General features: G+C 68.0%; 50 protein-coding genes, 3 tRNA genes and 1 riboswitch (2 of these 54 running past the window's edge). Of the genes, 27 read left to right on the forward strand and 26 right to left on the reverse strand.

The features are described from left to right. Window positions 1-272 carry the 3' portion of a DUF2019 domain-containing protein gene (locus DFO45_RS03095; RefSeq protein ID WP_133863692.1) on the forward strand. 100 nt of this gene lie to the left of the window's left edge, so the window shows 272 of its 372 coding nt (coding positions 101-372); its start codon lies beyond the left edge, outside the window; the stop codon is at window positions 270-272. Between the two features lie 37 nt (window positions 273-309). Here DFO45_RS03095 and DFO45_RS03100 read toward each other — a convergent pair whose 3' ends face one another. From DFO45_RS03100 to DFO45_RS03115, 4 genes are all read right to left on the reverse strand, one after another. Further along, a complete protein-coding gene (locus tag DFO45_RS03100; protein WP_133863693.1) occupies window positions 310-1,515 on the reverse strand; it encodes an NAD(P)/FAD-dependent oxidoreductase in 1,206 nt (401 codons plus the stop codon). A 205-nt stretch (window positions 1,516-1,720) separates the two neighbouring features. After that, the gene (locus DFO45_RS03105; RefSeq protein WP_012172081.1) at window positions 1,721-2,938 is read right to left on the reverse strand and encodes an acyl-CoA dehydrogenase; all 1,218 of its coding nucleotides are present in this window, start codon (window positions 2,936-2,938) and stop codon (window positions 1,721-1,723) included. A 133-nt stretch (window positions 2,939-3,071) separates the two neighbouring features. Next, complete coding sequence (locus tag DFO45_RS03110; RefSeq protein ID WP_133863694.1) at window positions 3,072-3,530, reverse strand: NUDIX domain-containing protein; 459 nt, start codon at window positions 3,528-3,530, stop codon at window positions 3,072-3,074. A 43-nt stretch (window positions 3,531-3,573) separates the two neighbouring features. After that, window positions 3,574-4,176 carry a glutathione S-transferase family protein gene (locus DFO45_RS03115; protein ID WP_012172079.1) on the reverse strand — a complete coding sequence of 201 codons (603 nt, stop codon included), beginning with the start codon at window positions 4,174-4,176 and terminating at the stop codon, window positions 3,574-3,576. Between the two features lie 394 nt (window positions 4,177-4,570). Here DFO45_RS03115 and DFO45_RS03120 point away from each other — a divergent pair, with 394 nt between their 5' ends. The 4 genes from DFO45_RS03120 (at window position 4,571) to DFO45_RS03135 (ending at window position 7,562) form a co-directional block, all read left to right on the forward strand. Then, window positions 4,571-5,005 (forward strand): MarR family transcriptional regulator, encoded by a 435-nt coding sequence (locus DFO45_RS03120; RefSeq protein WP_133863695.1) that lies wholly within the window; start codon window positions 4,571-4,573, stop codon window positions 5,003-5,005. Between the two features lie 125 nt (window positions 5,006-5,130). Beyond that, window positions 5,131-5,230, forward strand: a riboswitch (TPP riboswitch). Then, complete coding sequence (thiO, locus tag DFO45_RS03125) at window positions 5,219-6,418, forward strand: glycine oxidase ThiO (RefSeq protein ID WP_133863696.1); 1,200 nt, start codon at window positions 5,219-5,221, stop codon at window positions 6,416-6,418. (Overlaps the previous riboswitch by 12 nt.) Window positions 6,419-6,496: 78 nt before the next feature. After that, window positions 6,497-6,703 carry a sulfur carrier protein ThiS gene (gene thiS / locus DFO45_RS03130; protein WP_245517932.1) on the forward strand — a complete coding sequence of 69 codons (207 nt, stop codon included), beginning with the start codon at window positions 6,497-6,499 and terminating at the stop codon, window positions 6,701-6,703. A 58-nt stretch (window positions 6,704-6,761) separates the two neighbouring features. Beyond that, complete coding sequence (locus DFO45_RS03135) at window positions 6,762-7,562, forward strand: thiazole synthase (protein ID WP_133863697.1); 801 nt, start codon at window positions 6,762-6,764, stop codon at window positions 7,560-7,562. 42 nt (window positions 7,563-7,604) lie between these two features. Here the strand turns inward: DFO45_RS03135 and DFO45_RS03140 are convergent, their stop codons facing one another. The 6 genes from DFO45_RS03140 to DFO45_RS03165 all read right to left on the reverse strand — a co-directional run bounded on the left by DFO45_RS03140 (window position 7,605) and on the right by DFO45_RS03165 (window position 12,115). Beyond that, window positions 7,605-8,375 (reverse strand): siderophore-interacting protein, encoded by a 771-nt coding sequence (locus DFO45_RS03140; protein ID WP_133863698.1) that lies wholly within the window; start codon window positions 8,373-8,375, stop codon window positions 7,605-7,607. A gap of 255 nt (window positions 8,376-8,630) precedes the next feature. After that, a tRNA-Lys gene (locus DFO45_RS03145) sits at window positions 8,631-8,706 on the reverse strand. An 80-nt stretch (window positions 8,707-8,786) separates the two neighbouring features. After that, window positions 8,787-8,862: transfer RNA gene (locus DFO45_RS03150), tRNA-Lys, on the reverse strand. Between the two features lie 156 nt (window positions 8,863-9,018). Next, entirely contained in the window at window positions 9,019-10,518 is a 1,500-nt protein-coding gene (locus DFO45_RS03155) for a tripartite tricarboxylate transporter permease (protein WP_133863699.1), read from the reverse strand. Window positions 10,519-10,529: 11 nt separating this feature from the next. Continuing rightward, window positions 10,530-10,991 (reverse strand): tripartite tricarboxylate transporter TctB family protein, encoded by a 462-nt coding sequence (locus DFO45_RS03160; protein ID WP_012172072.1) that lies wholly within the window; start codon window positions 10,989-10,991, stop codon window positions 10,530-10,532. A 128-nt stretch (window positions 10,992-11,119) separates the two neighbouring features. Continuing rightward, window positions 11,120-12,115: a tripartite tricarboxylate transporter substrate-binding protein gene (locus DFO45_RS03165; protein ID WP_208299733.1), complete on the reverse strand. Its 996-nt coding sequence runs from the start codon at window positions 12,113-12,115 to the stop codon at window positions 11,120-11,122. Window positions 12,116-12,418: 303 nt separating this feature from the next. Between DFO45_RS03165 and DFO45_RS03170 the strand changes: the two genes are divergently transcribed. Continuing rightward, window positions 12,419-14,404 (forward strand): DUF6600 domain-containing protein, encoded by a 1,986-nt coding sequence (locus DFO45_RS03170; RefSeq protein ID WP_133863700.1) that lies wholly within the window; start codon window positions 12,419-12,421, stop codon window positions 14,402-14,404. A 67-nt stretch (window positions 14,405-14,471) separates the two neighbouring features. Here the strand turns inward: DFO45_RS03170 and DFO45_RS03175 are convergent, their stop codons facing one another. Further along, complete coding sequence (locus DFO45_RS03175) at window positions 14,472-15,563, reverse strand: DMT family transporter (RefSeq protein ID WP_133863701.1); 1,092 nt, start codon at window positions 15,561-15,563, stop codon at window positions 14,472-14,474. Between the two features lie 69 nt (window positions 15,564-15,632). Continuing rightward, entirely contained in the window at window positions 15,633-17,213 is a 1,581-nt protein-coding gene (locus DFO45_RS03180; RefSeq protein ID WP_133863702.1) for a 2-isopropylmalate synthase, read from the reverse strand. Window positions 17,214-17,676: 463 nt separating this feature from the next. Here DFO45_RS03180 and DFO45_RS03185 point away from each other — a divergent pair, with 463 nt between their 5' ends. Further along, window positions 17,677-17,925, forward strand: a complete 249-nt coding sequence (locus DFO45_RS03185; RefSeq protein WP_012172067.1) for a zinc-finger domain-containing protein — start codon at window positions 17,677-17,679, stop codon at window positions 17,923-17,925. Between the two features lie 2 nt (window positions 17,926-17,927). Then, window positions 17,928-19,088, forward strand: a complete 1,161-nt coding sequence (locus DFO45_RS03190; RefSeq protein WP_133863703.1) for an FAD-dependent monooxygenase — start codon at window positions 17,928-17,930, stop codon at window positions 19,086-19,088. Between the two features lie 60 nt (window positions 19,089-19,148). On the opposite strand, the gene DFO45_RS03195 is transcribed toward DFO45_RS03190, so the two are convergent. The 6 genes from DFO45_RS03195 to DFO45_RS03220 form a co-directional block, all read right to left on the reverse strand. Next, a complete protein-coding gene (locus DFO45_RS03195; protein ID WP_133863704.1) occupies window positions 19,149-19,760 on the reverse strand; it encodes a thiamine phosphate synthase in 612 nt (203 codons plus the stop codon). Window positions 19,761-19,872: 112 nt separating this feature from the next. Further along, window positions 19,873-21,492 carry an EAL domain-containing protein gene (locus tag DFO45_RS03200; RefSeq protein ID WP_052285989.1) on the reverse strand — a complete coding sequence of 540 codons (1,620 nt, stop codon included), beginning with the start codon at window positions 21,490-21,492 and terminating at the stop codon, window positions 19,873-19,875. A gap of 47 nt (window positions 21,493-21,539) precedes the next feature. Beyond that, entirely contained in the window at window positions 21,540-23,075 is a 1,536-nt protein-coding gene (locus DFO45_RS03205) for a sensor domain-containing diguanylate cyclase (RefSeq protein WP_133863705.1), read from the reverse strand. Between the two features lie 192 nt (window positions 23,076-23,267). Then, window positions 23,268-24,197 carry a glutaminase gene (locus tag DFO45_RS03210; protein WP_133863706.1) on the reverse strand — a complete coding sequence of 310 codons (930 nt, stop codon included), beginning with the start codon at window positions 24,195-24,197 and terminating at the stop codon, window positions 23,268-23,270. Between the two features lie 95 nt (window positions 24,198-24,292). Further along, complete coding sequence (locus tag DFO45_RS03215) at window positions 24,293-25,837, reverse strand: TerC family protein (protein ID WP_012172060.1); 1,545 nt, start codon at window positions 25,835-25,837, stop codon at window positions 24,293-24,295. A 294-nt stretch (window positions 25,838-26,131) separates the two neighbouring features. Continuing rightward, window positions 26,132-26,383, reverse strand: coding sequence for a hypothetical protein (locus tag DFO45_RS03220; protein ID WP_012172059.1), 252 nt, complete (start codon window positions 26,381-26,383; stop codon window positions 26,132-26,134). Between the two features lie 275 nt (window positions 26,384-26,658). Between DFO45_RS03220 and DFO45_RS03225 the strand changes: the two genes are divergently transcribed. Beyond that, a complete protein-coding gene (locus DFO45_RS03225) occupies window positions 26,659-27,915 on the forward strand; it encodes a porin (protein ID WP_043879563.1) in 1,257 nt (418 codons plus the stop codon). A gap of 334 nt (window positions 27,916-28,249) precedes the next feature. Further along, complete coding sequence (locus DFO45_RS03230) at window positions 28,250-28,972, forward strand: SDR family oxidoreductase (protein WP_133863707.1); 723 nt, start codon at window positions 28,250-28,252, stop codon at window positions 28,970-28,972. Between the two features lie 9 nt (window positions 28,973-28,981). Here the strand turns inward: DFO45_RS03230 and DFO45_RS03235 are convergent, their stop codons facing one another. The 3 genes from DFO45_RS03235 to DFO45_RS03245 form a co-directional block, all read right to left on the reverse strand. Next, window positions 28,982-29,497, reverse strand: a complete 516-nt coding sequence (locus DFO45_RS03235) for a GNAT family N-acetyltransferase (RefSeq protein ID WP_133863708.1) — start codon at window positions 29,495-29,497, stop codon at window positions 28,982-28,984. Continuing rightward, window positions 29,494-30,072: an XRE family transcriptional regulator gene (locus DFO45_RS03240; protein WP_133863709.1), complete on the reverse strand. Its 579-nt coding sequence runs from the start codon at window positions 30,070-30,072 to the stop codon at window positions 29,494-29,496. Before DFO45_RS03240 ends, DFO45_RS03235 begins: the two co-directional genes overlap by 4 nt. 320 nt (window positions 30,073-30,392) lie before the next feature. Continuing rightward, complete coding sequence (locus tag DFO45_RS03245; protein ID WP_012172054.1) at window positions 30,393-30,587, reverse strand: CsbD family protein; 195 nt, start codon at window positions 30,585-30,587, stop codon at window positions 30,393-30,395. 208 nt (window positions 30,588-30,795) lie between these two features. On the opposite strand from DFO45_RS03245, the gene ilvD reads away from it, so the two are divergent. Beyond that, window positions 30,796-32,649 (forward strand): dihydroxy-acid dehydratase, encoded by a 1,854-nt coding sequence (gene ilvD / locus DFO45_RS03250; RefSeq protein WP_133863710.1) that lies wholly within the window; start codon window positions 30,796-30,798, stop codon window positions 32,647-32,649. An 84-nt stretch (window positions 32,650-32,733) separates the two neighbouring features. On the opposite strand, the gene DFO45_RS03255 is transcribed toward ilvD, so the two are convergent. Continuing rightward, window positions 32,734-33,261: a CVNH domain-containing protein gene (locus DFO45_RS03255; RefSeq protein ID WP_081434039.1), complete on the reverse strand. Its 528-nt coding sequence runs from the start codon at window positions 33,259-33,261 to the stop codon at window positions 32,734-32,736. A gap of 283 nt (window positions 33,262-33,544) precedes the next feature. On the opposite strand from DFO45_RS03255, the gene DFO45_RS03260 reads away from it, so the two are divergent. Both DFO45_RS03260 and DFO45_RS03265 read left to right on the forward strand, forming a co-directional pair. Then, window positions 33,545-35,086, forward strand: a complete 1,542-nt coding sequence (locus tag DFO45_RS03260) for a cache domain-containing protein (RefSeq protein WP_133863711.1) — start codon at window positions 33,545-33,547, stop codon at window positions 35,084-35,086. 156 nt (window positions 35,087-35,242) lie between these two features. Next, entirely contained in the window at window positions 35,243-35,782 is a 540-nt protein-coding gene (locus DFO45_RS03265; RefSeq protein WP_133863712.1) for a hypothetical protein, read from the forward strand. Between the two features lie 40 nt (window positions 35,783-35,822). Here the strand turns inward: DFO45_RS03265 and DFO45_RS03270 are convergent, their stop codons facing one another. Both DFO45_RS03270 and DFO45_RS03275 read right to left on the reverse strand, forming a co-directional pair. Then, window positions 35,823-36,350, reverse strand: coding sequence for a hypothetical protein (locus DFO45_RS03270; protein ID WP_133863713.1), 528 nt, complete (start codon window positions 36,348-36,350; stop codon window positions 35,823-35,825). A gap of 134 nt (window positions 36,351-36,484) precedes the next feature. Then, complete coding sequence (locus DFO45_RS03275) at window positions 36,485-36,742, reverse strand: hypothetical protein (RefSeq protein WP_133863714.1); 258 nt, start codon at window positions 36,740-36,742, stop codon at window positions 36,485-36,487. A 341-nt stretch (window positions 36,743-37,083) separates the two neighbouring features. Here DFO45_RS03275 and DFO45_RS03280 point away from each other — a divergent pair, with 341 nt between their 5' ends. The 5 genes from DFO45_RS03280 (at window position 37,084) to DFO45_RS03300 (ending at window position 45,706) form a co-directional block, all read left to right on the forward strand. Continuing rightward, a complete protein-coding gene (locus DFO45_RS03280; RefSeq protein WP_133863715.1) occupies window positions 37,084-38,283 on the forward strand; it encodes an MFS transporter in 1,200 nt (399 codons plus the stop codon). 258 nt (window positions 38,284-38,541) lie between these two features. Then, entirely contained in the window at window positions 38,542-39,156 is a 615-nt protein-coding gene (locus DFO45_RS03285; RefSeq protein ID WP_133863716.1) for a hypothetical protein, read from the forward strand. Between the two features lie 179 nt (window positions 39,157-39,335). Further along, complete coding sequence (locus DFO45_RS03290) at window positions 39,336-40,901, forward strand: MFS transporter (RefSeq protein WP_133863717.1); 1,566 nt, start codon at window positions 39,336-39,338, stop codon at window positions 40,899-40,901. Continuing rightward, window positions 40,901-42,163 carry a glycosyltransferase gene (locus DFO45_RS03295; RefSeq protein WP_133863718.1) on the forward strand — a complete coding sequence of 421 codons (1,263 nt, stop codon included), beginning with the start codon at window positions 40,901-40,903 and terminating at the stop codon, window positions 42,161-42,163. The genes DFO45_RS03290 and DFO45_RS03295 overlap by 1 nt, the downstream gene beginning before the upstream one ends. A gap of 66 nt (window positions 42,164-42,229) precedes the next feature. Next, on the forward strand, window positions 42,230-45,706 hold the full coding sequence (locus DFO45_RS03300; RefSeq protein WP_133863719.1) for a cytochrome P450: 3,477 nt from the start codon (window positions 42,230-42,232) through the stop codon (window positions 45,704-45,706). Window positions 45,707-45,813: 107 nt separating this feature from the next. On the opposite strand, the gene DFO45_RS03305 is transcribed toward DFO45_RS03300, so the two are convergent. After that, window positions 45,814-45,888 (reverse strand) — tRNA-Thr (locus DFO45_RS03305). 389 nt (window positions 45,889-46,277) lie between these two features. Here DFO45_RS03305 and DFO45_RS03310 point away from each other — a divergent pair. The 9 genes from DFO45_RS03310 (at window position 46,278) to DFO45_RS03350 (ending at window position 56,213) form a co-directional block, all read left to right on the forward strand. Next, window positions 46,278-47,444: an ABC transporter ATP-binding protein gene (locus DFO45_RS03310; protein WP_133863720.1), complete on the forward strand. Its 1,167-nt coding sequence runs from the start codon at window positions 46,278-46,280 to the stop codon at window positions 47,442-47,444. A gap of 16 nt (window positions 47,445-47,460) precedes the next feature. Beyond that, entirely contained in the window at window positions 47,461-48,372 is a 912-nt protein-coding gene (locus DFO45_RS03315; RefSeq protein ID WP_043880483.1) for an ABC transporter permease subunit, read from the forward strand. Next, window positions 48,369-49,184, forward strand: a complete 816-nt coding sequence (locus DFO45_RS03320) for an ABC transporter permease (protein WP_012172040.1) — start codon at window positions 48,369-48,371, stop codon at window positions 49,182-49,184. Before DFO45_RS03315 ends, DFO45_RS03320 begins: the two co-directional genes overlap by 4 nt. 172 nt (window positions 49,185-49,356) lie before the next feature. Further along, window positions 49,357-51,303 (forward strand): acyltransferase family protein, encoded by a 1,947-nt coding sequence (locus DFO45_RS03325; protein WP_133863721.1) that lies wholly within the window; start codon window positions 49,357-49,359, stop codon window positions 51,301-51,303. Between the two features lie 186 nt (window positions 51,304-51,489). Next, entirely contained in the window at window positions 51,490-52,509 is a 1,020-nt protein-coding gene (locus DFO45_RS03330; protein ID WP_133863722.1) for a TRAP transporter substrate-binding protein, read from the forward strand. A gap of 180 nt (window positions 52,510-52,689) precedes the next feature. Further along, window positions 52,690-54,624 (forward strand): acyltransferase family protein, encoded by a 1,935-nt coding sequence (locus DFO45_RS03335; RefSeq protein WP_133863723.1) that lies wholly within the window; start codon window positions 52,690-52,692, stop codon window positions 54,622-54,624. A gap of 73 nt (window positions 54,625-54,697) precedes the next feature. After that, entirely contained in the window at window positions 54,698-55,477 is a 780-nt protein-coding gene (locus DFO45_RS03340; protein ID WP_166657036.1) for a response regulator, read from the forward strand. 35 nt (window positions 55,478-55,512) lie between these two features. Further along, entirely contained in the window at window positions 55,513-55,842 is a 330-nt protein-coding gene (locus DFO45_RS03345) for a hypothetical protein (RefSeq protein WP_133863724.1), read from the forward strand. A gap of 41 nt (window positions 55,843-55,883) precedes the next feature. Next, window positions 55,884-56,213, forward strand: coding sequence for a hypothetical protein (locus tag DFO45_RS03350; protein WP_133863725.1), 330 nt, complete (start codon window positions 55,884-55,886; stop codon window positions 56,211-56,213). Window positions 56,214-56,230: 17 nt separating this feature from the next. Here DFO45_RS03350 and DFO45_RS03355 read toward each other — a convergent pair whose 3' ends face one another. Beyond that, window positions 56,231-56,814, reverse strand: the 3' portion of a protein-coding gene (locus DFO45_RS03355) for a hypothetical protein (protein WP_133863726.1). Its footprint extends 1,483 nt past the window's final position; 584 of the gene's 2,067 nt are visible here — the last part of the coding sequence; its start codon lies beyond the right edge, outside the window; its stop codon occupies window positions 56,231-56,233.

A 56,814-nucleotide genomic window follows, 5' to 3' on the forward strand; every position in this document is an offset into this window, starting at 1 on the left:
AGAATGGTGCTTATAATCGCGCGCACAAGAAGTTGCGCGATGTAAGGGCGGAATTGCAGCGGCGTCCGGGCGACGAACGCCGTGCGTTGCTGCCTTTGCTCGCGCACCCGAACATCCAGGTTCGACTGGACGCTGCGACTGCCACCCTGACGCTTTCGGCCGCGGCGACGGAAGCGATGCAGGGAATTGCGTCGCTTGGCTATTGTTCGCAAGCCTTCAGTGCAAAGCGCATGTTGCGCGCCATCGAGGAGGGCACATGGACGCCGACGTGAGCCTTTTAGCCCAGAGCTGCGCCACCTTCCGAGCGCCCTATCCCTTCAGCCCCAACCGCCCCAGTGGATCGCCCACGAGACCGCTGACGATAGTCGCGAGCAGCGGCGGCAAGGGCCAGATTTTCGCGAGCGGGCCGGCGATCCAGTCGCGGGCCAGAGGCAGCAGGGTTCCGTCGGACTGGTAGACCGGCGTGAAGAGCGTGCTCATGGCCTGATAGAGCCGCACATGCGCGCGCCGCAGCGCCACCGCGCGGGTGCAGGCGGCGACCACGGTGTCGGTCTGGCGCAAGGCGAGCGCGAGCGCATAGGCGTCCAGCAGGGCCATGTTGGCGCCCTGGCCCAGTTGGGGGCTCGTGGAGTGCCACGCGTCGCCGAGGTGGATCAGACCGGGTTCGGCCGGCACCGGCAAAGTGCGGTGGGCATAACGGGCGAAGGTGAGCTTGGCCGGGTCGTCGATCTGCGCCAGCAGTGGCGCGATGCGGGGCCAGAGCGTCAGCGCCTCGGCCTTCCAGGGGGCGAGCCCGGCCGATCGCCACGCCTCCAGATGGTCGGCGCGAAGAGACCAGAAGAAGGCCAGCTTGCGCGGCCCGACAGGTGCCGTACGGCCGATGGGCAGCACGCCCACCATGCGGCTCGCGCGCACATAGCGCTGCTCCAGCGCTGCCGGGTCGAAGCCAGCGTCATCCACCCAGTCCAGGGTCGCCCACAGGGCGCCATAGGGCAAGGGCCGGCCGGTGGGCGGCGCCAGCGGGCTGGAGGTGCCGAGCGCATCCACCACGAGATCGACGGGTGCGCTGTGCGTGCCATCCGCGAAGACCAGATGCCGCCGCCCGTCCGCCGTGTGGGTGGAGGACGAGATGGGGCGCCCGGTGAAGACCGGAATGCCTTCTGCGCGCACGGCCTCGTGCAGCGTGTGGAACAGGGCGGCCCGGTGGATGCCGATGCCGCGCGGCGCGTCCGCTCCCAGCGCGTCATAGCGCACGTCGAGCACGGCGCGGCCGGACGGCTCGCTCAAGCCGAACAGGCGCTCAATGGGGGCGCCGGCTGCCGCGATGGTGGCCTCCAGCCCCAGCGCCCGCAGCACGGCGCGGCCGGTCGGCTGGATCATCAGGCCGGAGCCGACCGGTCGCGCCGTCTTGAAGCGCTCGTAGAGCACGACGCGGTGGCCATCCCGGTGGAGCAGGAGGGCGGCGGCAAGACCGGCCGGTCCGCAGCCGGCGATGGCGATGTCTCTGGGCGGCATGAAGACCTTCGGGCGGGACGAGGATCCGGACGCTAGGGCGTCCGCGCGGGAGAGACAACGGTGGCTGCCCCTCGCGCCGGGGGCCCGTCCCTCGGCGCACAAAAAAGCCCCGGCTTCGGGGAAGCCGGGGCGGTGTCTGTCAGGTGACGCAGGCGCCTCTGAGAGTCCTTCCCGGAAGAAGGGGCTTCTCAGGAGAACAGCCTTCTCAGAAGAAAGCCTGGAGCCCGGTGATGGCGCGGCCGATGATGAGCGCGTGGATGTCGTGCGTGCCCTCGTAGGTGTTCACCGTCTCGAGGTTGGCCGCGTGACGGATCACGTGGAACTCCGCCGAGATGCCGTTGCCGCCGTGCATGTCGCGGGCGACGCGGGCGATGTCGAGCGCCTTACCGCAGTTGTTGCGCTTGATGTAGGAGATGGTCTCCGGCGCAAGCTGGCCCTCGTCGAACAGGCGGCCGGCGCGCAGGCAGGCCTGCAGGCCGAAGGCGATGTCGGTGGACATGTCGGCCAGCTTCTTCTGCACCAGCTGGGTCTGCGCCAGCGGGCGGCCGAACTGCTTGCGGTCCAGCGTGTACTGGCGGGCGGCCTCGAGGCAGGCTTCCGCCGCGCCGAGCACGCCCCAGCCGATACCGTAGCGGGCGCGGTTGAGGCAGCCGAACGGGCCCTTCAGGCCGGAGACGTTGGGCAGCAGGTTCTCTTCCGGGATCTCGACGCCTTCCAGCACGATCTCGCCGGTGATGGAGGCGCGCAGCGAGAGCTTCTTCTCGATCTTCGGGGTGGAGAAGCCCTTCATGCCGCGCTCGACGATGAAGCCGCGGATGGCATCGCCATGGGCCGCCGACTTCGCCCACACCACCGCGATGTCGGCGATGGGGGAGTTGGTGATCCACATCTTGGCGCCGGTCAGGCGGTAGCCGCCGTCGATCTTCTCGGCGCGGGTGCGCATGCCGGCCGGATCGGAGCCGGCGTCCGGCTCGGTGAGGCCGAAGCAGCCCACCCATTCGCCGGTGGCGAGCTTGGGCAGATACTTCTTGCGCTGGCTCTCGTCGCCATAGGCATAGATGGGGTGCATGACGAGCGAGGACTGCACGCTCATGGCCGAGCGATAGCCCGAATCGACCCGCTCCACCTCGCGGGCGGCCAAGCCGTAGGACACATAGCCAAGGCCCGCGCCGCCGTAATTCTCCGGAATGGTCACGCCGAGCAGGCCGAGTTCGCCCATCTCGCTCATGATCTCGCGGTCGAAGCGCTCGTCGAGATAGGCGCTGGTCACGCGCGGCAGGAGCTTCTCCTGCGCATAGTCACGGGCGGTGTCGCGGACAAGGCGCTCTTCTTCCGTGAGCTGGTCCTCGAAACGGAAGGGATCGGCCCAGTCGAAAGCCGCCTTCGTGCTGGTGGCCGTCTCGGCCTTCTGAGGTTCTCCCATCTCTCGCTCCTTCTTGCCGCTCTATACCGCGATGCCGTGTGTGATGCGCTGCCGCGCGCGACGCTGCAAGCCCGAATTTCACGCGAAGGATCATACGGACACGGCGGATGCCGGATCATGCCATTTTGTTTGTCTACCAACAATCGTCCGGCGCGCGTCCGCTGGCAAGCTCCTCCAGCCGCCGCCGGGTCGAGGCGGTGGTATCGGGCGGAAGGGCGCCGAGGGGAAAGGTGCCGACCTCGGCGATTTCGAAGGTGGGGCCGGGGAGCGGCCCCTGCTCGAAATCGCTCACGCGGAAGCACACCACATGGTCGCGCCCGCCCACCCGGGGATTGAAGAAGACCCCGTGGAGCAGAAGCGGGCCGGTGGCGCGGGCATTTGCCTCTTCCATCAACTCGCGCCGGGCGGCCGCCTCCGCCGTCTCGCCCACGTCCACCCCGCCGCCGGGCAGATGCCAGCCGGGCGTATAGGTGTGGCGCACAAGAAGCACGCGGTCGTCGCGGATGGCGATGGCCCGCACGCCCAGCGTCATGCCATGACGCAGGCGGCGGACGAACGGGGCGATGGGAAGCAGGGAGCGGAGCAGCCACATGCCGGACATTTGCCCGCGTGGCGGCACGCGGCGCAAGGCGTCCTCAGGCGTATTCCGCCTCGATGGCGCGGGCGCGGACGAAGGCCGGGCGTTCGGCGCAGCGCGCGAGATAGGCGGTGAAGGAGGGGCGCGGCTCCAGCATCTTGAAGACCTGGATGAAATAGCCGAGGTCCGTGGCGAGCAGCGTGTCGGCGGCCGTGAACCGCTCGCCCACCAGGAAGGGATGGGTGCTGAGGCGGGCGTCCAGCACCGACATAACCTTCTCGAAGCTGCCCCAGCCGGCGGCGCTGGTGGGCAGTTCCACACCCTTCATCTTCTGCACCAGTGCCGGCTCCACGCAGGAGGCGACGAAGATCATCCAGTGCAGGAAGGGGCCGCGCTCGGGATCGCCCAGCGGCGGGGAAAGGCCGGCCTCGGGAAAACGGTCGGCCACGTAGAGCGCGATGGCGCCGCTCTCGGCGATGGGGATGCCACGATCCACCAGCGCGGGCACCTTGCCCATGGGATTGGCGGCGAGCAACTCGGCATCATCGATGCCGTCGCCGCCATTCAGGTCCACGCGGACCAGTTCATAGGGAGCGCCCGTCTCCTCCAGCAGCCAGAGTGTGCGGAAGGCGCGGGTTCTGGGCGACCAGAAGAGTTTCACGGCGGCGCTCCCTCAAGGTCATGTCTCAGGAGAAGAACATGACCGGCACGTCGTCGCACGTCGAGTGGGGCGCGCGGCAATCCACACCGGCATCCCGGCCGCGGCACAGGCAGCCGGCCGGCACCGCGTCCGTCGGGGGCACGGCGCTTTCGACTTCAGGTTCGGGGGAGGGAGGCCGCTGGCCATCCCGGATCTGCGGGTGAGGCGTCATGGGCAATCTCCACGGCACGCGGCCGCGTCTGTCTGGGTGGGGCGTCTGCCCCTGCATGCCAAATTAATTGCACACCAGCTAATTTGGAGCAATGCAGAATCGCGGCCCCTGCCATGAAATGATTGTGTGCAACACAATTGCGTCGCGTGATATAAACAGCCGTTCACAGAGACGGCCCTTGCCATGTCCACCTTCTGCCTCGACGACCTGCTGTGCTTCGCCGTCTATTCCGCCGAACACGCCTTCACGCGCGCCTACCGCCCGCTGCTGAAGGCGCTGGATGTGACCTATCCGCAGTATCTGCTGCTGGTGCTGCTCTGGAACAAGGACGGCCAGAGCGTGAAGGAACTGGGCGAGCAGCTGCATCTGGATTCCGGCACGCTGACGCCGCTGCTCAAGCGCCTGGAGGGCGCGGGCTTCGTGCGCCGCGCCCGGAATGCGGCTGACGAGCGGGTGGTGAACATCACGCTCACGCCCGAGGGGCGGGCTTTGCAAGCCAAGGCGCAGGAGGTCGTCCAGTCCATGGGCGAGGCCATCGGCCTGTGCGCCGAGGACCGGGAAAGCCTGCGCGTCCAGCTCACGGAATTGCGCGATCGCCTGAACGCCGCCGTCGAATAGGCGGCGACGCCGCCTGCGGTCGGCCCGCCGCATTGCGACGGCGGGCGAAACGTGGCACTGCCTCCCCCGCGCCGAGATGGCGCAATGGTTTTCCTTGCCGCCGAAGCATCGTGCGGCGATAATGACTTGACGGCCTGGGGTGCCGCGCGTCACGCGCGGCTGAGATCACACCCATCGAACCTGTCTGGGTCATGCCAGCGTAGGGAGGAGCCGATGAGCGAGAGCTTGTCGCATCACGATTCCGCATCTTCGTCCGCCCATTCCGCGCGCGCATCCGGTGCGCGGCCGCGCGTCGCCATCGTCGGCGGCGGCGTCATGGGCCTGTCCATCGCCTGGCGGCTCGCGGAAGCCGGCTGCACGGTGGAGATCTTCGAGCAGGGCCGCACGGGCCTTGGCGCCAGCCATGCGGCGGCCGGCATGCTTGCCGCCTGCGCCGAGGCGGAACCCGGCGAGGAGGGGCTTCTGGCCCTCAATCGCGAGAGCCAGCGCCTGTGGCCCTCCTTTGCCGCCGATCTGGAGGCCGCCTCCGGCATGGCGGTGGACCTGCGCACGGACGGCACCATCGTTCTCGCCCTCAATGCGGACGATGCGGCCAAGCTCCGCCACCTCATCACCTTCCAGCAGGGCCTCGGCCTGCCGGTGGAGTGGCTGAACGGAGCGGAGGTGCGCCGGCGCGAGCCCCATCTCGCCACCAAGCTCGCAGGCGCCGTGTGGTGCCCCGAGGACCATCAGGTGGACAATCGCAAGGTGGCGGCCGCCTTGCGCGTCGCGGCGCTGAAGGCCGGCGCGACGCTGCATGAGGACATGCCCGTCGAGCGCGTGGAGGTCGTGGACGGTCGCGCCCGTGCCGTCATCGCGAAGGGCGAGCGCTTCGCGGCGGATATCGTGGTTCTGGCCGCAGGCGCATGGTCGCGCGGCGTTGCCATCACCCCCGCGACACCGCTGCCGGTGCGGCCGGTGAAGGGGCAGATGCTGGCGCTCGCCATGGACCCGGCCGCGCCCATCCTGAGCCATGTGGTGTGGGCGCCGGGCACGTATCTCGTGCCGCGCAAGGACGGGCGGCTCATCGTCGGGGCGACGGTGGAGGAGCGCGGCTTCAATGCCGATCTCACCGCCGGCGGGCAGCTGGCGCTGCTCACCCATGCCTGGCGGGCGCTGCCCACCATCGAGGAACTGCCGATCCTCGAGCAATGGGTCGGCTTCCGCCCCGGCAGCCGGGACGACGCGCCCATTCTCGGCCGCAGCGCCGAGGTGGAGGGGTTGGTGTTCGCCACCGGCCATCACCGCAACGGCATCCTGCTGCTGCCGGTGACGGCGGAGGCGATCTCGCGCCTCATCCTCGAGGGTGAGACCGACCCGGTGATCGCGCCCTTCGTGGCCGAGCGCTTCCTGCCGCGCGCGGCAGCGGAATGAACCCGGCCGCGTGACGAACGAAAACGTCCGTGGCAGCGTTGGACCTGAAAGCACAGACATAAGGCGAGAGGCGAGGACGTGAAGCAACTGCGCGTGAACGGCAAGGATGAGCAGATGGCGGTGGAGACGGTGGCCGATCTCCTCGGCGCCGTGGGGCTCGATGCCACCCGCAAGGGCATTGCGGTGGCCGTGAACGGCGCCGTCGTCTCCCGCCGCGCCTGGGAGGCCACCGTGCTCGCCTCGGGCGATGCTGTGGAGATCATCCACGCCAAGCAGGGTGGCTGATTAAAACGCTGCCGCCAGAAATTTGAGCGCCGGATCAGCCGGCCGGAAAGAGACCGACATGAACGTGAACGTTCCCGTCCCGAGCACGCTGGCCGATCCGCTGGTGATCGCCGGCCGTACCTTTTCCTCGCGCCTGTTCCTCGGCACGGCGGGCTATCCCAACCAGAAGATGTTTCTCGATGCGCTGGAGGCCTCCGGTTCGGAAATGGCCACCGCCTCCATCCGCCGCATGAGCCTTGAGGGCTATGAGGAGAGCCTTGCGGACCTTCTTACCGGCCGCGTGCATATCCTGCCCAACACCGCCGGCTGCCAGACCGCCAAGGACGCCATCCTCACCGCCGAACTGGCGCGCGAGGCGCTGGAGACGGACTGGGTGAAGCTGGAGGTGATCGGCGACCGCGAGCTGCTCTATCCCAACGTGGAAGAGCTGCTGAAGGCCACCGAGGAACTGGTGAACCGGGGCTTCGTGGTGCTGCCCTATTGCAATGACGATCCTGTCACCTGCCAGAAGCTGGCGGATCTCGGCGCCGCCACCGTGATGCCGCTCGGTTCCATGATCGGCACCGGCCTTGGCATTGCCAATCCGCACATGATCGAGCTGATCTGCGCCCGCTCGCCGGTGCCCGTCGTGCTGGATGCCGGCATCGGTACGGCCTCCGATGCCGCGCAGGCGATGGAGCTCGGCTGTGCTGCGGTACTGCTCAATACGGCGGTGTCCAAGGCCCACGATCCGGTGCGCATGGCCCGCGCCTTCCGCTACGCGGTGGAAGGCGGGCGTCTGGCGCGCCTCGCCGGCCGCATCCCGAAGAAGCTGCACGCGGAAGCCTCCAGCCCCGAATTCGGCCTGGTCGGCAGCTGATCTCAGCCATCTGCCGGGTCCCGAGGGACCCGGCATCGCGTTTCAGTCCTCGAACTTCTCTGTGGCGTCGGCGGTGCCGTGCACCCAATAGCCCGATGCCCGCAACCAGCCGGGCGGCACCTGCCGCTCGCCGAGCAGATGCGCGCGGATGGCCCGTGTGACCGAGGCTTCGGCGGCGAGCCAGACGAACGTGCCGGCCGGGATGTCGATGCCCTTGAGATGGTCGAGCAGAGGCCGGACCTCCCGCGGATCGCGCCGGTGGACCCAGAGGGCGGTGAGGCGGGCCTCGGTTTCAAACCGCTGCTCGTCCTCGGGTCCGGGCACCGCCACGAGGCTCGTGACGGGCGTGCCGGGGGCGAATTCCTCGATCCGGCGGCCGATGGAGGGCAAGGCGGTCTCGTCGCCGATCAGCAGCCAGTTGCGGATCGCCCCGCCGATGACCATCGAGCCGCGCGGGCCGCCGATCTCCACTTCGTCGCCCACGCGGGCATCGAGCGCCCAGCGGGTGGCGGGACCTGCCTCATGCACCGCGAAATCGATGAGCAGCGTACCCGTGGCGGCATCGTAGCGCCGGGGCGTGTAGTCGCGCATCTGCGTGCCGCCTTGGCCGTCCGGCACGAAGATCTTGATGTGATCCGCCGGGGACAGGGAGGTGAAGCCCTCCAGCTCCGCGCCGCTGAGGGTGATGCGGATCATGTGCGGGGTCAGCCGTTCCGTAGCGGCGACGGTGAGGCGCCGGCGGCGCAGGTCGTGGCGCACGCGCTCGATGCGCGGAAGGTCGAGATCGGAGGGGAGGGGAGAGGTGTCAGTCATGTGCGTCACTCAGGTGAGGTCCGGACGCGGCTGACTGGGGCGCAGGCGCACGTCCGGAGGCTTTGAACATCCGTCGGTGCGTTGAATGACGTTAACGCTTACGCGAGCCTCTCAAGGCTCCTGCAAACCGGGTGATAAAGCGCCGCCGGTCGGAGCACAAGCGGATGTGCGGAAGGTTGGAGAAGATCGAAACGGTGCTGTCCCAGAGGAAGGGGCGTCGCCACGCTTCGCTTTGGTCATGGCCGGGTGACGGGATGGTGGGCGCACTAGGGCTCGAACCTAGGACCCGCTGATTAAGAGTCAGCTGCTCTACCAACTGAGCTATGCGCCCCCGTCACGGGGTCATGGTACCGAACGCCGTTCCGCCTTGCGGCGAACCGGGAGAGAACCACTTGAACCTTGGGAGGAAAGTGGTGGGCGCACTAGGGCTCGAACCTAGGACCCGCTGATTAAGAGTCAGCTGCTCTACCAACTGAGCTATGCGCCCTCGGGGGTGTCCCCGTTCGGGAAGGCTCATGTAGCAAAGGCCCCCCCGACTGTCCAGCACAGCGTGACAGAAAATTCACGCCGCGCCGGACGTTGTGGACAAGCTTCGCGCGGGTCCGGCTGGCCCCGCGCGAAACCGAGCGTTGGCAACGGCCGCTTACTCCTTGAAGGCCTCCTCGCGGGTCTTCTGCACCGAAGGCAGCAGCACCACCACCAGCGCGATGGCGGCGAGGATGAGCAGCGCGGCGGAGATGGGCCGGGTGACGAAGACCATGGGGTCGCCGCGCGAGATCAGCATGGCCCGGCGCAGATATTCCTCCAGCATCGGGCCGATGACGAAGCCCAGCAGCAGGGGCGCCGGCTCGCAGTCCAGCTTCACCAGCGCATAGCCGAGGATGCCGAACAGGGCCATGGTGTAGACGTCGAACGTGTTGTTGTTGACGCTGTAAACGCCGATGCAGCAGAAGGCGATGATCGCCGGGTACATCACGTGATAGGGCACCGTGAGCAGGCGCACCCACATGCCGATCAGCGGCAGGTTGAGCAGCACCAGCATGAGGTTGCCGACCCACATGGAGGCGATCACGCCCCAGAACAGGTCCGGCTTATCCGTCACCACATTGGGGCCGGGCGTGATGCCCTGGATGATGAGGGCGCCGATCATCAGCGCCATCACCGGGTTGGAGGGAATGCCCAGCGTCAGCATGGGGATGAAGGAGGTCTGCGCGCCGGCATTGTTGGCGCTCTCCGGTCCCGCCACGCCCTCGATGGCGCCACGGCCGAAGCGGCCCGGCGTGCGGGAGATCTTCTTCTCGATGGAATAGGAGGCGAAGGAGGAGAGCATGGCGCCGCCGCCCGGCAGGATGCCGAGGAAGGAGCCGAGCACCGTGCCGCGCAGCACCGGCGCGATGATGGCCTTGAACTCGTCCTTGGTCAGCAGCAGGCTCTTCACCTTGGCCGCCACCAGCGAGCGCTGGCTCTCGTCCTCCAGGTTCCGGATGATCTCGCCGATGCCGAACATGCCCATGGCGAGGGCGACGAAATCGAAGCCGTCCGAGAGTTCGTCGAGATCGAAGGTGAGGCGCGGCACGCCGGTGTAGATGTCCTGTCCGGCGAGGCCCAGCAGCAGGCCGAGCACGATCATGGCCAGCGCCTTGACGACGGAGCCGGATGCCAGCGTCACCGAGGCGACGAGGCCGAGCACCATCAGCGCGAAATATTCCGGCGGGCCGAATTTCAGCGCCAGTTCCGCGAGCGGTGGCGCGAAGACGGCGAGCAGGAAGGTCGCCACCGTGCCGGCGAAGAAGGAGCCGAGCGCGGCTGTCGCCAGCGCCGCCCCCGCGCGTCCCTGCCGGGCCATCTGGTGGCCGTCGATGGCGGTGACCACGGATGAGGATTCGCCGGGCAGGTTGATGAGGATGGCGGTGGTCGAGCCGCCATACTGGGCGCCGTAATAGATGCCCGCGAGCATGATGAGGGAGGAGACCGGCGGCAGCCCGAAGGTGATGGGCAGCAGCATGGCGATGGTGGCGATGGGGCCGAGCCCCGGCAACACGCCGATCAGCGTGCCGAGCAGCACGCCGACGAAGCAGTAGAAGACGTTCTGGAGCGACAGCGCGACCGAGAAGCCGAGGGAGAGGTTGTCGAGGAGTTCCATGTCCGCCCGCCTCAGTGCCCGCCGAGCCACGGGCCGAGGAGCGGCAGCGGAAGGCCGAGCCCCAGGATGAAGACCGCCCAGCAGAAGACGCACATCACGGCGGTGATCGCGAGGGCGGTCTGAAGGCGGAACAGCCGGCTGCCGAGCGTGGAGAGGAAGACGCTGACGCCCACCGCCGGCAGGAAGCCGAGGGGTTTCATGGCGAAGCCGAAGAAGACGGTGGCGCCGACGAGGATGATGAGCGCGCGCCACGCCGTGCCGGTGGGCGCTTCGCCCGGCGTGCGCAGGCCGTTCACCAGCACGATGAGGCCAAGCAGGGCGAGGACGGCGGAGAGCAGCAGGGGGAAATAGCCCGGCCCCATGCGCATGGCCGTGCCGATCTGCAACTCCCGCGACTGCCACGCGAACAGCGCCGCAAGGGCGATGAACAGAAGCCCTGAAATCACATCCTTCGGATTGCGCACGAAGCCCATGGCCCGTCGGTCCCCCCGGTATCACATGTGAGATGGATGGGAGGGATGGCTCAGCCGATTCCCTCCTCAAGAAGAAGCCGCCCGCCGGACCTGAGGCCGGCGGGCGGGAGATTCAGCCGTGGCGGCAATCAGTCGGCATAGACGCCGGCCGCCTCGATGATCGGCTTCCACTTGGCGACTTCCGCGGTGAGGAAGGTCTTGTGGAATTCGGCGCTGCGGCGGTCCTTCGGCTCCGGCTCGGTGCCGAGATCGGCGAAGCGGGCCACCACCTTGGGGTCTTCCAGCGCGGTGTTGAGGGCGGCGTTGAGCTTGGCCACCACGTCGGCAGGCGTGCCCTTGGGCGCATAGAGGCCGTGCCACACCGCCACCTCGAAGCCCTTGAGGCCGCCGGCTTCCATGGTGGGCAGGTCGGGCAGGGACTTCACCGGCTCCTTGGTCGTCACCGCATAGGCCTTCACCTTCCCGCCCTTGATCTGGCCGGTGGTGTTGGTGGTCTGGTCGCACATGAGGTCGATCTGGCCGCCCACGAGGTCGTTCATGGCCGGGCCCGTGCCCTGATAGGGCACGGTCGTCACCTGCGTGCCCACGGCCGACATGAAGAGCATGCCGCACAGGTGCGAGGCCGAGCCGACGCCCGCATTGCCATAGGTGACCTTGTCCTTGTTCGCCTTCACATAGGCGACCACGTCAGCGATGGATTTGGGCTCGAAGCCGGGCTTGGCGATGAGCGTCATCGGCACGGCGGTGATCAGGCCGGCGGTCTCGAAGTCCGTCACCTTGTACGGCAGCTTGCGATAGAGGCTCGGGGCGGTGGCCTGGCCGATGTGGTGGAGCAGCAGCGTGTAGCCATCAGGCGCGGCCTTCGCCACCTGACCCGCGCCGCGGGTGCCGCCGGCGCCGCCCACATTCTCCACGATCACCTGCTGGCCGAGCGTCTTGGTCATGGATTCGGCGACGAGCCGGGCCACCGTGTCGGTCGGGCCGCCGGCCGCGAAGGGCACCACCACGGTGATCGGCCGGGCGGGATAGGCCTGTGCCTGGGCCGCCCGCGGGGTCGCCGCAAGGCTGAAGGCGGCGGCACCCATGAGCACGGCCAAGGCCGCGCGCGCGGTCTTCCTGAACATAACGTCCTCCTCTGTATCCCCTCCCGGGGAAGAACCGGCGCCTTGTTCGCGCACTTTGTTCTGTTGAAGGGCCACGCGCCCCTTCCGTCAAGTCATCCTTTCGCTAGGGAATGTCACGCTTCGCCGCCCGCCAGTTGTGGCAGCCCTGCCGGATGGTGGTACCCCCTGCCTCGCCAGCGCCACCCCGGCGCCGCGAACTGGGGTCCAAGGCCTTGAATTACCTTCTTCTTTCCCCAACGGCGCCACGGAACAGAGGCTCCATCTCTGCCGTTGTCCGTCCCGAAACAGCAGGCGAGGCTCACGATGGTTCTTCGGCTGAAACGGCACACCCGCCTTCTGGCGGCAGGCGCGGCCGCAGGTGTCCTTCTGGGGGCCGTCGCCCCCGCGCTGGCGCAGGCGCCGGGTCCCCGCCCGGCCTCGGTGCAGCAGGTGGACGTGAACGTCTTCTATGCACCGCTGGCCGAACACGGCACGTGGGTCTCCCATCCGGTCTATAAGTACGTCTGGGTGCCCACGGGCCTCGACGCCTCGTGGCGGCCTTATCAGGAAGGCCGGTGGGTCTGGACCGACGACGGCTGGTACTGGGATTCGGCCGAGCCCTTCGCCTGGGCCGTCTATCATTACGGCCGCTGGGGCTATGATCCCGATTACGGCTGGTTCTGGGTGCCCGGCGACACCTGGGCGCCGGCCTGGGTGAAATGGCGGCGCGGCGGCGGGCATACGGGCTGGGCGCCCATCGCCCCCGATGCGCCCGGCTATGCCTATGGCCCGCCCCGCCGCTACGAGGCGCCGGTGGCCGAGAGCTGGGTCTTCGTGGAGGACCGCTATGTGGCGGCGCCGGACCTCACCGTGCGCGTCCTGCCCATCGCGGCGCTCGCGAGCTGGCTCGCCACCGACGCGCGGCCCTACGATCCCTATTACGGCAACGGCCGCGTGGTGACGCGCTTCGTGCCGCCGCAGGAGTTCGGCACCGTCGTGGAGCGTGAGGTGATCACGCGCCGCGTGGTCTATGTGAACCGCTACGATCAGGTGTTCGACGACACCGGGGGCGCCCGCCTCGGCATCTATCGGCCCTATGTTGCCGCCGTGCAGGACATTCCACCGCCGCCGCGGGTGATCCGCGACGTGCCGGCGGAGCGGCGGCTGCTCATCCGCCAGTATGTGGGGCCGGAAGCGCCGGCCGCCATCGCGCCTTCCGCCGCCCTTCTCGGCGTGATCGCGCCCGACCAGAGGCAGGCGCTGCGGGAAGCGCGCTTCTCCGGCAACGAGACGGCCTACCGGCAGGATGTGGAGCGCTTCCGCGAGATGCGGGAGAGCCAGCTCCAGCGTGAATGGGCGGACGCAGAACGCAACCGCGCGGACTATGAGCGCACCCGTCTCGAAACCTTGCGCCAGCGCGAGCAGCTGCAGCAGCAGATCCTCCAGCAGCGCCAGCAGCGCGCGACGCAGGTGATCGAGCAACTGGAGCGCGAGAGGCCGAATGCCGTGCCACCCGCGTTGCCGCAGGCGCCCAATGCGCCGGGCGGGCGCGCCCTCCCGCCGCCGCCTCCACCGCCGGCGCAGGGACAGCCCCAGCCCGCACCGGCCGCTCCGCCCGCGCCCGCAGGAGCCCCGGCCCCGCAAGCCCCACCGCCACCTCCCGGTGCTGCGCCGCGGCCGGAGCCGGCCCGTCCGGCGCCGCTACCGCCCGGTGCCGCCCCGCGACCCGAGCCTGCGCGTCCGGCGCCCCCGCCGCCTCCCGGCGAACCGGCGCGCCCTGTGCCGCCCCCGCCCGGTGAGCGGGAGCGTCCCGTTCCGCCGCCGCCCGGCGCGGCCCCGCGTCCGGAGCCCGCACGTCCCGCGCCTCCGGCCGAGCGGGAGCGGACTGCACCGCCTCCGCCGGCCGAACGCGAGCGTCCCGCGCCGCCGCCTGCCGCCCCACGCACCGAGCCCGAACGGCCCGCTGCGCCGCCGCCTGCCGAACGGGAGAGAGCCGCACCGCCCCCGGCGGCCCCACGTCCGGAAGCGCCCCGTGCGGAGCCTCCGCGCCCGGCCGGCCCGCCACCGGCCGAACGCGAGCGTCCGGCCCCGCCCCGGCCGGAGCCGGCGCGTCCCGCGCCGCCTCCCGAGCAGGTCCGGCCCCCCCAGGCCGAGCGCCCGCCGGCGGCCCGGCCCGAGGCCCCGCGCCCCGAAGCACCACGTCCGGAGGCGCCGCGTCCGCCGGGTGGTCCGGAGCGTCCCCGCCCCGAGCATCCCCCGCAGGGCGGCGGGCGTCCCGAGGCGCCCCCGGATGCCAAGCCGCCGCAATAAGCGGCGATACTCCCGAGAAAGGCCGGTGCTCGCCGGCCTTTCTTATGTCTGGGGGGCGGGGCCGGTCTCAGCCGTGCGGATGCGCGGGCGGTTCGTCGGCTTCAGCGGGCGCGCCGTCGTGCCGGTGGCGATGGTGCAGGTCCGGATAATGGGGATGGCGGTGCCGCAGCGGTGTATGCACATGCCAGTGGCTGTGCGGTTCGCCGGGCGCGTCATCGGGGCCGTGGGCGTGCTGGTGGTGCGCGTCGTGCCGGTGGCGATGGGCATGGGCGAGGGGCAGGTGGTCGTGCTCGTGCTCATGCTGTTCCGTCAGGTGCAGCCAGAGCCCGATGGCCATGAGCCCGCCAGCCAGCAGCAGCCGCACGGTGAGCGGCTCGCCGAGCAGCCCCACCGCCAACAGCGCCCCCACGAACGGCGCCAGCGCGAAATAGGCGCCCGTCCGCGCGGCCCCGAGGTGGCGCAGGCCGAGCACGAAGAGAACCAGACTGACGCCATAGCCGAGGAAGCCCACCGCCAGCACCGCTGCAAGGAGGGCGGGCGGGGGCAAGGGCGCCCCCGAAGCCAGCGCCAGCCCGAGGTTCACGCTTCCCGCCCCCACCCCCTTCAGCAAGGCGATCTGCACCGGATCGGCGGCGGACAGCTTGCGGGTGAGGTTGTTGTCGATACCCCAGCACAGGCACGCGCCCGCGATGAGCGGCGCACCCCATCCCCATTGCCCGCCGCCCTGCCAGGACAGAACCAGCGCGCCCGCGAGGATGGCGCCGGCACCTACCAGAAGCCGGCGGTCCACATTCTCATGGAAGGCCACCCAGGCGATGGCGAGGGTGGCGAGGCTCTCCAGATTGAGCAGCAGCGAGGCGCTGGCGGCATCGGTGCGGCTTAGGCCCAGCATGAGCAGCAGCGGCCCGAGCACGCCGCCGGCGAGAATAACCAGCGCCAGCCACGGCAGGTCTGCCCGTTGCAGCGGCGCTTCGCTGGCGGGCTGTCCGGCCAGCTTGCGGCCCGCTTCCATGAGGCCGAGCCCCACGCCCGCGCCGAGATAGAGCAGGCCCGCCATCATCCACGGGTCCACCGCGCCCAGAAGTAGCTTGGCGAGCGGTGTGCTGGCGCCGAACAGAACAGCCGAGAGAAGCGCGAGCAGAATGCCGGTGCGGTGCATGGGCCGTCCTCAGACAAAAAAGCCCCCGCCGGAGGGCGAGGGCTTCGGGTTTGTCGTGTCGGGCACCGCTCAGCTGGCGGCGGCCTGCGCGTTCACGCTCTGGCGCTTCACGGAGAGCTTGTTGAGTGCCGTGATGTAGGCTTGCGCGGACGCGACCAGCGTGTCCGGGTCGGCCGCGCGGGCGGTCACCACCTTGCCGTCCTCGGCGAGACGTACCGAGACCTCGGCCTGCGCGTCCGTGCCCTCGGTCACGGCATGCACCTGATAGAGCTCCAGCTTGGCGGTGTGCGGGATCAGCGCCTTGATGGCGTTGAAGGTGGCATCCACCGGGCCGTTGCCCTCGGCCTCTTCGATGCGGGGCTGGCCGTCCACCTCGATGCGCATGGTGGCCCGCTGCGGGCCGCGGGTGCCGGCGACCACCGAGAGCGACAGCAGCTTCACGCGATCGTAGGCAGCGGCGATGCCCTGATCCACCAGCGCCTCAATGTCCTCGTCGTAAATGACCTTCTTGCGATCGGCGAGGTCCTTGAAGCGGGTGAAGGCGTCGTTCAGCGCATTCTCACCCAGCTCGTAGCCCAACGCCTTCAGCTTGTCGCGGAAGGCGGCGCGGCCGGAGTGCTTGCCCATCACCAGCGAGGTCTTGGTCACGCCCACGCTCTCGGGGGTCATGATCTCGTAGGTCTGGGTGTGCTTGAGCATGCCGTCCTGATGGATGCCGCTCTCATGGGCGAAGGCATTCCGGCCGACGATGGCCTTGTTGTACTGCACCGGGAAGGAGGTCACGCCCGAAACCATCTTGGAGACGCGGGTGAGCAGGGTGGCATCGATGCCGGTGCGATAGGGCAGCACGTCGCGGCGGGTGTTGATGGCCATCACCACCTCTTCCAGCGCCGCATTGCCCGCGCGCTCGCCGATGCCGTTGATGGTGCATTCGATCTGCCGCGCGCCGCCGGCGAGGCCGGCCAGCGAGTTGGCGACCGCCATGCCGAGGTCATTGTGGCAGTGGACCGAGAAGATGGCCTTGTCCGAATTCGGTACGCGCTCTCGGACGGTGCGGAAGAGCGCCTCATATTCCTGCGGCGTGGTGTAGCCCACGGTGTCGGGGATGTTGATGGTGGTGGCGCCGGCCTTGATGGCGGCCTCCACGCAGCGGCAGAGGAAGTCCATCTCCGTGCGCGTGCCGTCCTCCGCCGACCACTCCACATCCTCCACATGGTTGCGGGCGCGCGTCACCGAGGCGACGATCATCTCCAGCACCTGATGGGGCTCCTTCTGGAGCTTGTACTTCATGTGCACCGGGGAGGTGGACAGGAAGGTGTGGATGCGGCCGCGCTTGGCCTGCTTCACCGCTTCCGCGCAGCGGTCGATGTCGTTGAGGGCGGCGCGGGAGAGGCCGGCGATGATCGCGCTCTTGGAGCGGCGGGCAATCTCGGCCACCGACTCGAAATCGCCGATGGAGGCGATGGGGAAACCGGCCTCGATCACATCGACGCCCATGGTCTCCAGCAATTCCGCGACTTCGAGTTTCTCCTCGAAGGTCATGGAGGCGCCGGGGCACTGTTCGCCGTCGCGCAGGGTGGTGTCGAAGATGATGACGCGGTCGGTCGCCTCGGTGGAGACGGCGGGCGTAGCAGCAGTGGTCTCGGTCATGTCACGGGTCCTTCGGGACGGGCCGTCTCGATCCAACTGTCAGGAGAGAGGGCCTCGGGTGCGTCGGTCTGGCTTTTCCGCATCCCCTGAGTGCCCAGGCGCATGCGCCCGGCCGGCCCTCAGGGGCGGCTAAGGAGAAGGAGCGCGCGCAGAACAAGAGCGTTGCCCGGATTGGTCTCAATCCGGGGGGAGGTACCAGCGATGTTCGTCGGACGGGACGACACGGGCTGCTGCTCGCTCACCAAAAAATTGCGCTCTAGTCCGCTCATACCCGCAAAAGTGCGATGGAGGCAAGGTCTGCTTTGCGGCTCGGAAGAGAAAGCCGCGCGTGCAGCGCCGATCCGGCCGCTTCGTGCGGGATGTCCCCGCGCGACATGGCGGCGCGGTGCGGCAGGGAGGTGTTCAAGCGCGCCGGAACATGCTCTAAGCTCGCGCGCAACCCGATGGGACAGAGACAAGGCCAATGGCGGACACAGGCATTCCTCACTTCTGCAACGATCTCGGCGTGAGCGTCATCGAAGTGGGCGCGCGGGAATTCATGTGCATCGGCGCCAAGCCGCCGTTCGACCATCCGCACATCTTCATCGATCTGGGTTCCGATACGGAAGCGGTCTGCTCCTACTGCTCCACCCTCTATCGCTACAATCCGGCCCTGAAGGCCGGCACGGCGAAGCCTGAAGGCTGCGTCTGGGCGGACAAGCCGGCGGCCTGACATTGGGCCAGACCTCGCCCGCCAGTGCGCTCATCGTCGGTGCCGGCATCGGCGGTCTGGCGTGCGGCATCGCCCTGCGCCGGGCGGGGCTCGCCGTGCGCATGGTGGAGCAGGCGGACGAGCTTGCCGAAGTGGGCGCCGGCCTTCAGCTGACGCCCAACGCCACCCGCCACCTGCGCGATTTCGGCGTGCTCGATGCGCTGGAGACGGTCGCCGTGAAGCCGCGCGCCCTCGAGGTGCGGGACGGCCAGACCTTCGGCCTGCTGGCCCGCTGCGACTATGCGCCCGCGGTCGCCAAATACGGTGCGCCCTTCCTCGTGCTGCATCGGGCGGACTTGCAGAAGGCCCTGGCCGACGGCGCGAAGGCTGCGGGATGCGACATCCTGCTCGGGGCCCGGCTTCAGAGCCTCGACACCCATGGCGACAATCTGCGCGCCGTGGCGGAGCAGGAGGCCGGCCTCATCGCCGAGACCGCCGACATCGTGATCGGCGCCGATGGCGTGCGCTCGCTGGTGCGCGAGCATCTGCAGGTGGGCGTGCGCCCCTCCTTTGCCCGGCGTGTGGCCTATCGCGCCACCATTCCCGTGCGGGCCGACACGCCGCCGGATGTGCGCCTGTTCCTGGGCCCCGACGCCCATCTCGTGACCTATCCCATCCGCGCTGGCGCGGCGGTGAATGTGGTCGCCATCGTGCGACAGGACCGGCCGGTCAACCGCTGGAGCGAGCCGGGCGACGCCAGCACCGTGCATGAGGCCTTCTCGCAATGGGCGCCCGAAGTGCGGTCGCTGCTGCTCGATGCCTCCTCTTTCCTGTGCTGGGGCCTCTATGACGTGGACCCGCTGCCGCGCTGGGGCGCCGGGCGCACGACGTTGCTGGGCGATGCCGCCCACGCCATGCTGCCCTTCCTCGCGCAGGGCGCCGCGCAGGCCATCGAGGACGCCGCGACGCTCGGGTCCGTTCTGGGGGCTGGCGGCCCGGTGGAGCCCGCGCTGCGCCGCTACGAGGCGCTGCGTCAGGCGCGCGCCGCCCGCGTTCAGCGCGGGGCCCGCCGCAATGCGGTGATCTATCACCTGAAGGGCCCGGCGCGGTTCGCCCGCGATCTGGCGCTGCGCGCCACCGGCGGCAGCCTGCTGTCCCGCTACGACTGGCTGTACGGCGGCTGACCGGGCCGACCGGGGCGCGTCCGCGCCCGCTCGTCCCTGATCCCGTTCGCTCCCTGACGCTCAGCCCAGTGCGGCCAACAGGGCGCGCACTTCCGCTGCCGGATCGTCCGCCCGCATCACGCCACCCATCACGGCTGCACCGGCAAGGCCGCTGTCCTGGCAGAGGAGCAGCGTATGTCGGTCGAGGCCGCCGAGGGCCAGCAGGGGCAGGGCGGTGGCGCGCACGAGCTGCGCCAGCCCCTCTGGCCCGAGTGCGGGGCCATAGCCGGGCTTGGAGGCGGTCTCGAAGGCCGGACCGGCCACCAGATAGGAGGCGGACGGCGGTGCGGCCGTGACCTCCGCCATGCTGTGGACTGAAAGCCCGATCAAGGCGTCCGGCCCCAGCAGGGCGCGCGCGGCATTCACATCGGCCCCGGACGGCAGATGCACGCCATCGGCGCCGGCCTCAAGAGCGAGCGCGGCCGTGCCGTGGAGGGTCAGGCAGGCCCCATGCGCATGGGCGACGGGCAGAAGCCGCCGTACGAGGTCCACCTGTTCGGCCGGGGCAAGGTCCTTCTCCCGCACGCTAGCCCAGCGCAGCCCCGCGCTGAAGGATGCTGCAAGCACGTCCGCAAGATCGGTCCTTGCCTGATGGCGATCGGTGATCAGAAGCAGGGGCGGGTGGGGCAGCACGGCGGGCTCCTGTCATGATGCGGCGGGCACAGTGCTTATGCAGCAAGCCCCCGTCCAGAGGCATGCCCCGCCCTCGTCGGAGTTATCGGAAACGTCGCGCGGCGTGTTGCCCTCACGCCCGCTGGCGGGCGCCGGCGTCGGGCGCCGGAGCGGCTGCCCGGCTGTTGAGGAAGGCGGGCACTTCCTCGCCGCGCATGGGCTTGGCGTAGCAATAGCCCTGCCCGTAGTCGCAGCCGATGGAGCCGAGCCAGACGCCTTCGCCCGCTTCCTCGATGCCCTCCGCCGTGGTGAGGATGCCGAGGCTCTTGCTCATGGCGAGAATGCCCACCACGAGGCTCTTCGACTGCGGATCGGTGTTCATGGAGCGCACGAACGACTTGTCGATCTTCAGCTTGGTGACCGGGAAGCTGCGCAGGTTCTGGAGGCTCGAATAGCCGGTGCCGAAATCGTCCAGCGCCACCTCGATGCCGGCGGTGCGGAAGTTGGTGAGGATGGCGCGGGCGGTGGTCACGTCATTGACGAGGCCGGTCTCGGTGATCTCGATTTCCAGCCGCTGGGGCGGGAAGCCGGCGGTGCGCAGGGTGCGGTAGATCTGGTCCGGCAGCGAGACTTCCTTGAGCTGTACCGGCGACAGGTTGACCGAGATCTTCAGGTTCTGCGGCCACTTCGAGGCGTCGAGGCAGGCCTGCCGCAGGATGGCGGTGGTCAACTGGCCGATGAGGCCGATTTCCTCGGCCACGGGAATGAAGGCGTCCGGCGAGATGAAGCCGCGGATGGGGTGGTTCCAGCGGGCCAGCACCTCGAACCCGGCCAGGGAATTGTCCGAGAGCCGCAGGAAGGGCTGGTAGAAGGGCACGATGGCGCCGTTGGCGATGGCGGTGTGCAGGTCGCGCTGGAGGCGCAGGGTCTGCTTCAGCTCGCGGTCCATGGCCGGCTGGAAGAAGCGGTAGGTCCCCGGGTTGGCCTTGGCGCGATAAAGCGCGGCTTCGGCCGCGCGCATCAGCTCCATCTCGTCCGTGCCGTTGTCGGGGGAGACGGCGATGCCCACCGTTGCGCCGAGCCGGGCATCCAGACCGTTCAACTGGTAGGGCGAGGAAAGGTGGTTGATGATGTGCTGCGCCAGCTTGCCCAGGGCGTCCAGCGAGGCGGGGCGGGGCATCACGGCGATGAATTCCTCGCCGCCGAGGCGGGCGAGCACCGCATCCGAGGGCAGCAGCGACTTCAGCCGGTTCGCCACCTCCACCAGCACGAGATCCGAGAGGCTGTGGCCGTGCAGGTCGGCAACGGAGCGGAAGCGGTCGATGTCCACCAGCAGCACCGCGGTGTGCGGCCCGTTGGCGCCCGCGGCGCCGAGGCGCTTGCGCAGGGTGTCGCGCAGGATGCGGCGGTTGGCGAGGCCGGTGAGCGGGTCGTGACGGGCGAGGGAATCCGCCTTTTCGCGCGCCTTGATGACCTCCATGCGTGCCCGGTCGAGCCGCCGCATGAGCCGGAAGAGCAGCAGCGCGGGGCCGATCTGGCTCAGCGTGGCGAAGATCACGGACGTGTAGATGAAGCGCCAGCGGTCGTGGCTGCCGAAGGTCTCGAAATTCACGCCGAAGCGCGAGAGCAACTGGTCCTGAACGATGAATTCCCACGACGTCGAGGTGATCCCCATGATCACCAGCGTGGCCAGCAGTGTCAGCAGCACGGAGATGGGCGTGACCAAGGGGGCAGAGGTGGTGTGCTTGCTCACGCCTCCCTCCGTTCCTTGCATGTTGGTTCACGCACGCGGCGCATTCTTTAAGAGGCCTCTGCCACGGGCCGCAAGACACGTGGCATGTCAGGCGCCATGATTATGCAATTTCGTCCCCGGTCCTTTGCTTCGTACAACGCTGCGTCGGCAAGCCGCACGATGTCTGCAACCTGTTGCCCCGGGGAGGGCGACAGGGCGCAGGCACCTATGCTGACCGTAACGGGCAAGACTTGTCCGGCGCTGTCCTCGAAGCGGAGCGCGCGGACCGCATCGAGAATGCGCTCGGCAATCCGCAGTGCCCCCTCGCGGTCGGTGTCGGGGAGGATGGCGGCGAACTCCTCGCCGCCATACCGGGCGATGAGGTCGCCCGGCCGGTGCACCGTCTGCGAAAGGGTGGCGGCGATGCGGATGAGCAGGTCGTCGCCGGTCCAGTGCCCGTGGGTGTCGTTGAACGCCTTGAAGTGATCCACGTCGATCATCAGCAAGGCCATCCTTCCGGAGGACCGGTAGGACCGGCGCCACTCCTGGCCAAGCCGTTCATCGAAGCGGCGGCGGTTGGCGATACCGGTGAGGCCGTCCGCCCGCGCCAGCTCGTTCAGCTGTGCTTCCGCTTCGGCGCGGCGGAGCAGCTCACGCCGGAAGAGCACGGTGAGGGCCATGATCGCGCTCACAGCGAGCGACGTGACGAGCACCATAGCGAGCGCACGGTGGCTCCAGCGGCTATAGATCTCGCTGACCGGGATGGAAGCGGACACGATGAGCGGCGCGTCCGCCACATGGACGAAGGTGTGCCGGCGCACCGGCGTTCCGGGCGGGAGGGCGGCGTCGAACGTGCCGTGGTGAGTGTTGAGGACCTGGGCAAGATAGGTCGGCGATATGGCGCGACCCTGCGGGTCTTCATGGCCGCCGCTGACCCGGTTCCGCAGCACCAGGGCGCCGTCGGTACGCCAGAGGCTGAGGGCGCCTTCCGGTCCCAGTCGTCCGCCGTCCAGCAGGGAGTCGAGATAGGAGAGGCGCACCAGGGCCAGCATGATGCCGAGGAAGGTGCCGTCCGGCGCGCGCCGGCCGATGCTGACCATGATGCCAGGCTGCCCGGTGAAGCGGTTGCGCAGGACAAGGCTGACGTAGAGGCCGGCGCTGGGATCGTCGCGATGGACGACGAAATAGTCGCGGTCGTCGACGGTGAAGTCCGCCGGAACGTCGGAGTAGGACGACAGGAGGATGCGCCCGCCCGGATCGGTTATCGCAATGCCCTCGAGCTCGCGCCCGCGTTGGGTGCGGACCTGCATCCAGCGCTGAAGCTGGGCGTCCGTCAAAGACCAGGACTGGCGGTCATTGAAGACGGAGCGGGCATCGACCAGCATGGTGTGGAGGGCGCCGATGTCGTCCGCCAGCTCCAGGGCCGCGAACTGGAGCACATTTTCCGTGGTGCTGGCATTCGCCTCCGTCGCATCCTGCCGCGACAGCACGATGGTGATGACGGTCATGGTGAGGATCGCGCAGACCGCGACTGCGGCCAGCAGGCTGAGCACGCGGGAGAAACGCACCGCGCGCTGCACCACCTCGGGCCTGACCTGTTCCATCCGGCGAGCGCTCCCTCCCAGCACGCCTGCCGTTCCTGCCGACGAAGTGACACGTGGGGCGGATGGGTCGGGCTGTAGCAGGGTAAGGTGCCAGGCGCAGCTTGTGCGGACCTTGCGTCAGGTGCGAGGTCCCGGATGGATCCGCAGCGGTTGCGCCCGCGTCCGGCAGGACGTTCCGGAGCATGCCGCGGATCAGCCGGCGAAGACCGACCAGCGCATGGCTTTGGCGAGGCGCTCCAGCGCGATGGAGCCGAGCAGCGAATTGCCGTGCGGATCAAGACCCGGAGACCAGACCGCGATGGAGGCCTTGCCGGGCGCGATCGCCAGAATGCCTCCACCCACGCCGCTCTTGCCCGGAAGGCCCACGCGGAAGGCGAAGTCGCCCGAGCCGTCATAATGGCCGCACGTCAGCATCAGCGCGGCGATGCGACGGGCGCGCTCGGACGCCACCACACTCGGCCCCTCGGGCGTCAGGCGGCCGGAGAAGGCGAGATAGCGGCCGGCGCGGGCCAGTTGCCGGCAGCTCATGGCGATGGCGCACTGGTGGAAATAGACGCCGAGCGCATGGTCCACCGGATGGCGGAGCACGCCGAAGGAGCGCATGTAGTTTGCGAGCGCCGTGTTGCGGAAACCGGTTTCCTTCTCCGATCGCGCCACAGCCTCGTCGATGGTGATGCTCTCGTCGGCGGCGACGAAACGCACGAAGCGCAGGATGGCGCCCAGCGCCTCGCGCGGCTGGTGGCCGGAGAGCATGGCGTCCGCCACCACGATGGCCCCTGCATTGATGAAGGGGTTGCGCGGGATGCCGTGCTCATACTCCAGCTGCACGATGGAGTTGAAGGCGTTGCCCGAGGGCTCCTTGCCCACCCGCGTCCACAGCGCGTCGCCGATCTGGCCGAGGGCGAGGGTCAGGGTGAAGACCTTCGAAATGCTCTGGATGGAAAAGACGGTGTCCGCGTCCCCCGCCAGGATGGTCTCGCCATCGGCGGTCACGACCGCCATGCCGAACTGGTTGATCGGCACTTCCGCCAGCATGGGGATGTAAGTGGCCACGGCGCCGCGCTCGGTCGCCTTGGCGAGGTCGGCGGCGATCTCCGCGACGACGTCATTGAGCTTCGGCAACGCTTCCCCCGGGTCAGGCCATGGCGCACCCGGCATAGCGCGGGCCGTGCGGCGTGACTATAGCCGCCCCGTGCCGCTTGCGAAGCGGGGCTGCCTCAGGCGGCTTGCGCGATCCGCACCGTGCCGACGCTGCGCTTGTCGAGGGAGACGACCTCGAACACGAGGCCGTCCGCCTCCAGCCGCTCGCCTTCCTCGGGCAGATGGCCGAGATGGGTGATGATGTAGCCGCCCAGCGTCGAGAAGCGGTGGTCCTCGTCCACGAGATCGCGGTCGAGGGCGCCGCTGAGCTGGCGGATGTCCATATAGCCTTCCACCAGCCAGGAGCCATCCTCCTGCGCCCGGAGGCGGGCGGGCTCCTCGCCCATGTCGGGAAACTCGCCGGCGATGGCCTCGAGGATGTCGGTGGGCGTGGCGATGCCCTCCAGCGAACCGTGCTCGTCGACGATCATGGCCATCTGCACGGGGGAGCCGCGCAGCAGTTCCATGACCTTCAGCACGTTGGTGTTCTCGTGCACCACCACGGGCTGGCGGGTGACGCGGGCCCAGTCGATGTCCTTGCCCTCGATCAGGGCGTTCAGCAGTTCCTTGGTGATGGCGACCCCGGCGAACTCGTCCACCCGCCCGCGCGCCAGCACGACGCGGGAGTGGGTGAGCTCGCAGATGGCGGCGTGGAGGGCGTCGCGATCGTCCTCCAGATCCAGCCACTCCACCTCGTTGCGCGGCGACATGATGGAGCTGACGGGCCGCTCGCCGAGATCGAGCACGCCCCGGATCATTTCCTTTTCCTCGGGCCGGAAGACCTCCCCCTGCGCGGTCTGCTCCGCGATCACGTCCACCGTATCGGCGAGGCTTTCGTCGCCCCGGCGGCCGCCGAGCAGACGCAGCACCGCTTCCGAGGTGCGCTCGCGCAGCACGTTGGTGGTGATCCGCTTCTCGCGGTTGTGGCGGCCGAGCTGGTTGGCCGCCTCGATCAGCACCGAGAAGCCGATGGCGGCGTAGAGATAGCCCTTCGGGATGTGCACGCCGAAGGCTTCCACCACCAGGCTGAAGCCGATCATCAGCAGGAAGCCGAGGCAGAGGATGACCACGGTGGGGTGGCGGGAGACGAAGATCATCAGCGGGCGGGACGCCCACATCATCAGCGCCATGGCACAGCAGACGGCCGTCACCATCACCCACAGGTCGTTCGCCATGCCGACGGCGGTGATGACGCTGTCGAGGGAGAAGACCGCGTCGAGGACGACGATCTGCGCGATCACCTGCCAGAAGGCGGCACGCGCGGCGCCGTTCTCGCGCGGCTTGGGCTCGCCCTCCAGGCGCTCGTGCAGCTCCATCGTGCCCTTCGCCAGCAGGAACACGCCGCCGACGATCATGATGAGGTCACGCCCGGAGAAGGGCATGTCGAGGACGGTGAACAGCGGCTTGGTGAGCGCCACCAGCCAGGAGATGGAGAACAGCAGCCCGATGCGCATGAACAGGGCCAGCGAGAGGCCGATGATGCGCGCGCGATTGCGCTGGGCGACGGGCAGCTTGCCGACAAGGATGGCGACGAAGACGAGATTGTCGATGCCCAGCACCACTTCGAGCGTGATGAGGGTGACGAGGCCGATCCAGATATTCGGATCCGCAAGGGCTTCCATGGGATGTCCTGTCAGACGGCCGGGGCGGGGCGCGGGCGGACGGATGCGGGCGCCCAGTAGCGGGCCGCGATGCGCTCAGGCTGTCGGGACGCACTGTGCTGACCGCGCTTCGGCACGGCCAGCCACCATCGGAGCGGACTATCGCCGCAACTGTCCCCGTCGGGCATTCGGACCCATTCCCAGCCAGCCAATACCCCGCCGTTCTAACAATCCGGCGGGGCGGCCATCAAGGGCCATGTCCGATCTGCGCCTGCGATCCGGCGCGGGCCACGGACATGAAGAGGGCGTCCGCCCTTACTGGTCGCGGGTCTTGCGGGGCGGGGTGATGTCAACGGCCGTTATGTCGATGACCTCATAGCCCCCCTGGCGGCGGACGGTGGTGCGGCCGAAGAAGAGGATGTAGAGGCCGCCCGCAACGACCATCACCGCGATGAAGATGCCGGCGGCCATCAGCAGGCTGCCCAGCACGGTGAACACCAGCACGGCAACGACGGCAGCCACGATGAGGGCAGCCACGGCGCGCAGGATCGTCAGCAGGCGGTTCATCCTCTCCCTTTCTTCCCGTTATCCATTCGATCCTTCCCCGGACGCAGCTTGCGCTGGGGCACGTCTGTGACGTGGTGACGCTGTCATCCCCACGCAATGGGTAACGTGACAGATGGATGTGGCTTTTTTGAGCGTTTGCAGCGCTTTTTGGACAGGGTCCAATGTCCGGAGCGCTGCTTTTGCTTGCGCTTGCAAGCGGGGCGCTGGATGGTGCAAAAAACGTTGGCTTCGAGAAGTGATACAACATATCATCCGCCGGGAATCAGGAGGCTGGGATGAAGGTCAAGGGGTTGGTCGCCGGCTGCGGCCTCGCAGTGGCGATGATCGGGGGAGCTAACGCTGCGGATCTGCCGGTGAAGGCGAAGGGCGTTGACTATGTGAAGGTCTGCACGGCCTACGGACAGGGCTTCTATTACATTCCCGGCACGGACACCTGCCTGCGCATCGGCGGCTATCTGTGGGCGGAAGGCTATTACAATACCTATACGAACTACCCTTCGGTCAATAACAAGACCTATTCCATCGCCACCGCCGGCCTGATCTGGGACGCGCGCAGCCAGACCGAATATGGCACGCTGCGCTCCTACTTCGACCTGCGCTTCCGCTGGCGCTCCTCCGACCCGTGGTCGAACGGCCCCAACGGCGTCGATGTGGACGTGTGGAACGCCTATATCCAGTTTGCCGGATTCACCTTCGGACACGCACAGTCCTTCTTCGACTTCTACGCCAATGCCGGCGTGCTCGGTACCGATCCGGCGACCATCGGCGACGACACGCGCCTCAATCTCATCGCCTATACCCATGAGTTCATGGAGGGGCTGAGCGCGACCGTCTCCATCGAAGATTCGGCCGATCGTCTCGCAGGCGTTGTGCCGCAGGATCCTGCCGCCTTCGGGACCGACAGCCTTCAGACCGGTTCGCATGTGCCGGATTTCGTCGCCAACCTGCGGGCGGAAGGCAAGTGGGGCTCGGCCCAGGTTTCCGGCGCGCTGCATCAGGTGCGGGCGCTTGATCTCAACAACCAGTTCTCCGCCACCGACACCTGGGGCTATGCCCTGCAGGCCGGCGTGATGGTGAACCTGCCCATGCTTGCGGATGGCGACAATTTCTATCTGCAGGCGGCCTATGCCAATGGCGCCATGTCCTATCTCGGCCTTCAGAACCCGAGCGGCGCCTACATCATTCCCGACGCCTATCTCGGCCTTGCCGGCCTGTCGCTGGTCAGCGGCTGGAACATCACCGCCCAGTTGCTGCACAACTGGAACGACAAGTGGAGCACCACGATCTTCGGCGGCTATGCGGCCTTCGACGTGAACAATCCGGTGGCGCAGGCCTCCTACGGCTCCACCGGCGGCAACAACTACAATGTGGGTGGCAACCTCGCCTGGACGCCGGTGACCAATCTCACCATCGCGCTCCAGTATGACTACACGGTCATGGAGGTGAACAATTACGTGGCGACCGACTTCTCGCCGGCGCTGGCGTCCACGAAGGCCCATCGCGGTCTGCTGTTCGTGTCGCGCAACTTCTGACGACGCTGGCGGAGCGCAAGCTCCGCCACGCGCCATCTGCGGCGTGCCGTACGACACGGCCGCATTTTCCTGGTTGATCGATCACCTGGAACCACCAGCCGAGGCGCGGGCGGAATCGTAGTACATCCGTCCGTCTCCCGCCCTGTCACCGCGTCTCCTGAATGCACCGCCGGAGCGATGTGTCGGTGACTGCGGCGGCGCCACGCGCTGCTGATGGTGGTGGAGAGATAGGCGCCCTTTGCGTCCTTTCAAGGGCGAGGGCGAATTTTTCCGCTGCCCCCGGCCATCCCGTGGCGCTCCGCGTCCGTATCCTCCGGCAGAGCAGGGAGGCGACATGGCACGGACGGCAATCCTCATCGGCGGTGCGGGCGGCATCGGGCACCCACTCGCCCTGCGACTGGCGGCACAGGGCTGGCGGCTGCATCTCATCGGCCGGACGACCGCCAAGCTCGAAGCGCTCGCCGCCGAGACGGGCGGGACTTGGGCTCAGGCGGATGTGCGGGACACGTCCGCGCTTGCCGCTGCCGTCGCTGCCGCGCCCGGACCGGTCGGGGCGCTCGCCTATGCGGCCGGAACCATCACCCTGAAGCCGCTCGCCCGGATCACGCCTGACGATGCGCGGGCCGATTTCGAGGTGAATGCGCTGGGCGCCATGGCGGCTGTTCAGGCCGCGTTGCCCGCACTGAAGGCCGAGGGCGGCAGCGTCGTCCTGTTTTCGAGCGTGGCGGTGGGGCAGGGCTTTGCCAATCACGCGTCCATCGCCATGGCCAAGGGGGCGGTGGAGGGACTCACTCGGGCGCTGGCTGCGGAGCTCGCGCCAAAGGTCAGGGTGAACTGCATCGCCCCCTCGCTGACGGAGACCCCGCTCGCGGCTGTCCTCACCGCCAATCCGCAGATGGCGAGCGCCATCGCCGGGCTCCACCCCCTCCAGCGTCTCGGCGAGCCGGACGATATCGCCGCGGCGGCCGCCTTCCTCCTGTCGGATGAGGCGGGCTGGATCTCCGGCCAGATCCTGGGCGTCGATGGGGGACGGTCCAGTCTGCGGACCAAGGGGTGACGGCCCGTCTTACACGCGCTTCCACATGAAGGTGGTGGGGCAGGGGCGCCCGTCCGGCCACAGGGCGTAGTCCGGCACCGTGCCCGCCACCTCCCAGCCGAGGCGGCGATAGAGGCGGAAGCCGTCGCCATCGGTCACGGTGTCGAGCGTGAGAAGGCTCTTGCCGGCCGCGCGGCCGGCCTCCTCTGCTGCCCGCATGAGCGCGGCACCGAGCCCTTGCCGGCGACCCGCGCGATGCACCAGCATCTTGGCGATCTCGCCGCGGTGAGGCTGGTTTGGCGGCGTGGCCAGAATGACCTGGACGGTGCCGAGGATGCGGCCGTCGCCTTCCTGCGAGACGAGGAGCGTGCGCTCGCCGCGCGCGACGCCTTCCGCAATGCTCTGCCAGAAGGCCTCCGCTTCCGCGCGGCTCATGTCCGCCATGAAGCTCACCGAGGCGCCGCCCGCCACGCAATCCAGCAGCACGTCGGCAAGCGCGGGGACGGCCGCGCGGGCCTCGTCACCGTCAAGGGCACGCACATTCATCGCCGGGTCTCCGGGCGGGCGAGCACCACCGCATAGCGGGCGGGCGTCTCGCCGGGATTGTGGAAGATGACCGGCTGATCAAGCGTCATGGCGAGGCAGTCTCCGGCGGAAAGATGAAAGGTGGCGTCGCCGACCGCGAGTTCCATGGCGCCCTCGAGGAGCCAGAGCTGCTGCACGATCCGCGTCTCGTGGTAGGCGTCGAAGACGACACGGCCGCCGGCGGGGAACTGCACCTCGACGATCTCCAGCGCAGGCGCGCCCGGCGGACTGACATTGCGCCGCAGATAACCGGTGCCGGGATCGCGCCACTCCGCCTGCTCGGCACGGCGCGCAACGCGGGGCGCCGCCGGATCGAGGCCCGGATCGGCCTCCGCGAAGATGCTCGCCAGCGTCAGGCCGAAACCGGTGGCGAGGCGGTTCAGCAGTTCTGCGGTGGGGCTCGCCTCGCCGCGCTCGATCTTCGAGATCATCGCCCGCGAGACGTTCGAACGCTCCGCCAGATCCGCCAGCGACCAGCTCCGCGCCTCCCTCTCCTGACGGAGCCGGCGCGCCAGCCGTCCCGTGATGTCGTCCATACCGCCCCCGCCTCGATCATCATCGTATCACGATAATTCCATCATAGTGGACGAAATTGCGGCGTCAATCGCGGTAAGGGCGCGAATCGCCGCTTGCTGAGTCCTGCGCCCGGCTCGCACGCCTTGCGGAAAGCTTGCCGAAGTCTGGGCCGAGCCCTGACAAGGATCTAACCTCACGTATGGCCTTGTGCGCAGCCCGTCGGGACCGATGTCTTCCCCGTGCCCGGCGGAATCAAAAACCCCCGGCTCACGCCAGGGGTTTCTCGGTGGTCTGAGGGCCGCCCCAGGGCGGCCCTTCTGATGAAGCCGGTGACGGCCGGTCAGGGAGTCCGGTCCACCGCGTCCTTCACGGCATCCTTGGCCTTGCCGAGGGTCTGCTGGCCCTCGCCCTTGATCTCCTGAACCTTGCCTTCGGCGCGCAGGCGGTCGTTGCCCGTGGCCTTGCCGATGCCCTGCTTCACATTGCCCATGGCCTCGTTGGCCATGCCGGAAATCTTGTCGCTGGTGCTGCCCATGGGTCCGTCCTTTCGGTTGGTGGGAATGCCATGACAACCACCGGACGCATCGAACGGTTCCGCTCACGCAACGCCTCCCCGATGCGCCATGGCCAAGATGCATGGCTCGCACGCGAAAAAGATTTCTCTGTTGCCTGAATTCGCTCTAAGACAGCCGTTATAAAATTGCGCAGAGCGCCCCCGAACAGGACATAAAGGTACCGAGGACATGCCCGCTTATCGTTCCCGCACCAGCACCCATGGCCGCAACATGGCCGGAGCCCGTGGCCTCTGGCGCGCCACCGGCATGAAGGACGGGGATTTCGGCAAGCCGATCATCGCAGTGGTGAACTCCTTCACCCAGTTCGTGCCCGGCCATGTGCACCTGAAGGATCTCGGCCAGCTGGTCGCGCGCGAGATCGAGAAGGCCGGCGGCGTCGCCAAGGAGTTCAACACCATCGCGGTGGATGACGGCATCGCCATGGGCCATGACGGCATGCTCTATTCGCTGCCGTCCCGCGAGATCATCGCAGACAGCGTGGAGTACATGGTGAACGCGCACTGCGCCGACGCCATGGTCTGCATCTCCAACTGCGACAAGATCACCCCCGGCATGCTGATGGCCGCCATGCGCCTCAACATCCCGGCCGTCTTCGTCTCCGGCGGCCCCATGGAGGCCGGCAAGGTGCTCCTCTCCACCGGCGAGAAGAAGGTGGACCTGATCGACGCCATGATCGCCGCCGCCGACGATCGCGTGTCGGACGAGGACGTGAAGGTGATGGAGCGCTCCGCGTGCCCCACCTGCGGCTCCTGCTCGGGCATGTTCACCGCCAATTCCATGAACTGCCTGACCGAAGCCCTCGGCCTCGCGCTGCCGGGCAACGGCTCCGTGCTCGCCACCCATGCGGACCGCGAGCGCCTGTTCGTGGAAGCCGGCCACCTCGTGGTGGACCTCGCCCGCCGCTATTACGAGCAGGACGATGCGGGCGTGCTGCCGCGCACCATCGCCAGCTTCAAGGCGTTCGAGAACGCCATGACGCTCGACATCTCCATGGGCGGCTCCACCAATACGGTGCTGCATCTGCTCGCCGCCGCCAACGAGGGCGAGGTGCCCTTCACCATGGCGGACATCGACCGCCTGTCGCGCAAGGTGCCGGTGCTCTGCAAGGTGGCGCCCGCGGTCGCCAACATCCACATGGAAGACGTGCACCGCGCGGGCGGCATCATGGGCATCCTCGGCGAACTCGACCGCGCCGGCCTGATCCACACCGACCTGCCCACGGTCCATGCGCCGTCCATGAAGGATGCGCTGGAGCGCTGGGACGTGACGCGCACGAAGGCCGAGAGCGTCACCACCTTCTACCGCGCAGCGCCCGGCGGCGTGCCGACCCAGGTGGCCTTCAGCCAGTCCCGCCGCTGGGACGATCTGGACACGGACCGCGCCACCGGCGTCATCCGCGATTTCGAGCACGCTTATTCCAAGGATGGCGGCCTCGCCGTGCTGTTCGGCAACATTGCCGAGGACGGCTGCATCGTGAAGACGGCGGGCGTGGACGCTTCCATCCTGAAGTTCACGGGCCCGGCCCGTATCTTCGAGAGCCAGGATGCGGCGGTGGAGGCGATCCTCGCCAACGGCAAGATCAAGGCCGGTGACATCGTGCTCATCCGCTACGAGGGACCGCGCGGCGGTCCCGGCATGCAGGAGATGCTCTACCCGACCTCCTATCTGAAGTCGAAGGGCCTCGGCAAAGCCTGCGCTCTGGTGACGGACGGGCGCTTCTCGGGCGGTTCCTCGGGCCTGTCCATCGGCCACGTGTCGCCGGAAGCTGCCGAGGGTGGCGCCATTGGCCTCGTGGAAGAGGGCGACACCATCGAGATCGACATCCCGAACCGCCGCATCCACCTCGCCATCTCGGACGAGGAAATGGCCCGTCGCCGTGCGGCCATGGAGGCCAAGGGCGACGCCGCCTGGAAGCCGAAGGACCGCCAGCGCGTGGTCTCGCAGGCGTTGCAGGCCTATGCCGCCCTCACCACCTCCGCCGCCCGCGGCGCGGTGCGCGACGTGAAGTCCCTGCGGCGCTGATTGTAAATGCAAACGGCTCCCGAAAGGGAGCCGTCCAGGATGGTGTTTAGACCCGCCGGAACGCATGTTCCGGCGGGTTTTTTGTCAGCGGTTGCAGACCAGATTGCCGCCCATGTTGCCGATGTCGCCCTTGCAGCCCGGCACATAGAGCTGCGTGTTGCGCCACTGGTTGCGGCCGTTGTTGCAGCTCGCGCGCAGCCAGCCGCCGGAGAAGTCCTGCACCTGGCAGGAGGCGCGGTAGGAGCCCGGCGGCAGATTGTTCCGCGGCGGGGGCGGAGGCGGGGGGGCATAGCCGCCGCCACCACCGTTCCAGCCACCACCGCCGCCATTCCATCCGCCGCCGCCGCCGCGGCCGCGCTCGCAGGCGAGATTGCCGTCGAGATTCTGGATGGCGCTCACACAGCTGAGAAAGTTCGGAAGACGGGTGGGGAACCATTCGCCGTTGCGGGCCCGGCACATCGCCACGAGATCGACGCCGCGGGAAACCCGCACGTCGTTGCACGAGCGCAGATAGGGGCCAGAGGGCACCGACTGGGCCGCAGCGATCTGCGGAGCCGCCACCGACAGGGAGAGCCCTCCCAGCACCAAGAGAGCAAAACGTCTCAAACTCATCCCGAGCCTCCAACTGCGGCGCGCAGCGCCGATGCGTCTGTTTAGCCTGCCGCGCGTCAACAAAGAAGAGCGGAACTTCTCGACGAAATGATGGATGCGCCAAGCAATGCCGACATTCAGCTGCGGCAGGTGCGTCTTCGCCGGCCGGTATAGCGCCATTTGCACGGGCTGTTTCTTCAGAGTGAACAAGGGCATGCTGCTTTGCGAAAAGTCGGGCCGGCATCCTTGGCGGAATGCGGCGTGGGCCTTACGCTATGCTTCTCCGGGGAGGGAGGGGCAGTGAATGGGCCGATCTTGGCGCGCGGACGCCCTGTTCCGGCGTGGCCGGCGCGCGTTTGCGGCGGCCGCGGCGCTGACGATCCTTCTCACGGCGCTCGCCGCCGTCCTCATCGACCGGGAAGTGGAACTGGGGCGGGCGCGGGATCTGCTGGACCGGCGCGTGCTTGCGGTGAGCGAGCACATGGCGACGCTGGTGCGGACGCTGGACCTCGCGCTTGAACTGACGCTGACCCAGATCCCCCGGCAGGATCTCGCCCAGGCCCGCAACGATGCCAGCCTGCATGACCTTCTGGCCCGCCTGCGGGAGCGGATGCCGACCCTCGAATCCGTTTTCGTGGTCGATGGGGAGGGCAAGCTCGTGGCCTCGAGCCGTGCCTTTCCGATACCGCCCTACGACATGCGCCAGCGGGAATATTTCCGGGCCTACCGCAATGGCGAGACCGGCCTTTTCCTCAATGAGCCGGCCCGCGGGCAGGTTTCGCGGACCGAGAATTTCGTCGCGACCCGTCCGATCCTGAGCGACGGCGTTCTGCGGGGTGCGGTCGGGGGCGCCGTCCTGCCGCAGGTGCTGGTGAGCCTCTACGGGCGGATGGTGGGAGATGCGCCCCTGCTCATCGCCCGCACCGATGGCGTCGTACTGCTGCGGACCGACGGGGCCCGGATGATCGAGCGCCTGCCCGAGCAGAACGAGATTCTCCGGCAGGCCAAGGCGGCGAGCGCGGGCATCTTCACGGGCACGTCGCTGACAGGGGGAGACCGGGCGCTGCATGCCTTCCGCGTGTTGGCCGCCCCCGATCTCGTCATCGCGGTCGCGGCACGCCAGTCGGAAGTGCTCGCGGCATGGCGGAAGCACGCGCTCTGCATCGGGGCGCTCGCTCTCCTTGCGATGGCCGCTCTGGCCGTGGTCGCCTTTCTGCCGCGGGGCCGGGTGGAGGCGGCGGAGACGCCGCCGCCGGAGCCCGTCATGGCCCCGGATCTTGCGCTCTTGGATCTGCTCGTTCTGCGCCTGCGGGCCGCGCTCTCGACGGGAGCGGGGGAGGCGGCCTTGCGCGAAACAGATATCATCGCGGCGGTGCTGGCGGCGGCCCGCGGTTCGCCGGCTGCCGCAGGCGAAGCGGAGGTTGGCGAGGTGTTGGGGGACGTGGCCGGTCTCGCCACCGCCGCGGGGTTGCCCGACCTGACCCTTCAGGAAACGCGCGATGCCGCGCACCTCACCGTGCACCTGAGCCCGGCGCCGCTGGGTGCCGCGCTCCTCGATGTGGTTCTGGGGATGGCCCGCGCCGCGCCGGAACTTGCGCGGATCGGCGCGACCGTCTCCTTCGCCTGCGTCGGGGGCGACGAGCCAGGGGATCGTCTGCCTGGAACCTATGCGTGCGTCGGTCTTGCGGGCCTCACGGATGCCGGCGGGGCGCAGGCGTTTGCGCTGGGGCGTGCCATCGTGGGGGGCGCCGGCGGCGCGGTTGTCGAAAGACGGTCGGCAGGTCTGTGGCGGGTGGAACTGTGGCTGCCACTCGTTCAGCAAGCCTCGGAGGTTCCCGTCGCCTAGGCGCCGGGGTGGCGCGCTCCGTCATCCGGCTTCGCGGCGCCGGCAAAAGGCGGTATAGGGCGGACGGGGCATTTCAGATGACGGCGGGAAACGGATATGCGTAGGCCGAACCTGGGGTCTTTGGGCGCGGGCGTCTGTGGGGCGATGATGGGCCTGATGGGGTGGGGCCTTCTTGCCGGTGTCCCCGCCGCCGCGGCGCCGCAGAGCCCGGCCAAATGCCTTTCGTCCGACGGCTTCCTGGTGATCCATCGCGACAGCACGCTCGGTCCGGGCAGCGACATTCTGGTGCGCCCCGTTCCGGCTGGCGCCGCCGCGCCCGAGTGCGTCTATAAGAAGACGCCCGGCGACGTGGAGGTGAGCAGCCCGAACGAAGCGGATTACGTGGTGGGGGCGGCTGGACGCTTCCTCGTCATGGACCGTGGCACCGGGCCGAGCCGCAACCTCGTCATCTATGACATGGCGGCCCGCAAGCCTGTCCTCACCCAGGCCTATGACGGCGAGACGCCGGTAAAGATTACGGCCGAAGCCGTGACCTTCTCCGCCATCGTCGGCCCGGCGACCGCCAAGACCTGCCCGAAGTTTCAGGAATATACCAAGCAGGGCTTGACGCCGGTGCTGACCAGCGAGACCTCCGTGCGCCTGCCGTCGCTCGCCCGCACCAAGTCCGCCGCCACCCGCTGCGCGGCGCAGCAATAGGTTCGCTGTGCGGCGGCGCAGCCGGTTCGGCGTGCGGTGTTCAGCGCTCGGTGAAGAAGGTCATCAGCACCTTGCCGCCTTCGCCGGTCAGGCAGAGGAAACGGTGGACCTTGTCGGTCTTGTCGCGCTGGATATAGGCCTCTCCCATCATGACGCCGATCACCTTCGTGTCGCCGACCATGGTGTCGGCCTGCGCGACGGTGAGGCCGTCCATGTCGATGAAGATGTCCTCCACCGACGGTGAGCGGTTCTTGAGGATGCCGAGGGCCTTCTGCTTGCAGGCCATGACGAGCGTGGTGTCGTTCACCACATCCGGCTCGGCGGCCTTGTCGTTGCCGCCGCTCTTGCCCGGCTTGTCCATCCGCTGGGAGCGCTCTGCGCTGCCCGGACCATCCGCCGAAGGCGTGGCGGCGGGCGGCGTAGCTGGCGCCGGCGTCGGCGCAGCCGCCGGCGTGCCCGGCTGATGCGCTTCCGGCTGTGCCGGGTTCTGAGGCTGGGCCTGGGCGGGCAGGCCGCCGGCCACAGCGAGCGACAGCAGCGCCGCGAGGCGAAGAGCGGGAGTGGTCATCTGCGGCACAGGCACCTCCATCGCCGGGGGGAGCGAAGCGGCTCCCGTCTCAGGTCGATGGGACAACGCCCGAGCCCGCGTTTGGTGCCCTCATCCAGCCCTCAGGGTTAATGCAGCGCCGGTCGCCCGCGGCTTCAGGCCTTGTCTTCGCCGTCCTCGTCCCCGTCGAGTTCCTCGTCGTCCGAGGGGGCGATCAGCTTGTCGAGGGAGGCCATGATCTCGTCGCCGATGGCCTCGATCTCTTCCGTGGAAAGCGCCGGGTTGCAGGGCAGCACGTAACGCTCCTCGCCCTCGTCGGTCTCCAGATCGAGGATGAGCGCGCTGCCCAGATCCTCGGGATGAATGAAGTTCATGCGCAGACCGGTAAGGATGCGGGCCTTGATCTCGGACATGGGAGGCTCCTGAAACGTCGTCCGGGCGGCGAGGGCGGATGGGGGCGCCGCACAGCCCGGCGAGTGCTCTAGCGGACTTGCGCGGCCGATGGCACTCAAATCTGCCGGGACCGTCTGCAGAGGCGTCTTTTCCGTTTGACGGACGGGGGAGACGCAGGCCGCTGCGCTGCGTGCCGGGCGCAGGCGTCGTTCGGACGGTCTGCAATTTCAGGCGGTGGCGAGGCCGGGCGGGCCGTGTTAGCTGAGCCTCCCCAGATTGCCCATCAAGGGTGCAGGCGATTCTCGGCCTGTTTTTTCATCATGTCCTCCGCCTTTTGGTTCCGCTCAGCGGGACGCCGACCATGACCGCAGCCAGCCCCGCCGCTGTGCCCCTGTTCCGCCTCGTGCCCGCGCTGGGCGTGGTGCAGATCTTCGCATGGGGATCGTCCTTCTACCTGCTGGCGGTGCTCGCCCAGCCCATTGCCGCCGATACCGGCTGGCCTCTGCCCTGGGTGGTGGGCGCGCTCTCGATCGGCATGCTGGTGGCGGGGCTGATCTCGCCCGCTGTGAGCACGCGCATCGCGCGCAGCGGCGGGCGTTCCGTGCTGGCGGCGGGCTGTCTGCTCATGGCGTTGGGCCAGGTGCTCATCGGCCTTGCCACGTCGCTCCCCGTCTTCATCGGCGGATGGGTGGTCATCGGCCTCGGCATGGGGGCCTGCCTTTATGATGCGGCCTTTGCCGCGCTGGGGCGGCTGTTCGGCCTTGCTGCGCGGCCGGTCATTACCCGCCTCACCCTGTGGGGCGGCTTTGCCAGCACGCTGTGCTGGCCGGTGTCGAGCTTTCTGGAACATCAGCTCGGCTGGCGCGGCACCTGCTTTGCCTACGCCGCCATCATGGGCCTCCTGTGCGTGCCTCTGGTCCTCTTCGCGCTGCCGGTTCCCGCGCCCCCGGCCACGGGTTCTGCCGACGATACGCCCGGCCGGACATCCGCGCCGCTCCGTCTGACCGGCATCGACCAGCTGAAATTCATCCTGCTCGCCAGCACCATCACCTTGTGCGGGGCCACCTCGGCGGCCATTTCGCAGCATCTGCTCACCGTCCTCCAGTCGCAGGGGCTGACGCTGGCCCAGGCGGTGTCCATCGCCATGCTGCTGGGCCCGGCCCAGGTTGCCTCCCGCCTGCTGGAGATGGCCGGCGGCGGGCGCCATCACCCCCTGTGGACCCTGGGCATCGCCGTGGTGATGATGAGCCTCGGCCTCACGCTGCTGGCCCTCGGCTTTGCCTGGCCGGGGCTGGCGCTCGTCTTCTACGGGCTGGGCACGGGCGTCTATTCCATCGCCCGCGGCACGGTCCCCCTCGCGGTGTTCGGCCCCGAGCGCTATGCCCCCGTGATCGGCCGCATCGCCCGGCCGAACCTCATCCTGCAAGCGCTGGCCCCGTCCGGCGCGGCCTTTCTGCTGACCCGCTTCGGCGCCGCCGCCATGCTGGATGTGCTGGTGGCGGCCATGATCGTCAGCCTCGCGGTGCTTGCGGGCCTCGCCGTTCTGGAGCGGCGCGCGTGAGGGGGTAGTCGTCCCGTTGAGGCTGTTTGACGGGGCGGATCGCCCGAGATCTGGCGGGTTGTGGGCGTCTGCTTTGCAGGCTGTCTGATTAAAAGATTGACCTTTGCGTCACATTGTACCGTTCTATCCGCTGTAAGCTGAGCGCGGCGGGTTGTTGGAGCCACCTGCCGGGGGTGTGGTCCGACAGCGGGAGATTGGCCGATCGGGTCGGTTGCGCGTCATCGGATCGGCTTCTCGGCGATCGGCGGGGGATTGAGGATGGAAGGCATCTCCACGCGGCGCGTGGTGCAATGCGTCGTGGTTGTCGCGGTGGCCATGGCCGCTGCCGGTTTCGTCCGCGGCATACCGGCGACGGCAGACGGCTGGATCGACTTTTCCGGCTCGGTCATCTGCGGCCTGTTCACCGTTCTGGCCGGCGCCCTGATCTGGAAGGCCGCGCGCCATCAGTCCGAGATTTCGCTCCAGGAACTCATTGCGACCGATGAATTCCATTTCCGGCGCGACCGCATCACGTCGGCCGACTTTGCCGCACGGACGCAGGAGGCCAAGACGCTGGTGCATTCCGCGCGCCTCGAGGTCGAGGCCAATGCCAGCAGCGAGGTGATCGGCACGCTCGCGCTCGATGTTGAGCATGCGCTCCTGCCCCTCATCTGCGTGGAGAACAAGTTTCTGCGCTATGTGATGAGATATGACCTCGATCGCCTCGCCTGGCTCGCCTCCGCCATCCGCCATGAAGGCTCGGCGCCCGATGGCAAGAAGACCTCGCTCGCCCGCATCCTCGCCGAATGCGAACGCCTGTTGAACGGCATCGACGCGAAGACCCGCCGCCTGACGCAGATCGCCAGCCCGTCCATGCTGAAATACGCGGTCTAGGAGCCATCCGCTCTGGCGTCTGCAAGCCGTGGAGGGCGTCTCCGGCTGGTCCCACGCCTGGAGACCGGCGATAATTGACCCCACCGCCCCGCAGCCCTGTACAAGCTGGGCCGCGCGCGGGACAATTGGCCTCATGTTACCGTTTTGACAGGTATTCCGCTGTCAGGACGGCCGTTCACATGAGGGCTCGCGGGATGGGCGTCGGGTCGATCGACAGCCGGCAGCGCTGGTGCACCGTCTTCGCGGCGGCTGGCGCGCTCGGCATGATCATGATCGACGCCACCGGCACCGCCGTGGCGCTGCCCTCCATCCAGCGCGACCTGATGCTGAGCCATGGCGCCCAGCAATGGATCATCACCCTCTACGCCCTCACCGTGGCGGTGGCCATCGCCACAGGTGGCCGGCTGGCCGATATCTATGGCCGTGCGCGAGTTTTCCGCGTCGGCGTGATGCTGTTCGCGTTCGGCTCGGTGGTGAGCGGGCTTGCGGTCAATCTGCCCATGCTGCTGTGCGGTCGCACCCTTGAAGGGCTCGGCAACATCCTGATGGCGCCGGCGGCGGCGCTGCTCGCCACCGAGGCGTTCGGCCCCACGGAGCGCGGGCGGGCGATGGGGCTTTACAGCGGCCTCGGCGGGCTTGCCATGGTCATCGGCCCCATCGTCTGCGGGGCGGTGGTGCAGGTGGGCGGCTGGCGCTGGGCCTTCTTCGTCAATCTGCCGCTGGCCCTTGCCGTCCTGCTTCTGCTGCGCGCTGCGGGCCCGGCCGCCGCGAGCCCGCGCAGCGGCACCTTCCGGCCGGCCCACAGCCTGCTTCTGGTGGCGGCGCTCGGCCCCATCGTGCTGGGTCTCCAGGAGAGCCATGCCTGGGGCTGGACCTCGCCGCTCACGCTCTCGCTGATCGCCATCGGGGCTGTGCTGCTGATGCTGTTCGTGGTCACGCAGGCGCGGGCGGTGGACCCCTTGGTCGATGTGCGCCTGTTCACACGGCGGCAGTTCTGTGCCGATGGCCTCGTCCTGTTCTGCGCCCAGTGCGCCATCATCGGCCAGTCGGCCTATGGCGCCATCTATCTGCAACGGGTGCTGCATTTCGCGCCGCTGCAATCCGGCCTCGCCATGCTGCTGTTCCTGGGCCCCATGATGGTGTGTGCCCCGCTCTCGGGCCTGCTCTATGACCGCTATGGCGTGAAGGTGCCGGTGGTGGCGGGCCTCACGCTGGCGACCCTCGGCTTCGTGCTGGAGGTTCACGCGCTGCCGCGCATGGATTTCCTCTATATGGCGCCTGCCCTGGTGATGCTGGGTGCCGGCATGGGCCTCGCCCTGTCGCAGACCTACACGGATGGCACCGCGCAGGTCGCGGAAAGCCACCGCGGCCGGGCCTTCGGCGCCCTTGATACGGTGCGCCAGCTCGGCGGCGCCATCGGCATGGCGGCCATCGGCACCGTCGTTGTGGCGCTGGAGCGCGGCCGTGTCCTCGCCATCGCGGCAGAGGCGGCCCCGGAGGGGGCGGCGCGGACGCAGCTCGAAGCGCTCATGGCCGACGCCGCCTATGGCAAGGACGAGGCGGTGCGCACGCTGGCGGAGCAGTGGCCAGCGGTTGGTGCGGCCCTGCGGCTCAGCGCCGCCCGAAGCATCTCGGAGGGCTATTACGTGGGAGCTGCCATGCTGGCGCTCGCCCTGTGCGCCGCCGTGCTGCTGATGCGCCGCCCGCCGCACGCGCGCCGCGAGATCGCCAAGGGAGCCTCCTGATGCGCATCCTCTTCGCTTCCCTCGGATCGCTGGGCGATCTCTTTCCCATGCTCGCCATGGCGCAGGCCCTGCGGGCGCGGGGGCACACGCCGGCCGTTGCCGCCCCCGCCGCCTATGAGGCGCGCATCACCGCGCTCGGACTGCCGTTCCATCCCCTGCGGCCCGATTTCCCGCCCGAGGTGCTGACCTACATTTTCGGCGACCCGGTGCACGGCGGAAAGCGCCTGCTCGCGGAGACCATCTTTCCCCATGCACGGGACACCTATGCGGACCTGCTCGCCGCGGCGCAGGGAGCGGATGCGATGGTGGTGGGGGAACTCATCTATGTGGCGCCGCTGGTGGCGGCCAAGCTCGGCCTGCCATGGGCCAATGCCATGCTCGCTCCCACCACGCTGATGTCGGCGCTCGACCCGTGCGTGCTCACCCGCTTTCCGGCCGCCTATCACCTGCGCCATCTCGGCACCTGGCCGCAGCGCCTGCTGTTCCGGATCATGCGCCGCGCCACCAACGCCTGGGCGCAGCCCCTGCTGGCGCTGCAGGAGGAGCTGGGCGTGCGCACCGGCAACATCATATTCGAGGGCAAGTTCTCGCCCCATCTGGTGCTGGCGCTCTTTTCCCCCGCCTTTGGCGCGCTCCAGCGGGACTGGCCGGCGGCCTCGGTGCAGACGGGCTTTCCCTTTCTCGCCCAGACGCCAACACCAGAGACGGCCGCGCGCATCGGGGCCTTTCTGGCGGCAGGTCCGGCACCGGTGGTCTTCACGCTCGGCACCACCGTCGTGCATCTGGCGCAGGATTTCTATCAGGTGGCCGCCGATACCGCGCTCGCCCTCGGCCGGCGGGCCATTCTCCTCATGGGCAAGAACCCTCCGCCCCGCGCCCCGGCGGATCAGGTGCTGGCGCTGGACTATGCCCCCCACGGGAGCCTGTTCCCCCATGCGGCGGCGGTGGTGCAGCACGGCGGGGTCGGCGGCTGTGCCGAGGCGCTGCGCGCGGGCGTGCCCGTCCTGACCATCCCGGTCGGTTTCGACCAGCCGGACAATGCCGAGCGTCTGCGCCGCATGGGCGTCGGCGCGGTGCTGGCGCACACGCGCGTCAACCGGGAAACCCTGGAGCGCAGCCTTGCCGCCGTGCTTGCCGACACGGCCATGGCCGCCCGCGCCAAGGCGGTGGCCGCATCCATGGACCCGGAGGCGGACATGGGCCACACGGTGGACGCCATCGAAGCCATGGTCCGCCGCGCTCAAGCCCGCCCCGGCGTCTGACGCCATGGAGCCGCTTTCGCCATCGCTGCCCGCGAAGGGGCTCTGCGAAGCCCCGATGGAGACACCATGTCCGAGACCTCGACGCCTCCGGCCCTGAAGAGCGTGGACCTCGATCTTGCGGCCGGCACCGTCCGGGTCGGCTGGTTTCCGGGCGCGAGCCGGGAGGCGGTGCTGGCCGCCGTGCGCGCGGCGGCGGGCCTCTCGGGCGAGACCGCTTTCCATGTGGAGACGGCGGATGGGGTCATCATCGCCCTTGATGACAGCGTGCCTGCCGGCACGCGGCTGCGGCTGGTGGTGCAGGGCGAGGTGCCGTCTTCAGCTCCCCCGGCGCGCCACCAGCCCGTGCCCGGCCCCAGGCCCTATCCCATCGTCGGCAACCTGCCCGAACTGCACAATGCCGAGGGTCTCGTGGCGGCGGTGGATGCCCTGCACGCCAAGCATGGGGAATTCTTCGCGTTTCAGGTGGGCGGCAAGCGCGCCTATTTCTGCTCGGACGCCGACATCATCTCGGAGATGTGCGCCGCGCCCGATGTGTTTGCCAAGCTCGTGGAGGGGCGCGGCGGCCTCGGGAATCTGGCCGAGAAGAGCGTCGGCAGCGCGCTGTTCACGGCGAGCGACAACGACCCGCTCTGGCACCAGGCTCATCGCATCCTCGCCCCGGCCTTCGGCGCCACGGCGCTCAAGAACTATTACGGCCGTATCGTCGAGGTGGCCGACGACCTGCTCGACCATCTCGACCGCCTCGCGCCCGGCGAGAGCTTCCTCGCCACCGACCTGATGACGCGGATGACCTTCGAGGCCATCTCATATGCTGCCTTCAACCGGCGCTACGGGGCCATCGATTCCCCCGCGCTTCCGGCCTTTGTGGAGGCCATGAACGTGGTGCTCACCGACGCCATGGCCGAGCCCAAGCGCCTGCTGCCGGAGGTGTTCTATCACGAGGCCCGCAAGACCCGCGCGGCCGCCGACAAGATCATGCTGGATGAGGTGGAGACCATCATCGCCGAGCGCCGCTTCGCCATGGCCGCAGGCGCGCCGGTGCCGACCGATCTCCTTCAGGTGATGCTCACCACGCCGGATCGCGTGACGGGGCAGAAGCTGCCCGACGACAATATCCGCGGCCAGCTCATCGTGCTGCTCATCGCCGGGCACGAGACCACCTCCGGCATGCTGGCCTATGCGCTCTATCACCTCTGGAAGTATCCCGAGACGATGGAGAAGCTCATTGCCGAGGTGGACGAGGTGCTGGGCCGGGACTTCTCCTACAAGCCCACCTATGAGGACGTCGGCCGGCTCGCCTATACCCAGCGGGTGCTGAAGGAGGCGCTGCGCCTCTGCCCGCCGGTGCCCATGTTCCCGCGCTATGTCACCCGCGATGCGACCGTTGGCAACGGCCGCTATGACCTGAAGGCGGGCGAGCGCATTTTCGTCTCGCTCTCGGCCATGCAGAAGAACCCGCGCTTCTGGGGCGCGGATGCGCTGGTCTTCCGCCCAGAGCGCTTTGGGCCGGAGGAAGAGAAGCACCACCATCCCCACGCCTACCACCCCTTCGGCATGGGCGCGCGCTCGTGCATCGGCTTCCAGTTCGCTCTGGTGGAAGCCAAAATGGTGCTGGCCCGCTTCATCCAGCGCTTCACCGCGCGTCCCAAGGATCCGCATTACGTGCTGCGCCACAAGCAGGCGCTCACCGTGAAGCCGGACCATCTGGACATGGTGCTGGAGCGCCGGCCGGAGGTGAAAGGACGCTTTCCGGTCCGCACTGAGGCCCCCAATACGCAAGGGGCGCCCCTGGCGGTGGCGCAGGCCGGCGGGCGGCCCATGCGCGTGCTCTATGGATCGAACATGGGCGGCTGTCGGGATATCGCGCTCAGCCTCGCCCAGCAGGCGGGCGCGCGGGGCTTTGCCGCGACCGTGGCGGAACTGGACGAGCAGGTGGGCCAGCCGTGGCTCACCGACGGGCCTGTGGTGATCGTCACCTCCACCTATAATGGCACGCCGCCGGACAATGCCGCCCGCTTCGCCAAATGGCTCGAGATTGCGCCCGCTGGCGTTTGCGCCGGTGTGCGGCACGCGGTGCTCGGCTGCGGCAATACGCAGTGGCACCAGACCTTCCAGAAATTCCCGAAGACCATTGCCTCGGGCCTTGCCGCGCTCGGCGGCACGGCCCTGCTGGAAGAGGGCACCGCGGATGCGGCGGGCGATTACGAGGCGGCGGTGGAGGGCTGGACCGCCGCCCTCTGGCCGGCGCTTGAGGCGGCCTTCGGCGGTGCGGCTGGTGCAGCCGTGATTGGTAGCGCCGAGGCAGCCGGGGAGGCCCCGGCGGTGAAGGTGGAGGTGGTGAATTTCGCAGGCGCGGCCACCGGTGCCGCGCCCCGCACCGGCACCCGGCTCGACCAGGGTGCGCAACTGTCTCGCATACGGGTCAATCGCGAACTGCTGTCCCCCGGCGCCCAGGGCTCGACCCGCCATATCGAAATCCCGCTGCCGGCCGGCACCTCCTATGCCGCCGGCGATCATCTTGCCGTGTTCCCGGTCAATCCGCCGGCTCTGGTCGCCGCCGCCGCCGCCCGCTGCGGCCTTGCGCCGGAGACGCAGGTGCTGCTGACCGCCCTGCATCCGGATGCCGCCAGCGAAGCCGGACTGCCCTTCGGCGTGCCGGTGAGCGTCGGTGAACTGCTGGCCGAGCACGTGGACCTTGCCGGCCCCGTCACGCGGCGTGATCTGCGGGCCTGGGCGCAGGCGGCGCAATGCCCGCCCGACCGGGCGCGGATCGCCGGCTGGCTCTCCGATTTTCCCAGCGCCGTGGCCGAGGCGAATCCGCGCATGGAAGACCTGCTGGCGCAGGTGCCTTCCGTGAAGCTCGACCTCGCGACCCTGCTCACCGTGCGCCCGGCGCTGAAGCCGCGCTATTATTCCATTTCCTCTTCGCCCTTGATGTCGCCGGATGCGTGCGCGCTCACCGTGGGCGTGCATCAGTTCACCACCGCCGACGGCGTGCGCCATGACGGCCTGTGCAGCAGCTATCTCGCGAGCTGCGGGGAGGACGCGCCGGTGCGCGTGCTTGTGAAGGATACGGGCAGCACTTTCCACCTTCCGGCCGATCCTGCGGTGCCGCTCATCCTGGTGGGGCCGGGCACGGGCCTCGCCCCCCTGCGCGGCTTCATTCAGGAGCGCCATGCCCTGCGGGCGCAGGGGCGTGGCGCCGGCCCGGTGCTCCTCTTCTTCGGCTGTCGGGACGATGGCGATTATCTCTATCGCGAGGAACTGGAGGCCTATCGCGACGAAGGCACGCTGAGCCTTCTGGCGGTGGGCTTCTCCCGCCGGCCAGGCACGCCCCGGACCTATGTGCAGGATCTGCTGCGGACCCATGGCGATGCGGTGCGCGAACAGGTGGCGGCCGGCGCCTCCATCCTTATCTGCGGCAATGCCTGCACTATGGCGCCGGACGTTCACGCCGCCTTCGCCGATCTCCTCGGGGCCGGTGCGGTGGCGGAACTGGAGGCCAGCGGGCGCTATCTGCAGGACGTATGGGCCTCGTCCTGATGCCGGGAAGGGGGCTCTGCGCGGGCAGGCATGGCGGTGAATAGGGGTACCGACCGCGGAGAATTCCGCGCCGGTTCAACACGCTCATCGATTTTTAAGCTGAAAGCTGGTGCTGCGAGAGAGGATTGAACTCTCGACCTCTCCCTTACCAAGGGAGTGCTCTACCACTGAGCTACCGCAGCGCAGGATCATGTCGTTCTGCCGGCTATGAATGCCGTGTGCAGGGACTGATCGTCCGGCCCGCGTCGCCAGAGCGCTGCGAGCGCGCTGTACCTGCCATAAGCCGGCGGGGTGTGCAAGCCCGAGGGGGGAGAAGCTCGCGCGAAGCTGTGGTCAACTCCGCCGCCCTCTCGCGCGCGCCTATGTGGCGCAAGGGTTTTCGCGGGATTTGCCAAAGCGGCCGGATTTTCGACCGAACGGCGTGGAGAGTGCCGGCCGTCCACCTGGGCTTTCCGGCACGGGCCGGGTGCGCACATTCTGCGGGACGCCCACCATTTGGGCCTGCTCAGAGCTTGAGCGACGCGCGATGCGGGGATAGCCTCATTCCCAGCGCAATAGGGCGGGGGCTCGGATGGCGGCGGACAAGGCACGGACCCAGATCATCGGCGCCGTTCGGCGCTCCTTTGCCCCCTGGGACGATCCGGCCGCCAAGCCGCTCATCCGCTTCGAGACCGTGGTCAAGCGCTTCGGCGCGTTCACCGCCGTCGATCGCGTCAGCCTCGACATTTATGAGCGCGAGTTCTTCGCGCTGCTGGGGCCGTCGGGCTGCGGCAAGACCACCCTCATGCGCATGCTCGCCGGCTTCGAGCCGCCGACCGAGGGGCGTATCCTGCTCGCCGGAGAGGACATCTCCGCCATGCCGCCCCACCGGCGGCCGGTGAACATGATGTTCCAGTCCTATGCGCTCTTCCCGCACATGAATGTGTGGGACAACATCGCCTTCGGCCTGCGGCAGGACAAGATGTCGAAGGCAGACATTGCCGCCCGGGTGGAGGAGATGCTGGCGCTGGTGAAGCTCGAACCCTTCGCCAAGCGCAAGCCCCATCAATTGTCCGGCGGCCAGCGCCAGCGCGTGGCGCTTGCCCGCTCCGTGGCCAAGCGACCGAAGGTACTGCTGCTGGACGAGCCGCTGACGGCGCTCGACAAGAAGCTGCGCGAGGAGACCCAGTTCGAGCTCATGGACCTGCAGATGACGCTGGGCATGACCTTCCTGATCGTCACCCACGATCAGGAAGAGGCCATGACCGTGGCGGACCGCATCGGCGTCATGAATCAGGGGCAGCTCGTCCAGGTGGCGCCGCCCGCGGTGATCTACGAGCAGCCCGCCACGCGCTACATCGCCGACTTCATCGGCGACGTGAACGTGGTGGAGACGAAGGTCGCGGCGGTGGCTCCGGACGGTGTCACGCTTGGCTGCGAGAAGACCGCCTATCCCATCCGCATCGCCCAGAGCGTGGACGTGAAGCCCGGCGACAGCGCGTGGCTCGTCATCCGCCCCGAGAAGCTGCGCATCGCGCTGGAGGCGCCGGTTCCTGCCGAGAGCAACATCTTCGAGGGCAAGGTGTGGGACATCGGCTATCTGGGCGACCTGTCCATCTATCATGTGGAACTGGCCTGCGGCACGCGCATCAAGGTCTCCAAGCCCAATGTCTCGCGCCTCGTGGAGCGTCCCATCACGTGGGACGACAAGGTGTGGGTCACCTTCGCGCCCGACGCGGGCGTGGTGCTGACGCACTGAGGAGGCGCCCGTGGCCCTGTCCAATTCCAATCGCTGGGGACGTCGGCTGGTGATCGCCGTGCCCTACGTGTGGTTGCTGGCGCTGTTCCTCGTGCCCTTCCTCATCGTGCTGAAGATCAGCCTCTCGCAGGATGTGATCGCCCAGCCGCCCTATGCTCCGGTGTTCGATCTTTCCGCCGGCTGGGCCGCGTTCAAGGAGGCGCTCGCCCAGCTCTCCTTCGCCAATTACGGCTATGTGCTCTCCTTCGATAACGAGTTCATCGCCGCTTATGGCTCCAGCCTCGTCATCGCCGGCATCTCGACGGTGCTGCTGCTGCTGGTGGGCTATCCCATCGCCTATGGCATGGCGTGCGCGCCCAAGGGCCTCCAACCGACGCTGCTGATGCTGGTGATCCTGCCCTTCTGGACCTCCTTCCTCATCCGCGTCTATGCGTGGATCGGCATCCTCTCGCCGGAAGGCTTCCTCAATCAGGGGCTCATGGCGCTGGGGCTCATCGACCAGCCGCTGGAGATCCTCAACACCGATCTCGCGGTCTATATCGGCATCGTCTATTCCTACCTGCCATTCATGGTGCTGCCGCTCTATTCGGCGCTGGAGAAGCTCGACGGCACGCTGCTGGAAGCCGCGCAGGACCTCGGCTGCACGCCGCTGAAAGCCTTCTGGACCATCACCTTCCCGCTGTCCCTGCCGGGCGTCGCGGCGGGCGCGCTGCTGTGCTTCATCCCGGCGGTGGGTGAGTTCGTGATCCCGGACCTGCTCGGCGGTTCAGACACGCTCATGATCGGCAAGTCGCTCTGGACCGAGTTCACCGTCAACCGCTCCTGGACCGCCTCCTCGGCGGTGGCGGTGCTGCTGCTGGTGGTGCTCGTGGTGCCCATCGTCATCTATCAGAACATCCAGGCGCGCCAGCTGGAGGCGGGACGATGAGCGGGCGCCTCTCCTGGTTCAATGTCACCGCGCTGGTGCTGGGGTTTGCCTTCCTCTACATCCCCATCCTGCTGCTGGTGCTCTATTCCTTCAACGCCTCGCGTCTCGTCACCGTCTGGGCCGGCTTCTCCACTCAGTGGTATGCCTCGCTGCTGGAGAATGACCAGCTTCTCGACGCCTTCTGGGTGACGCTGCGGGTCGCCTTCCTGTCCTCACTGGCGGCCACCGTTCTGGGGACAATGGCGGCCCTCGCGCTCACCCGCTACGGGCGCTTCTTCGGCCGCACCCTCTTCTCCGGCATGACCTATGCCCCGCTGGTGATGCCGGAAGTCATCACCGGCCTGTCGCTGCTGCTGCTGTTCGTGGCGGTGGGGATGGAGCGGGGCTTCTGGACCATCACGCTCGCCCACATCACCTTCACCATGTGCTTCGTGGCGGTGGTGGTGCAGTCGCGCCTCGTCACCTTCGACCGCGCACTGGAGGAAGCGGCGCAGGACCTCGGCTGCCCGCCGGTGAAGACCTTCTTCGTGGTCACGCTGCCGCTCATCCTGCCGGCGGTGGTCTCCGGCTTCATGCTGGCCTTCACCCTGTCCATGGATGACCTCGTCATCGCCAGCTTCACCACCGGCCCCGGCGCCACCACGCTGCCCATGCGCATCTATTCGCAGGTGCGCCTCGGCGTGACGCCGGAGATCAATGCCATCTGCACCATCCTCATCGGCATCATCGCCGTCGTGGTGCTGGCGGCCTCCATCCTGACCAAGCGGCAGGAGGCGCAGCGGCGCATGGAGGAGCAGGCGGCCCTTCGGTAAAGGTTTCGGCCGGCGGGGCGCGGACCCCGCCGTGCCCTGTGCCCGTGTGCACACGCCGGCGGCGCAAAATGCGGCGCGCGGCGCGGCCGCCCCCGAAAGTGCCGCCCCGGTGGTGGCCATGGGCAGCACATCCCGCTAGGGTCCGCCCCGTGTGGGGATCCTCTTAGGCATCATGAAGTATCGGTCGGATATCAGCGGCCTCCGCGCGCTCGCGGTGGTGCCGGTCGTCGTTTTCCATTTCAACGAGGCGTGGCTTCCCGGCGGCTTTGTCGGCGTCGACATCTTCTTCGTCATCTCCGGTTACCTCATCACGGCGATCCTCGCCGGTGATCTGGCGCAGGGCCGCTTCAGCCTGCTGCGCTTCTATGATCGCCGCCTGCGCCGCATCGTGCCGGCCTTCGCCGCCGTCGCGCTGGTGACCGCGCTCGTCAGCCTCTTCATCCTGCCGCCGGTGCTGCTGAGCGGTTTCGGCGCCTCGCTGCGGGCCGCCTCCATCTTCTTCGCCAACCGCTATTTCCTCTCGGTGACGCACTATTTCGGCGCGGCGCCGGACGAGGTGTTCCTGCTGCACACCTGGTCGCTGTCGGTGGAGGAGCAGTTCTATCTCGGCTGGCCGCTGCTGCTGGCCGCCCTGTTCCACCCGCGGCTCAAGCGCTGGCTGCCCCATATCGTCGGGACGCTGATCCTCGTCTCGCTCTTCGTCGCCACCCGCAATGCGGTGCAGCGGCCGGTGACGGCCTTCTACAATTCCAACGGCCGCTTCTGGGAACTGATGCTGGGCGCCTGGCTCGCGCTCGGCTACGTGCCGCGCCTGAACCGGATCTGGGCGGAGGTGGCGGCGGCCGTGGGTCTTGCGCTCATCGTCGCAGCGCTGGTGTTGTTCCAGCCGAGCCGCATCATCTTTCCCGGCCTCAGCGCGCTCGTGCCGACGCTGGGTGCAGCCCTGCTGCTGTGGTCGGGCGAGGAGGGGCGGCGGACGCTGGTGGGGCGCATCCTCTCTTTCGCGCCCATCGCCGGCATCGGGCTCATCTCCTACTCGCTCTATCTGTGGCACTGGCCCATCATCGCCATTCATCGCTATCTCACCTTCCGGGCCCCGACGCCGCTCGAATGCGTGCTGCTGTTCGCGGTGATGATCGCCGTCTCGGCCTTCTCGTGGCGCTTCATCGAAAACCCGTTCCGCCACACGGTGCGCGCGCCGACCCGCCGGATGGAATGGCGCGGCGTCGCGACTGGTGTCGCGATGCTGGCGCTGCTGGTCGGCATCGGCACGCTCTTCACGGCCACCGGCGGGCTGCCGGCGCGGGCGACGGCCGGCTTCCTGAAGTCCGAAGCCATCGTGAACACCTTCTGGCGGGGCCGCGAAGCCTGCCTTCTGGGACGCACGAGCGACCGCGAGCGGGACTGCCGTTTCGGCGCCTCGGCGCCCGACGCACCGCTCTTCGTCCTGTGGGGGGATTCTCAGGCAGACCAGCACGGGCCGGGCCTCGATCAGGTGGCGCGCGAGATGGGAATGAGCTTCCTCCAGCTCACCCGTACAGGCTGCGCGCCGCTGGCCCCGGAGACCGGCGGGGGCGCCCTCCAGAGCCGCGAGACGATCGACTGCAATGCCTTTCGTGCCGAGGCGCTGAAGCGCATCATTGAGGATCCCAAGGTCCGCTTCGCCGTCATCGCCGGCCGCTGGACCAATGAGCCCGCTCTCGGCCCGGCCATGGCGCGCCTGAAAGCGGCCGTGGACCAGATCACCGCCGCGGGCAAGCCGGTGCTGCTCGCCGCCCCCATCGGCGCCTTTGCCAATGGCGGCGGCCGCTGCATCGTGCGGCGCGGCTTCATGGGTCTCGACGACGCCATGTGCGGCCTCTCCCGCATCACCTCAGACGCGCAGGCCCAGCCGACCGAGGATGCCTTGCGCGCCATCGCGGCGAACGCGCCCGGCGTGACGCTCTTTGTGCCTCGTCCGCTGTTCTGCGACGAGACGGCGTGCCATCCCCGCAAGGATGACGTGCCGCTCTATTTCGACGGTGATCATCTGAATGTGGAGGGATCGCTGTTCCTGGCGCCGGCCTGGAGGAGCGCGCTGGAGAAGGCCGCGGCGGCGGTATCCCGTCCGGGGTCGTGAGGCTCTGCGGCAATCACAGATGTTGGCGTTTTTCGTCTTCCCTCATCGGTTGTCGAAAAATGCATGAGCCGGCGCTGCAAATGCATCTCGTGAGTTGATCCGCCGCACCATTTGCCGTCCTCTTGCAGCGGGGGAGAGCGCCGGGGCGCCGTTCCGGCTGATTGCTTGCTGATCAGGAGTTCTTTGATGACCTTGTCGATCCTCCGCGCGGCGGGTCTTGCCTTTCTTGTGGCCGGCGGGTTGAACGCCGCTGCCTTTGCCCAGTCCGCTCCGTCGGCCAAGTCCGAGCCGGTCGTGTGGGAGCTGATTGACGAATATCCCGCCTCTGCCATTCCGGGGCAGGCGGACGCCACCTTTGCGGCGGCGGTTGAGAAGGCGACGGGCGGCAAGCTGGTGATCCAGCCCATCCCCGATGCCAAGTCCGGCCTGCGCTCACGCGAGCAGCTGAAGGCGGTGAGCGAGGGACGCTTCGCCATGGCCGACAGCTTCGGCGGGGCGCTGGCCGAGGACAGCCCGCTGTTCCTCCTGTCCTCGCTGCCCTTCCTGACCGCCTCCGCCGACGAGGCCCGCCAGCTCTATGTGGCCGCCCGCCCGCTCTACGAGGCGGAATTCGCCCGGCGCGGGCAGAAGCTGCTGTTCGTGACACCCTGGCCGCCTTCGGGCATCTGGTCGGCCGAGGCGGTCTCCAGCCCGGCGGCGCTCAAGGCGCTCAAGATCCGCACCTATGACCAGACCGGCGCGGAGCTTTTTGCCGCCACATCCACCCGCGCGGCGGTGGTCTCCTTTTCCGACCTGATGCCCAAGCTCAAGACCGGCGAGTTCAATGCCGTGCTCTCCTCGGGCGACGGCGGCGCAGGGCGTGAGCTCTGGGTGCATGTGCGCCACTTCTCCCAGATCACCTATGCGGTGCCGCTGAGCTTCGGCACCGTCTCGCTCACCGCCTGGAACGCGCTTGATCCGCAGACGCAGGCGGCGGTGCTGCGCGCCGGCGAGGAGACGACGCAGGCGCAGTGGAAGGCCATGGAAGGGCGGGTCGCCGCCAACTACCAGCGCATGCGGGAAAATGGCGTCGTCATCGACGAGGCCCCGCCCGCGGCGGTCATGGACCTGCTGCGCACGGCGGCGTCCAAATCCATCGTGCGCTGGCGCACGACCGTGACGCCGGAAGCGGCGGCGGTGCTCGACACCTTCGCGGCGACCCGCTGACCGGCGGGCGCCGCGCGCAACCACACGTGACAAGGGGCCGCTTCCTCCTCTAAAGAGCGCGGAGGCGGAAAGCGGCGCCTTGCGGGGACGGCTCCGGAGAGTGCGACGCGGGCCGCCGCCCCTTGTCTTCCGTGTGGTCCGGTCCTGCCGGGCCGCCGCCCGCCAGGATTTCACTCCCGCATGAAATACCGCGCGGACATCAGCGGCCTGCGTGCGCTGGCCGTGGTTCCGGTCGTTCTCTACCACGCCCATGCCGCGCTCATGCCCGGTGGCTTCGTGGGGGTGGACGTCTTCTTCGTCATCTCCGGCTATCTCATCACCGCCATCATCGCCGGGGATCTGGCGCAGGGGCGCTTCAGCCTCCTGACCTTCTACGATCGCCGCATCCGCCGCATCGTGCCGGCCTATGCGCTGGTGATGGGGGTGACGCTGCTGGCGGCGCTGGTGAGCCTGCCGCCGCTCATGCTGGCCTTCTTCGGCAAGTCGCTGGAGTTCGCCTCCGTCTTCCTCGCCAACAAGCATTTCCTCGCCACCGCCGGCTATTTCCAGCCGGGCGTGGAGGAACTGCCGCTTCTGCACACCTGGTCGCTGGCGGTGGAGGAGCAGTTCTATCTGTTCTGGCCGCTCGCCCTGTTCGCTCTGTCCCATCCGCGCCTGCGACGCATCCGGGGCGTGGTGGTGTGGGCGGTGCTCCTCGCTTCGCTTTATGTGGCGAGCCAGAATGCCGTGCTGCGGCCGAACAGCGGCTTTTACAACTTCACCTCCCGTGCCTGGGAGCTTCTGGCCGGCGGCGTGCTCGCCCTCGGCCTCCTGCCGCGCCTGCGCGGCCGCCTGCTGCCGGAGCTGGCGGCCCTCATCGGTGTCGGCCTCATCGGCTGGGCGCTCTTCACCTTCAGCCGCACCACCGTCTTTCCGGGCCTCAATGCCCTGTTCCCGGTGGGCGGCGCGCTCCTCATCCTCTGGGCAGGCGAGGAGGGGCGGCAGACGCTGGTCGGCCGCGTGCTCGGCCTTGCCCCCATCGCCGGCATTGGCCTCATTTCCTATTCGCTCTATCTCTGGCACTGGCCGATCCTCGCCTTCTACAAGTTCCATGCTGGCGGCGATCCGGACCTTGTGGCGGGTGTGGTGCTGGTGGGGCTGGCGGTTGGGGTGTCCGTCCTCTCCTGGCGCTATGTGGAGGCGCCCTTCCGCCGCCATGCCACGGCCAACCGCCGCTCGGAAATCCGCAGCATCCGGAATGGCCTGATCGTGCTGGCGGTGCTTGCCGGGACGGGCCTCGTCATCCACGAGACCAACGGGTTGCCGTTCCGCGCCTCGGCCGCGACGCGGGCGGCACAGGCCTCCCTCACCGATGTCTGGGCCGGCACCAAGGCCTGCCTTCAGGGGCCGGGCCTTCCGCGTGGCGATGAGCCCTGCCGCTTCGGCGATCCCGATCCGAAGGCGCCGCTGATCGCTCTGTTCGGGGATTCCTTTGCCAACCACCACGCCCCCGCCTTCGATGCGGTGGCACGCCAACTCGGCTATGGGCTGCTTCAGGTGACAAAGGCCGGTTGCCAACCGATGGCGCCGCGTCCCCTCGGCGGCTCGCAGGAAGCGCAGAATTGCGAGATCTTCCGCGGCCGGTCGCTGGAGGCGCTGGCGGCGAACCCTGAGGTGCGGCTCGTCGCCATCGGCGGCCTCTGGTCCGCTCAGCCGGACCTGCCCGCCGCCATGGCGGACCTTCGCAAGGCCGTGGAACAGCTGCGCCGCGCTGGCAAGGCGGTGCTGTTGGTCGGCCCGCCGCCGGATTTCGGGCTCGGCTTCGGGGCGCGTTGCGTGCTCCGGCGGCGCTTCCTCGGGCTGGACGAGAGCGTGTGCAACATCTCCGCCGAGACCGCCCGGGAACGGGCGGCCGGGGTGGAGCAGGGCCTGGCCGCCATCGCCGCGTCCGTGCCCGGCGTCGGCCTCTATCTGCCCCGCGAGGGCTTCTGCGACGCCACCTCCTGCCGCCCCACCGTGCCCGACGGCCGCCTCGGCTATGTGGACAACGGCCACCTCAACGCTCCGGGCTCACTCTCCCTGGTTCCCGGCGTGAAGTCGGCGGTCGAGAAGGCGCTGGCCGGCGTGGGTGGGTGAGTGTGGCGGCGGGCGTTGCCATATACCTCCAGTGTGGTTTAAGCTAATTGTTGTATAGTTCGAGGGTGCGATTGTGGAAAATGATGCTAGGGATTTTAATAAAACGGCAATTTATTTGTCAAGAAATCCGCTTGGTATAATTGCTCTTTTTATTGTTCTTGTTTATGGGATGGCTTCTCTGTCTTTGGTATTTGCGAAAATACCGGATTCTTATTTTGGTATAATGCTCTATTTTTTGGTTTTATTTCCAGTAATTGTTCTTTTTATATTTGTTTATCTTGTGGTTTGGCATACCGCAAAATTGTTTGCCCCTTCCGATTTTGCTAATCAGCAAAATTATGTTGATTTGATAAATAAAGAAATTTTTGCCGCCGCTTCTCTGGCTGTTGCTTCTACAAAGGATCGTGGTGCGGAAGGGCGTGTAGACATTGGAAATATTGTAAGTGTGATTCGCGAATCGTCTGGGCGGTCGCGCGAACGTAATTCTGATTCCAGGCGGCATCTGTTGTGGGTGGATGATCGGCCCGATAATAATGTTTATGAAAGAAAAGCCTTTGAAGCTGTAGGAATTAAAATTAGCCTATCGACATCCACTAACGAGGCTTTGGATATGATCAGGAGTGGAGAGTTTGGGGCTATTATCTCTGATATGGGCCGGAAAGAAGGGCCCAAGGAAGGGTATGTTCTGTTGAATGCGTTGAGGTCGATGGGGGATGAAACGCCATTTTTCATCTATGCGGGTTCGAACCTCCCGGAGCATCGACGGGAGGCGCTATCGCGAGGTGCACAAGGGTCTACAAATAACCCTCAGGACCTTTTTGAAATGGTCACGAGAGAGCTTATGAATGCCTAGCCTCAGGAAGCGGGACCTGCGAGTACGAGACTGCCGTGATCGCAAGCCGAACCTTGAAGGTGCGTGAGGGGGATGAGGAGGTGGATCTCCCCATCCGCATCTATGCGCCGCGACAGGACAACGGGTGCTGGGCGTGCCGGATCGAAATCGACTGGCCGGACGAGCCTATGGCGCGCGATGCCTATGGTCACGATTCCGCGCAGGCGTTGCACCACGGGCTGCAGATGGTCGGCATCCACCTTTATGTCAGCGGGTATCACGAAGACGGGCTGATTAGCTTTCTAGAGCCGGGTTTCAAAGGTTACGGCTTTCCTGTCACAAAAAATGTGCGGGATATCGCCCATCCTGACGATGCGTTTCTTTAAAATTTTTGTCCGGCAATCGATTTATTGAGCAGGAGAGGGACATGATTGCCTCTCGGGATCTCAAGATACGGGTGGGTCGGGAAGAGCGGGAGCTGCACGTGCGGATATTCCGTCCGGAAGCCGTCGGTGGCATCTGGACTTGTGCTTACGAAATCGACTGGCCGGAGGGAGTGAAGAGGTCACAGGCGACCGGGCTGGATTCGATCCAGACGCTGACCTCGGTCTTCCAGATGATCGGAGAAGAGCTGTACACAAGCTCCTATCACAAGGCTGGCGCCTTCATTTTCTCCGAGGGACTGACCGGGTATGGCTTCCCGGTTCCACCCCATCTGCGCCCCGCACTCATTGGGCACGACGCCGAATTTCTATAGCCCGCCCATCCACTCCCTCACCGCCCCTCGCGTACCCAAGCGGCGGTGATGACGCCGAGCAGGAGCAGCAGGCCGGAGAGGCCGGCGAAGACCGGGAACAGGCCGATGCCGCGCACCACCGAAACGTCGCGGGTGCGAAGGCCCATCCAGTCGTCTCCCGCCAGCCGCTCGCCGGAGGAGACCGCCACCACGCGCGGCACGCTGCCCTTCAGCTCCGACAGCCGCCACAGGCCGCCGCCAGTGGCGGTGGCGATGGGGGCGAGCCAGTCCTTGGTGCTGGTGACTTCGGCGAATTCCTTCGGGTTCAGCGGGCCGATATTGGTGAGCGCCGTTAGTTGCCCGTTCACCGCCCGCCACAGGCCCAACTCGTCCGCCGGCGTCGTCGCCCGCCACAGGCCGGGTTCGGCCTGCGTGAGGGTGAGGTTGCGCACCGTGCCGGAGGGCGTCGTCACCTGCGCCACGGGCACGCTCTCGCCCATGGTCTGGCGCTCCACCACGAGGTCGCGGCCGGAGGTGGAAAGCTTCAGGCGCTCTTCCTCAAGGTCCGGCTCCTTCATGAGCCAGTGGGAGAGGCGGCGCAGCAAATCGATATAGGGGCCGC

Origin of the sequence: Azorhizobium sp. AG788, assembly GCF_004364705.1 — a bacterium.
Lineage (GTDB): Bacteria > Pseudomonadota > Alphaproteobacteria > Rhizobiales > Xanthobacteraceae > Azorhizobium > Azorhizobium caulinodans.

Excerpts from the sequence above, each read along its gene's own strand:
- DFO45_RS03295 (WP_133863718.1), top strand. The coding sequence starts at position 40,901 with ATGCGCATCCTCTTCGCTTCCCTCGGATCGCTGGGCGATCTCTTTCCC.
- DFO45_RS03225 (WP_043879563.1), top strand. The coding sequence starts at position 26,659 with ATGAAGGTCAAGGGGTTGGTCGCCGGCTGCGGCCTCGCAGTGGCGATG.
- DFO45_RS03255 (WP_081434039.1), bottom strand. The coding sequence starts at position 33,261 with ATGAGTTTGAGACGTTTTGCTCTCTTGGTGCTGGGAGGGCTCTCCCTG.
- DFO45_RS03290 (WP_133863717.1), top strand. The coding sequence starts at position 39,336 with ATGAGGGCTCGCGGGATGGGCGTCGGGTCGATCGACAGCCGGCAGCGC.
- thiO (WP_133863696.1), top strand. The coding sequence starts at position 5,219 with ATGAGCGAGAGCTTGTCGCATCACGATTCCGCATCTTCGTCCGCCCAT.
- DFO45_RS03135 (WP_133863697.1), top strand. The coding sequence starts at position 6,762 with ATGAACGTGAACGTTCCCGTCCCGAGCACGCTGGCCGATCCGCTGGTG.
- DFO45_RS03335 (WP_133863723.1), top strand. The coding sequence starts at position 52,690 with ATGAAATACCGCGCGGACATCAGCGGCCTGCGTGCGCTGGCCGTGGTT.
- DFO45_RS03320 (WP_012172040.1), top strand. The coding sequence starts at position 48,369 with ATGAGCGGGCGCCTCTCCTGGTTCAATGTCACCGCGCTGGTGCTGGGG.
- DFO45_RS03230 (WP_133863707.1), top strand. The coding sequence starts at position 28,250 with ATGGCACGGACGGCAATCCTCATCGGCGGTGCGGGCGGCATCGGGCAC.
- DFO45_RS03310 (WP_133863720.1), top strand. The coding sequence starts at position 46,278 with ATGGCGGCGGACAAGGCACGGACCCAGATCATCGGCGCCGTTCGGCGC.
- DFO45_RS03155 (WP_133863699.1), bottom strand. The coding sequence starts at position 10,518 with ATGGAACTCCTCGACAACCTCTCCCTCGGCTTCTCGGTCGCGCTGTCG.
- DFO45_RS03170 (WP_133863700.1), top strand. The coding sequence starts at position 12,419 with ATGGTTCTTCGGCTGAAACGGCACACCCGCCTTCTGGCGGCAGGCGCG.
- DFO45_RS03120 (WP_133863695.1), top strand. The coding sequence starts at position 4,571 with ATGTCCACCTTCTGCCTCGACGACCTGCTGTGCTTCGCCGTCTATTCC.
- DFO45_RS03110 (WP_133863694.1), bottom strand. The coding sequence starts at position 3,530 with ATGTGGCTGCTCCGCTCCCTGCTTCCCATCGCCCCGTTCGTCCGCCGC.
- DFO45_RS03165 (WP_208299733.1), bottom strand. The coding sequence starts at position 12,115 with ATGTTCAGGAAGACCGCGCGCGCGGCCTTGGCCGTGCTCATGGGTGCC.
- DFO45_RS03275 (WP_133863714.1), bottom strand. The coding sequence starts at position 36,742 with ATGTCCGAGATCAAGGCCCGCATCCTTACCGGTCTGCGCATGAACTTC.
- DFO45_RS03280 (WP_133863715.1), top strand. The coding sequence starts at position 37,084 with ATGACCGCAGCCAGCCCCGCCGCTGTGCCCCTGTTCCGCCTCGTGCCC.
- DFO45_RS03240 (WP_133863709.1), bottom strand. The coding sequence starts at position 30,072 with ATGGACGACATCACGGGACGGCTGGCGCGCCGGCTCCGTCAGGAGAGG.
- DFO45_RS03215 (WP_012172060.1), bottom strand. The coding sequence starts at position 25,837 with ATGGAAGCCCTTGCGGATCCGAATATCTGGATCGGCCTCGTCACCCTC.
- DFO45_RS03105 (WP_012172081.1), bottom strand. The coding sequence starts at position 2,938 with ATGGGAGAACCTCAGAAGGCCGAGACGGCCACCAGCACGAAGGCGGCT.
- DFO45_RS03270 (WP_133863713.1), bottom strand. The coding sequence starts at position 36,350 with ATGACCACTCCCGCTCTTCGCCTCGCGGCGCTGCTGTCGCTCGCTGTG.
- DFO45_RS03265 (WP_133863712.1), top strand. The coding sequence starts at position 35,243 with ATGGGGTGGGGCCTTCTTGCCGGTGTCCCCGCCGCCGCGGCGCCGCAG.
- ilvD (WP_133863710.1), top strand. The coding sequence starts at position 30,796 with ATGCCCGCTTATCGTTCCCGCACCAGCACCCATGGCCGCAACATGGCC.
- DFO45_RS03260 (WP_133863711.1), top strand. The coding sequence starts at position 33,545 with ATGGGCCGATCTTGGCGCGCGGACGCCCTGTTCCGGCGTGGCCGGCGC.
- DFO45_RS03185 (WP_012172067.1), top strand. The coding sequence starts at position 17,677 with ATGGCGGACACAGGCATTCCTCACTTCTGCAACGATCTCGGCGTGAGC.
- DFO45_RS03285 (WP_133863716.1), top strand. The coding sequence starts at position 38,542 with ATGGAAGGCATCTCCACGCGGCGCGTGGTGCAATGCGTCGTGGTTGTC.
- DFO45_RS03330 (WP_133863722.1), top strand. The coding sequence starts at position 51,490 with ATGACCTTGTCGATCCTCCGCGCGGCGGGTCTTGCCTTTCTTGTGGCC.
- DFO45_RS03140 (WP_133863698.1), bottom strand. The coding sequence starts at position 8,375 with ATGACTGACACCTCTCCCCTCCCCTCCGATCTCGACCTTCCGCGCATC.
- DFO45_RS03245 (WP_012172054.1), bottom strand. The coding sequence starts at position 30,587 with ATGGGCAGCACCAGCGACAAGATTTCCGGCATGGCCAACGAGGCCATG.
- DFO45_RS03350 (WP_133863725.1), top strand. The coding sequence starts at position 55,884 with ATGATTGCCTCTCGGGATCTCAAGATACGGGTGGGTCGGGAAGAGCGG.
- DFO45_RS03175 (WP_133863701.1), bottom strand. The coding sequence starts at position 15,563 with ATGCACCGCACCGGCATTCTGCTCGCGCTTCTCTCGGCTGTTCTGTTC.
- DFO45_RS03300 (WP_133863719.1), top strand. The coding sequence starts at position 42,230 with ATGTCCGAGACCTCGACGCCTCCGGCCCTGAAGAGCGTGGACCTCGAT.
- DFO45_RS03160 (WP_012172072.1), bottom strand. The coding sequence starts at position 10,991 with ATGGGCTTCGTGCGCAATCCGAAGGATGTGATTTCAGGGCTTCTGTTC.
- DFO45_RS03100 (WP_133863693.1), bottom strand. The coding sequence starts at position 1,515 with ATGCCGCCCAGAGACATCGCCATCGCCGGCTGCGGACCGGCCGGTCTT.
- DFO45_RS03180 (WP_133863702.1), bottom strand. The coding sequence starts at position 17,213 with ATGACCGAGACCACTGCTGCTACGCCCGCCGTCTCCACCGAGGCGACC.
- DFO45_RS03325 (WP_133863721.1), top strand. The coding sequence starts at position 49,357 with ATGAAGTATCGGTCGGATATCAGCGGCCTCCGCGCGCTCGCGGTGGTG.
- DFO45_RS03235 (WP_133863708.1), bottom strand. The coding sequence starts at position 29,497 with ATGAATGTGCGTGCCCTTGACGGTGACGAGGCCCGCGCGGCCGTCCCC.
- DFO45_RS03220 (WP_012172059.1), bottom strand. The coding sequence starts at position 26,383 with ATGAACCGCCTGCTGACGATCCTGCGCGCCGTGGCTGCCCTCATCGTG.
- DFO45_RS03205 (WP_133863705.1), bottom strand. The coding sequence starts at position 23,075 with ATGGAACAGGTCAGGCCCGAGGTGGTGCAGCGCGCGGTGCGTTTCTCC.